47 protein-coding genes and 1 pseudogene (1 of these 48 running past the window's edge) are annotated in these 57,671 nt (G+C 72.0%); 32 read left to right on the plus strand and 16 right to left on the minus strand.

Features of this window, described 5'->3' with window-relative positions; all coding sequences use genetic code 11:
- Positions 1-84: 84 nt before the first annotated feature.
- Both ACFV9T_RS29520 and ACFV9T_RS29525 read left to right on the plus strand, forming a co-directional pair.
- Positions 85-858 carry a TrmH family RNA methyltransferase gene (locus tag ACFV9T_RS29520; protein WP_385445479.1) on the plus strand — a complete coding sequence of 258 codons (774 nt, stop codon included), beginning with the start codon at positions 85-87 and terminating at the stop codon, positions 856-858.
- A gap of 104 nt (positions 859-962) precedes the next feature.
- Complete coding sequence (locus ACFV9T_RS29525) at positions 963-2,048, plus strand: IS630 family transposase (protein ID WP_385445480.1); 1,086 nt, start codon at positions 963-965, stop codon at positions 2,046-2,048.
- On the opposite strand, the gene paaN is transcribed toward ACFV9T_RS29525, so the two are convergent.
- Positions 2,045-3,766 (minus strand): phenylacetic acid degradation protein PaaN, encoded by a 1,722-nt coding sequence (paaN, locus tag ACFV9T_RS29530; RefSeq protein WP_385445481.1) that lies wholly within the window; start codon positions 3,764-3,766, stop codon positions 2,045-2,047. The genes ACFV9T_RS29525 and paaN overlap by 4 nt on opposite strands.
- A gap of 134 nt (positions 3,767-3,900) precedes the next feature.
- Here paaN and ACFV9T_RS29535 point away from each other — a divergent pair, with 134 nt between their 5' ends.
- Both ACFV9T_RS29535 and ACFV9T_RS29540 read left to right on the plus strand, forming a co-directional pair.
- Positions 3,901-5,493 carry a 3-hydroxyacyl-CoA dehydrogenase gene (locus tag ACFV9T_RS29535; RefSeq protein ID WP_385445482.1) on the plus strand — a complete coding sequence of 531 codons (1,593 nt, stop codon included), beginning with the start codon at positions 3,901-3,903 and terminating at the stop codon, positions 5,491-5,493.
- A gap of 2 nt (positions 5,494-5,495) precedes the next feature.
- Positions 5,496-6,104 carry a TetR/AcrR family transcriptional regulator gene (locus ACFV9T_RS29540; RefSeq protein WP_385445483.1) on the plus strand — a complete coding sequence of 203 codons (609 nt, stop codon included), beginning with the start codon at positions 5,496-5,498 and terminating at the stop codon, positions 6,102-6,104.
- Here the strand turns inward: ACFV9T_RS29540 and ACFV9T_RS29545 are convergent.
- Positions 6,101-6,589, minus strand: coding sequence for an Lrp/AsnC family transcriptional regulator (locus ACFV9T_RS29545; RefSeq protein WP_385445484.1), 489 nt, complete (start codon positions 6,587-6,589; stop codon positions 6,101-6,103). The genes ACFV9T_RS29540 and ACFV9T_RS29545 overlap by 4 nt on opposite strands.
- Before the next feature lie 180 nt (positions 6,590-6,769).
- Here ACFV9T_RS29545 and pdhA (ACFV9T_RS29550) point away from each other — a divergent pair, with 180 nt between their 5' ends.
- From pdhA (ACFV9T_RS29550) to ACFV9T_RS29590, 9 genes are all read left to right on the plus strand, one after another.
- Complete coding sequence (gene pdhA, locus ACFV9T_RS29550; RefSeq protein WP_385445485.1) at positions 6,770-7,897, plus strand: pyruvate dehydrogenase (acetyl-transferring) E1 component subunit alpha; 1,128 nt, start codon at positions 6,770-6,772, stop codon at positions 7,895-7,897.
- A complete protein-coding gene (locus tag ACFV9T_RS29555; protein ID WP_385445486.1) occupies positions 7,894-8,928 on the plus strand; it encodes an alpha-ketoacid dehydrogenase subunit beta in 1,035 nt (344 codons plus the stop codon). The genes pdhA (ACFV9T_RS29550) and ACFV9T_RS29555 overlap by 4 nt, the downstream gene beginning before the upstream one ends.
- Positions 8,928-10,262, plus strand: a complete 1,335-nt coding sequence (locus ACFV9T_RS29560) for a dihydrolipoamide acetyltransferase family protein (protein WP_385445487.1) — start codon at positions 8,928-8,930, stop codon at positions 10,260-10,262. The genes ACFV9T_RS29555 and ACFV9T_RS29560 overlap by 1 nt, the downstream gene beginning before the upstream one ends.
- A gap of 16 nt (positions 10,263-10,278) precedes the next feature.
- The gene (locus tag ACFV9T_RS29565; RefSeq protein ID WP_385445488.1) at positions 10,279-11,097 is read left to right on the plus strand and encodes an NTP transferase domain-containing protein; all 819 of its coding nucleotides are present in this window, start codon (positions 10,279-10,281) and stop codon (positions 11,095-11,097) included.
- A complete protein-coding gene (locus tag ACFV9T_RS29570; RefSeq protein ID WP_385445489.1) occupies positions 11,094-12,908 on the plus strand; it encodes a molybdopterin molybdotransferase MoeA in 1,815 nt (604 codons plus the stop codon). Before ACFV9T_RS29565 ends, ACFV9T_RS29570 begins: the two co-directional genes overlap by 4 nt.
- A complete protein-coding gene (locus ACFV9T_RS29575; RefSeq protein ID WP_385445490.1) occupies positions 12,905-13,963 on the plus strand; it encodes a potassium channel family protein in 1,059 nt (352 codons plus the stop codon). The genes ACFV9T_RS29570 and ACFV9T_RS29575 overlap by 4 nt, the downstream gene beginning before the upstream one ends.
- Positions 13,964-14,024: 61 nt before the next feature.
- On the plus strand, positions 14,025-15,002 hold the full coding sequence (locus ACFV9T_RS29580; RefSeq protein WP_385445491.1) for an NAD(P)H-quinone oxidoreductase: 978 nt from the start codon (positions 14,025-14,027) through the stop codon (positions 15,000-15,002).
- A gap of 120 nt (positions 15,003-15,122) precedes the next feature.
- Positions 15,123-15,578 (plus strand): hypothetical protein, encoded by a 456-nt coding sequence (locus ACFV9T_RS29585; RefSeq protein ID WP_385445492.1) that lies wholly within the window; start codon positions 15,123-15,125, stop codon positions 15,576-15,578.
- An 81-nt stretch (positions 15,579-15,659) separates the two neighbouring features.
- Positions 15,660-16,226, plus strand: a complete 567-nt coding sequence (locus ACFV9T_RS29590) for a bacterial proteasome activator family protein (RefSeq protein WP_385445493.1) — start codon at positions 15,660-15,662, stop codon at positions 16,224-16,226.
- A gap of 104 nt (positions 16,227-16,330) precedes the next feature.
- Here ACFV9T_RS29590 and ACFV9T_RS29595 read toward each other — a convergent pair whose 3' ends face one another.
- Positions 16,331-18,001: a protein kinase gene (locus ACFV9T_RS29595; protein ID WP_385445494.1), complete on the minus strand. Its 1,671-nt coding sequence runs from the start codon at positions 17,999-18,001 to the stop codon at positions 16,331-16,333.
- Between the two features lie 312 nt (positions 18,002-18,313).
- Between ACFV9T_RS29595 and ACFV9T_RS29600 the strand changes: the two genes are divergently transcribed.
- On the plus strand, positions 18,314-19,918 hold the full coding sequence (locus ACFV9T_RS29600) for a protein kinase (RefSeq protein ID WP_385445495.1): 1,605 nt from the start codon (positions 18,314-18,316) through the stop codon (positions 19,916-19,918).
- 94 nt (positions 19,919-20,012) lie between these two features.
- Here the strand turns inward: ACFV9T_RS29600 and ACFV9T_RS29605 are convergent, their stop codons facing one another.
- The gene (locus ACFV9T_RS29605; RefSeq protein ID WP_385445496.1) at positions 20,013-21,050 is read right to left on the minus strand and encodes a phosphotransferase; all 1,038 of its coding nucleotides are present in this window, start codon (positions 21,048-21,050) and stop codon (positions 20,013-20,015) included.
- 90 nt (positions 21,051-21,140) lie between these two features.
- Positions 21,141-21,794, minus strand: a complete 654-nt coding sequence (locus ACFV9T_RS29610) for a response regulator (RefSeq protein WP_385445497.1) — start codon at positions 21,792-21,794, stop codon at positions 21,141-21,143.
- 325 nt (positions 21,795-22,119) lie between these two features.
- Between ACFV9T_RS29610 and pdhA (ACFV9T_RS29615) the strand changes: the two genes are divergently transcribed.
- From pdhA (ACFV9T_RS29615) to ACFV9T_RS29635, 5 genes are all read left to right on the plus strand, one after another.
- Positions 22,120-23,283, plus strand: coding sequence for a pyruvate dehydrogenase (acetyl-transferring) E1 component subunit alpha (gene pdhA / locus ACFV9T_RS29615; RefSeq protein WP_385445498.1), 1,164 nt, complete (start codon positions 22,120-22,122; stop codon positions 23,281-23,283).
- Between the two features lies 1 nt (position 23,284).
- The gene (locus ACFV9T_RS29620; protein ID WP_385445499.1) at positions 23,285-24,265 is read left to right on the plus strand and encodes an alpha-ketoacid dehydrogenase subunit beta; all 981 of its coding nucleotides are present in this window, start codon (positions 23,285-23,287) and stop codon (positions 24,263-24,265) included.
- 22 nt (positions 24,266-24,287) lie between these two features.
- Positions 24,288-25,688, plus strand: coding sequence for a dihydrolipoamide acetyltransferase family protein (locus tag ACFV9T_RS29625; protein WP_385445500.1), 1,401 nt, complete (start codon positions 24,288-24,290; stop codon positions 25,686-25,688).
- A gap of 255 nt (positions 25,689-25,943) precedes the next feature.
- Positions 25,944-26,603 (plus strand): GntR family transcriptional regulator, encoded by a 660-nt coding sequence (locus ACFV9T_RS29630; protein WP_385445501.1) that lies wholly within the window; start codon positions 25,944-25,946, stop codon positions 26,601-26,603.
- Positions 26,600-27,895, plus strand: a complete 1,296-nt coding sequence (locus tag ACFV9T_RS29635; protein ID WP_385445502.1) for a nitrate/nitrite transporter — start codon at positions 26,600-26,602, stop codon at positions 27,893-27,895. Before ACFV9T_RS29630 ends, ACFV9T_RS29635 begins: the two co-directional genes overlap by 4 nt.
- 15 nt (positions 27,896-27,910) lie before the next feature.
- Here the strand turns inward: ACFV9T_RS29635 and ACFV9T_RS29640 are convergent, their stop codons facing one another.
- A complete protein-coding gene (locus tag ACFV9T_RS29640; RefSeq protein ID WP_385445503.1) occupies positions 27,911-28,735 on the minus strand; it encodes a maleylpyruvate isomerase family mycothiol-dependent enzyme in 825 nt (274 codons plus the stop codon).
- A gap of 221 nt (positions 28,736-28,956) precedes the next feature.
- On the opposite strand from ACFV9T_RS29640, the gene ACFV9T_RS29645 reads away from it, so the two are divergent.
- The 3 genes from ACFV9T_RS29645 (at position 28,957) to ACFV9T_RS29655 (ending at position 31,676) form a co-directional block, all read left to right on the plus strand.
- Positions 28,957-29,373 (plus strand): TM2 domain-containing protein, encoded by a 417-nt coding sequence (locus tag ACFV9T_RS29645; protein WP_385445504.1) that lies wholly within the window; start codon positions 28,957-28,959, stop codon positions 29,371-29,373.
- Complete coding sequence (locus tag ACFV9T_RS29650; RefSeq protein WP_385445505.1) at positions 29,366-29,761, plus strand: DUF2752 domain-containing protein; 396 nt, start codon at positions 29,366-29,368, stop codon at positions 29,759-29,761. Before ACFV9T_RS29645 ends, ACFV9T_RS29650 begins: the two co-directional genes overlap by 8 nt.
- A gap of 70 nt (positions 29,762-29,831) precedes the next feature.
- Complete coding sequence (locus ACFV9T_RS29655; protein WP_385445506.1) at positions 29,832-31,676, plus strand: NHL domain-containing thioredoxin family protein; 1,845 nt, start codon at positions 29,832-29,834, stop codon at positions 31,674-31,676.
- Here the strand turns inward: ACFV9T_RS29655 and ACFV9T_RS29660 are convergent.
- The 5 genes from ACFV9T_RS29660 to ACFV9T_RS29680 all read right to left on the minus strand — a co-directional run bounded on the left by ACFV9T_RS29660 (position 31,673) and on the right by ACFV9T_RS29680 (position 38,082).
- On the minus strand, positions 31,673-32,506 hold the full coding sequence (locus tag ACFV9T_RS29660) for an XRE family transcriptional regulator (RefSeq protein ID WP_385445507.1): 834 nt from the start codon (positions 32,504-32,506) through the stop codon (positions 31,673-31,675). The two genes, ACFV9T_RS29655 and ACFV9T_RS29660, sit on opposite strands and share 4 nt — an antisense overlap.
- A 111-nt stretch (positions 32,507-32,617) precedes the next feature.
- Positions 32,618-33,610: a hypothetical protein gene (locus tag ACFV9T_RS29665; protein ID WP_385445508.1), complete on the minus strand. Its 993-nt coding sequence runs from the start codon at positions 33,608-33,610 to the stop codon at positions 32,618-32,620.
- Between the two features lie 298 nt (positions 33,611-33,908).
- Complete coding sequence (locus ACFV9T_RS29670) at positions 33,909-34,679, minus strand: DUF4232 domain-containing protein (RefSeq protein WP_385445509.1); 771 nt, start codon at positions 34,677-34,679, stop codon at positions 33,909-33,911.
- 132 nt (positions 34,680-34,811) lie between these two features.
- Complete coding sequence (locus tag ACFV9T_RS29675) at positions 34,812-36,788, minus strand: BTAD domain-containing putative transcriptional regulator (protein ID WP_385445510.1); 1,977 nt, start codon at positions 36,786-36,788, stop codon at positions 34,812-34,814.
- A gap of 1 nt (position 36,789) precedes the next feature.
- Positions 36,790-38,082 carry a M18 family aminopeptidase gene (locus ACFV9T_RS29680; RefSeq protein ID WP_385445511.1) on the minus strand — a complete coding sequence of 431 codons (1,293 nt, stop codon included), beginning with the start codon at positions 38,080-38,082 and terminating at the stop codon, positions 36,790-36,792.
- A 189-nt stretch (positions 38,083-38,271) separates the two neighbouring features.
- Here ACFV9T_RS29680 and ACFV9T_RS29685 point away from each other — a divergent pair, with 189 nt between their 5' ends.
- Together ACFV9T_RS29685 and ACFV9T_RS29690 are read left to right on the plus strand one after the other, a co-directional pair.
- The gene (locus ACFV9T_RS29685; RefSeq protein ID WP_385445512.1) at positions 38,272-39,021 is read left to right on the plus strand and encodes a TNT domain-containing protein; all 750 of its coding nucleotides are present in this window, start codon (positions 38,272-38,274) and stop codon (positions 39,019-39,021) included.
- Positions 39,022-39,038: 17 nt separating this feature from the next.
- Complete coding sequence (locus ACFV9T_RS29690) at positions 39,039-39,404, plus strand: hypothetical protein (RefSeq protein WP_385445513.1); 366 nt, start codon at positions 39,039-39,041, stop codon at positions 39,402-39,404.
- A gap of 82 nt (positions 39,405-39,486) precedes the next feature.
- Here the strand turns inward: ACFV9T_RS29690 and ACFV9T_RS29695 are convergent, their stop codons facing one another.
- Complete coding sequence (locus tag ACFV9T_RS29695; RefSeq protein ID WP_385445514.1) at positions 39,487-41,313, minus strand: acyl-CoA dehydrogenase; 1,827 nt, start codon at positions 41,311-41,313, stop codon at positions 39,487-39,489.
- Between the two features lie 160 nt (positions 41,314-41,473).
- On the opposite strand from ACFV9T_RS29695, the gene ACFV9T_RS29700 reads away from it, so the two are divergent.
- Together ACFV9T_RS29700 and ACFV9T_RS29705 are read left to right on the plus strand one after the other, a co-directional pair.
- Positions 41,474-41,971: an SseB family protein gene (locus ACFV9T_RS29700; protein WP_009716404.1), complete on the plus strand. Its 498-nt coding sequence runs from the start codon at positions 41,474-41,476 to the stop codon at positions 41,969-41,971.
- 146 nt (positions 41,972-42,117) lie between these two features.
- Positions 42,118-43,071 carry a pirin family protein gene (locus ACFV9T_RS29705; protein ID WP_385445515.1) on the plus strand — a complete coding sequence of 318 codons (954 nt, stop codon included), beginning with the start codon at positions 42,118-42,120 and terminating at the stop codon, positions 43,069-43,071.
- Positions 43,072-43,084: 13 nt separating this feature from the next.
- Here ACFV9T_RS29705 and ACFV9T_RS29710 read toward each other — a convergent pair whose 3' ends face one another.
- Positions 43,085-45,211 carry a SpoIIE family protein phosphatase gene (locus ACFV9T_RS29710; RefSeq protein WP_385445516.1) on the minus strand — a complete coding sequence of 709 codons (2,127 nt, stop codon included), beginning with the start codon at positions 45,209-45,211 and terminating at the stop codon, positions 43,085-43,087.
- A 118-nt stretch (positions 45,212-45,329) separates the two neighbouring features.
- On the opposite strand from ACFV9T_RS29710, the gene aspS reads away from it, so the two are divergent.
- The 4 genes and pseudogenes from aspS to ACFV9T_RS29730 all read left to right on the plus strand — a co-directional run bounded on the left by aspS (position 45,330) and on the right by ACFV9T_RS29730 (position 50,435).
- Positions 45,330-47,168 carry an aspartate--tRNA ligase gene (gene aspS, locus ACFV9T_RS29715; protein WP_385445550.1) on the plus strand — a complete coding sequence of 613 codons (1,839 nt, stop codon included), beginning with the start codon at positions 45,330-45,332 and terminating at the stop codon, positions 47,166-47,168.
- Positions 47,169-47,225: 57 nt separating this feature from the next.
- A complete protein-coding gene (locus ACFV9T_RS29720; RefSeq protein WP_385445517.1) occupies positions 47,226-48,068 on the plus strand; it encodes a L,D-transpeptidase family protein in 843 nt (280 codons plus the stop codon).
- Positions 48,069-48,339: 271 nt separating this feature from the next.
- A pseudogene (locus tag ACFV9T_RS29725) lies at positions 48,340-49,420 on the plus strand (RNA-guided endonuclease InsQ/TnpB family protein).
- Positions 49,421-49,505: 85 nt separating this feature from the next.
- On the plus strand, positions 49,506-50,435 hold the full coding sequence (locus ACFV9T_RS29730; RefSeq protein ID WP_385445518.1) for an intradiol ring-cleavage dioxygenase: 930 nt from the start codon (positions 49,506-49,508) through the stop codon (positions 50,433-50,435).
- 66 nt (positions 50,436-50,501) lie between these two features.
- Here ACFV9T_RS29730 and ACFV9T_RS29735 read toward each other — a convergent pair whose 3' ends face one another.
- The 3 genes from ACFV9T_RS29735 to ACFV9T_RS29745 form a co-directional block, all read right to left on the minus strand.
- Positions 50,502-50,891: a DNA-binding response regulator gene (locus tag ACFV9T_RS29735; RefSeq protein ID WP_385445519.1), complete on the minus strand. Its 390-nt coding sequence runs from the start codon at positions 50,889-50,891 to the stop codon at positions 50,502-50,504.
- Between the two features lie 90 nt (positions 50,892-50,981).
- Positions 50,982-52,736, minus strand: a complete 1,755-nt coding sequence (gene metG / locus ACFV9T_RS29740) for a methionine--tRNA ligase (protein WP_385445520.1) — start codon at positions 52,734-52,736, stop codon at positions 50,982-50,984.
- A gap of 147 nt (positions 52,737-52,883) precedes the next feature.
- A complete protein-coding gene (locus ACFV9T_RS29745) occupies positions 52,884-54,671 on the minus strand; it encodes a VWA domain-containing protein (protein WP_385445521.1) in 1,788 nt (595 codons plus the stop codon).
- A 290-nt stretch (positions 54,672-54,961) separates the two neighbouring features.
- Between ACFV9T_RS29745 and ACFV9T_RS29750 the strand changes: the two genes are divergently transcribed.
- Both ACFV9T_RS29750 and ACFV9T_RS29755 read left to right on the plus strand, forming a co-directional pair.
- Positions 54,962-57,019 carry a PhoX family protein gene (locus ACFV9T_RS29750; RefSeq protein WP_385445522.1) on the plus strand — a complete coding sequence of 686 codons (2,058 nt, stop codon included), beginning with the start codon at positions 54,962-54,964 and terminating at the stop codon, positions 57,017-57,019.
- 155 nt (positions 57,020-57,174) lie between these two features.
- Positions 57,175-57,671, plus strand: the beginning of a protein-coding gene (locus ACFV9T_RS29755; RefSeq protein WP_385445523.1) for a LysR family transcriptional regulator. Its footprint extends 595 nt past the window's final position; only the first 497 of its 1,092 coding nucleotides appear in the window; it begins with the start codon at positions 57,175-57,177; its stop codon lies off the right edge, out of view.

Genomic DNA, 57,671 nt, shown 5'->3' on the forward strand with positions numbered 1-57,671 from the left:
CCCCCCGGCCCCCCCCCCCCCGCCCGCCCCCGGATCACCGGTGAAGCGCCTGGTCACCGCCCCTGGCCCTCGTACGCTGAGGGGATGACTGAGGACCAGGCCACGAGGGCCGTGCGGCAGTGGCGCGAGACGGCCCCCGAGACCGTGCTGCTCGACGGCTTCCATGCGCTGAAGCATGCGCTCCGCTTCGGTGCCGAGGTGCGGGTAGCGGTCACCAGTGACAAGGCCGCCGCGATGGAGCTGGCGGCCGAGCTGGCCGGTGACCTCACCGCGGTGATCGCGGACCTGCTGGTGGAGGTGGACGACCAGGCCCTGCGCGCCCTCGTCCCCCGGGTGCACCCCACCCGGGTCGCCGCGCTGGCGGTCCGGCGCGGGCGGCAGGGGAATCTGGACGCCCTGGCGCGGCCGGGGAGGCCCGCGCCGGTCGTCGTCCTGGACAACCCCCGCAACCTCGGGAACGTCGGCGCCGTGGTCCGGCTCGCCGCCGGTTTCGGGGCCTCGGGGGTGGTGACCACCGGGGACATCGACCCCTGGCACCCGAACGCGGTGCGCTCGGGTGCGGGCCTCCACTTCGCCACCGCCGTCGAACGGCTGGCGGCCGACGCCCTTCCGCCGGGGCCGCTGTACGCCCTAGACGCGGAGGGGGAGGACATCCGGTCCCTGGTCATACCCGATGACGCGCTGCTGGCCTTCGGCTCCGAGCGGCACGGGCTGTCGCCGGAGCTGCGCGAGCGGGCCACCCGGCTGGTGGCCCTCCCCATGCGGCCTCAGGTGTCCAGCTACAACCTGGCCACCAGCGTGGCCATGGCCCTGTTCCACTGGGGAGGACCCGCCGCGCCCCCGAAGGACCCCGCCTAGTGAGCCGGTCGTGAGATCTCGTTTCGCCACGTGAGTCGTGTTCTGTTTCAGATCATGGGTCTGGGTGGTGACAGGGTCTGGTGGTGTGCGGTCTGCTGGCCGGTATGGGGGACAGCAGGCTGGAGCCGCTGGTGTTATCCGAGGCCGAGCGGCTGATGCTGCAGGGATGGGCCACGCGGCGGACGACCGCGCAGGGCCTGGCGAAACGGGCGCGGATCGTGCTGGCCTGTGCCCAGGACTGGAGTAACACCGCGGTGGCCGCGCGGCTGGATACCGATCGGTCGACAGTCCGCCGGTGGCGGACCAGGGTTCTGCGCGACCGGCTTGACGGCCTGAGCGACGATCCGCGCCCGGGCGTGCCGCGCACCATCACCGACGCCCAGGTGGAGGAGGTGGTGGTGCGCACCCTGGAGGAGACACCCGAGAGGGCCGCACACTGGTCGAAACGGGAACTGGCCCGGCGGGTGGGCATCTCACCCACAAGCGTGCTGCGCATCTGGCACGCGTTCGGCCTGCAGCCCTGGCGGACGGAGACCTTCAAGGTCTCCCCGGACCCACTGCTGATCGACAAGATCCGCGACGTAGTGGGCCTGTATCTGGCGCCGCCGGCGAACGCGGCGGTCTTCGCGGTGGACGAGAAACCGCAGATCCAGGCCCTGGAACGGACCGCACCGGTGTTGCCCATGGTGCCGGGCACTCCCGAGCGGCGCAGTTTCGACTACGTCCGGCACGGCACCGTGGACCTGTTCGCCGCGCTGAACACCGCCACCGGCAAGGTGATCGGCAAGCTGTCCGCGCGGCACCGGGCGGTGGACTTCCGCGACTTCCTCGACGAGATCGATCGCCAGACCGGACCTGGCCTGGCGATCCACGTGATCTGCGACAACCTCTCCACGCACAAGGCGCCCGTGGTCCACCGGTGGCTGGTCGCGCACCCTCACGTCCAGTTGCACTTCACCCCCACCTACTCGTCCCGGATCAACCAGGTGGAGCGGTGGTTCGCCGAACTGGAACGGCGCTGCCTGGAACGCGGCGTGTTCTGCTCACTCGACGACCTGAAGACCGCGCTGGAGAACTGGATCAAGGTCTGGAACACCAGCGCCAAGCCCTTCAAGTGGACCAAGACCGCCGACCAGATCATCGACCGCGTCTGCCGCTACTGCGACAGAATCTCCGGACCGGCTCACTAGGCGGGGCGGCGCACCTCCACCACGCGGAAGCGGTTCGCCACGAACGCCCCGTCGCACAGCGCGGCGTTGGCCGAGGGGTTGCCGCCCGAACCGTGGAAGTCCGAGAAGGCCGCGGTCTGGTTCACATACACCCCGCCGGTCAGGTTCAGCGACAGCTGGGCGCACTCCTCCAGACAGGCCTCCTCGATCAGCCGCTCCACCTCCGGCGAGGTCGTGTACGCGCCGACCGTCATCGCGCCCTTGTCCCGGGTGGTGCGGCGCAGCAGGGCGACCGCGTCGGCCGCCGAGTCGACCGCGACGGCGAAGGACACCGGGCCGAAGCATTCGGAGAGATAGGGCGCGTCCGCGTCCGCCCCCTCCCAGAACTTCCGCGCCCCGTCCGCCTTCACCATCAGCGGCGTACGCACCGTGGCGCCGGGGAATTCGGGGTGGGTCACCTCGCGGGAGGCGAGGGCGACCGCGCCGAGCCCGGGGGCGGCCTCCAGCCGCTCCCGCACCCGCGGGCCCACGATCGCGCCGAGCAGCGCGCTCGCCCGGGCGTCGTCGCCCAGCAGCCCGTCGACCGCGGCCGCCAGGTCGGCCACCACCTCGTCATACGACTTGGGTCCGGCGTCCGTGGCGATGCCCTCGCGGGGGATCAGCAGATTCTGCGGGGTGGTGCACATCTGGCCGCTGTAGAGCGAGAGCGAGAACGCCAGGTTGGCCAGCATGCCCTTGTAGTCGTCGGTGGAGTCGATGACGACGGTGTTGACCCCGGCCTTCTCCGTGAAGACCTGGGCCTGCCGGGCGTGGGCCTCCAGCCAGTCGCCGAAGGCGGTCGAGCCCGTGTAGTCGATGATCCGGATCTCGGGGCGCACGGCGAGGACCTTGGCGATGCCCTCGTCCGGCCGCTCGGCGGCCAGCGCCACCAGGTTGGGGTCGAAGCCCGCCTCCCGCAGCACCTCGCGCGCCACCTGGACCGTCAGCGCGAGAGGCAGCACCGCCTGCGGATGTGGCTTGACCAGCACCGGGTTGCCGGTGGCCAGCGAGGCGAACAGGCCCGGGTACCCGTTCCACGTGGGGAACGTGTTGCAGCCGATCAGCAGGGCGATGCCGCGCGGGACGGCGGTGAAGGTCTTGCGCAGCTCCAGCGGATCGCGCTTGCCCTGCGGCTTGGACCAGTCGGCGGCGCCCGGCGTGCGCGTCTGCTCCGCGAACGCGTACGCCACCGCCTCCAGGCCGCGGTCCTGGGCGTGCGGGCCGCCCGCCTGGAACGCCATCATGTAGGCCTGCCCGCTGGTGTGCATGACCGCCTGCGCGAACTCATGCGAGCGGGCGCTGATCCGGGCCAGGATCTCCAGGCACACCATGGCCCGCGCCTCGGGTCCGGCATCCCGCCAGGCGGGCATCCCCGCCCGCATGGCAGGAAGCAGCACATCGAGATCCGGATGCGGATACTCCATGCCCATCTCGGCCCCGTACGGCGAGACCTCGGAGCCCGTCCAGCCGTCGGTGCCCGGCTGGTCCAGCTCCAGGCGCGTGCCGCGCAGCGCCTCGAAGGCGGTCTGGCCCTCGGCGAGGCTCAGGCTCGGGCGCCCGCCCTGGCCCTCCCCGCCGTACGCCTTCGGATGCTCGGGGTGCGGGGACCAATAGGCGCGGGTACGGATCGCCTCCAGGGCCTGGTCGAGGGTGGGACGGTGCGTCTTCGTCAACTGGTCTGTGGTGAGTCCGGCGGTCACGGCTGACCAACTCCTCGTCGAGCTGGGATTGAGCTGGGCTGGAAGTGGCGACAGAGTTAGATTAACCGAACGATCGGTCGGGACAAGAGGGCCTGGCGGACCTGTGGATAACTTCGTCGAAAAGGATCAGCCGTATGACTGCGAGCGGCACCAGCGACCGTGGGCTTCCGCGCACCAGCACCGTAGCCGTCGTCGGCACCGGCACCATGGGCCAGGGAATCGCCCAGGTGGCGCTGGCCGCCGGGCACCCGGTGCGGCTCTATGACGCCGCGCCCGGCCGTGCCGCCCAGGCGGCGGACGCCATCGCGGACCGCCTCGGCAGGCTGGTCGCCAAGGGCACCCTCGCCGCCGCCGACCGCGACGCCGCCCTCGGCCGCCTCGCCCCCGTCGACCGGCTCGCCGACCTCGCCGACACCGAGCTGGCCATCGAGGCCATCCTGGAGGAACTGGGCGCCAAGCAGCAGCTGTTCACCGCTCTCGAAACCGTCGTCTCCGACCGCTGTCTGCTCGCCACCAACACCTCCTCCCTCTCCGTCACGGCCGTCGCGGGCGCCCTCCGCTGCCCGGGCCGCCTCATCGGCCTCCACTTCTTCAACCCGGCCCCGGTGCTGCCGCTGGTCGAGGTCGTCCGCGGCTTCGCCACCGACCGGGCCGCCGCCGACCGCGCGTACGACACCGTCGCCGCGTGGGGCAAGACCCCGGTGCGCTGCGCCGACACCCCCGGGTTCATCGTCAACCGGATCGCCCGCCCCTTCTACGCCGAGGCCTTCCGGCTGTACGAGGAGGGCGGCGCCGACCCCGCCACCATCGACGCCGTGCTGCGTGAGTCCGGCGGCTTCCGGATGGGCCCTTTCGAGCTGACCGACCTCATCGGCCAGGACGTGAACGAGGCCGTCACCCGATCCGTCTGGGAATCGCTGTTCCACGATCCGAAATTCACCCCGTCCCTCGCCCAGCGCCGCCTGGTCGACGCCGGGCTCCACGGGCGCAAGACCGGCCGTGGCTGGTACGACCACGCCGACGAAGCGCCGCGCCCCCGCCCGCACACCGCCGAGCCGTGCGAGGCCCCCGCGAAGATCGCCCTCCATGGGGACCTGGGCCCCGCCGCCGGGCTCGTCCCTCTCATAGAAGAGGCGGGCATCGCGCTGGTCCGGTCCCCGGCCCCCGTACCGAAACGGCGGGGGAGGACGTTTCACGTGAAACCGGAGCCCGGGGCGGCAGCCGGGGAAGGGGGATTCCTCGCGCTGCCCGATGGCACCCGGCTGTCCCTGACCGACGGCTCCGCCGCCACCACGGACCCGTCCGCTCCCGGCATCCGGTTCGACCTGGCGCAGGATTACCGCGCCGCCACCCGCATCGCCCTCGCCCCCTCCGCGACCGCCGCGCCGGAGGCCATCGCGGCCGCGACGGGGCTCTTCCAGGCGCTCGGCAAGCAGGTGAGCGTGGTGGAAGACCTCCCCGGCATGATCGTGGCCCGCACCGTCGCGATGCTCGTGGACTTCGCCGCTGACGCCGTCGCCCGTGGCGTGGCGAGCGCCGGGGACATCGACACCGCCATGCGCACCGGCGTCAACTATCCGCACGGCCCGCTGCACTGGGGGGACCAGCTCGGCGCCGCCTGGGTGCGTGATGTCCTGGAGAACCTCCACAACGCCTGGCCCACCGGCCGCTACGCCCCCTCCCAGGCCCTGATCCGGCGTGCTGCCACCCAAGGAAAGCTGCTCTAATCATGACCATGGCCAAGCGCGACACCTATACGCCCGAATCGCTGCTCGCGGTCGCCGTGGAGGTGTTCAACGAGCGCGGGTACGACGGCACCTCCATGGAGCATCTCTCCCGCGCCGCCGGGATCTCCAAGTCGTCGATCTACCACCACGTCAAGGGCAAGGAAGAGCTGCTCAAGCGGGCCATAAGCCGTGCGCTGGACGGGCTGTTCGGCATCCTCCAGGAGCCGGGCGCGCGCGACGGCCGGGCGATCGGACGGCTGGAGTACGTGACCCGGCGCACCGCCGAGGTGCTGATGGAGGAGCTGCCGTACGTCACGCTGCTGCTGCGCGTGCGCGGCAACACGGACACCGAGCGGTGGGCCATGGAGCGCCGGAGGGAGTTCGACCACGAGGTCGCCGCCCTGCTCAAGCGGGCGGCCGCCGACGGCGATCTGCGCGCCGACGTGGACGCGCGGCTGGCGACCCGGCTGCTCTTCGGCATGATCAACTCCATTGTGGAGTGGTACCGGCCGGGCCGGGGCGGGGCCGCGGGCGCCGACGAGGTGGCCGAGGCCGTGGTCCGTACGGCCTTCGCGGGCCTGCGCGTCCCCGGGGACCAGGCCACCCCCTAGACCTCGGGGTCCAGGTCCGTTTCCTCGAAGACCAGCAGGGTGCGGGTGCTCAGCACCTCCGGTATGGCCTGGATCCGGGTGAGGACCAGCTCGCGCAGCGAGCGGTTGTCCTCGGTGTGCACCAGCAGCAGCACATCGAAATCCCCGCTGACCAGGGCGATGTGCGCCGCTCCCGGCAGCAGCCTGAGCTGTTCGCGCACGGTGCGCCAGGAGTTCTGCACGATCTTCAGCGTGATGTACGCGGACGCCCCCTGCCCGGCCCGCTCCTGGTCCACCCGGGCGCTGAAGCCCCGGATCACCCCGTCGTCCAGGAGCCGGTTGATCCGCGCGTAGGCGTTGGCGCGCGAGACGTGCACCTGCTCGGCCACCGAGCGTATGGAGGCGCGTCCGTCCGTCCGGAGCAGCCGCAGGATGTCGCGGTCGATGGGGTCCAGCGGGCGCGCGGGAGGTTTGCCGTCCGGATTGGCCATCTGTTCGCCCTGCATACCGCCCTGCCTCCCCTTCATGGACGTCCTGTTTTCATCTCAGGCTGTGGAGAACCGTTTGTCCACAGGCTCAGGCCGCCTGTAGCCAAAATGCGTCAACGACCGAACAATCGGTAGGTGAGGGCGATGTCGCACGGCACGCCCGCCCTCCAGCAGTCTGCCCGCCCAGGAGGTCGTGTCATGACGGTCCTAGAGCAGCCCGGCGCCTACCGCCCCACTCCCCCGCCCGCCTGGCGGCCCCGCACCGACGCCGCACCGCTGCTGCCCGACCCCGAGCCGTACCGCATGCTGGGCACCTCCGCCGCCGCCGACCTCGACCCCGACCTGCTGACCCGGCTCCACCGGGAGCTGGTCCACGGCCGCCGGTACAACGTCCAGGCCACGGCCCTCACCCGGCAGGGCCGCCTGGCCGTCTACCCCTCCTCGACCGGGCAGGAGGCGTGCCAGGTGGCCGCCGGGCTGGTGCTTGAGGAGCGGGACTGGCTCTTTCCCAGCTACCGCGACACCCTGGCCGCCGTCGTCCGGGGGCTCGACCCCGTCCAGGCCCTCACCCTGCTGCGCGGCGACTGGCACTCGGGCTACGACCCCCGGGAGCACCGGGTCGCCCCGCTGAGCACCCCGCTGGCCACCCAGCTGCCGCACGCGGTGGGCCTGGCCCACGCCGCGCGCCTCAAGGGCGACGACGTCGTGGCGCTCGCCCTGGTGGGTGACGGCGGCACCAGCGAGGGCGACTTCCACGAGGCGCTCAACTTCGCGGCCGTCTGGCAGGCCCCGGTCGTCTTCCTGATCCAGAACAACGGCTTCGCGATCTCCGTCCCGCTCGCCAAGCAGACCGCCGCCCCCTCCCTGGCCCACAAGGCGGTCGGCTACGGGATGCCCGGCCGCCTCGTCGACGGCAACGACGCGGCCGCCGTGCACCATGTCCTCGGCGAGGCGGTCCGCCGGGCCCGGGGCGGTGGCGGCCCCACCCTGGTCGAGGCCGTCACCTACCGGGTCGACGCCCACACCAACGCCGACGACGCCACCCGCTACCGCTCCGACGCCGAGGTCGAGGCCTGGCGCGAGCACGACCCGATCGCGCTCCTGGAGGGGGCCATGCGGGACCGGGGGCTGCTGGACGACAAGGGTGTCCAGGCCGTGCGCGACTCGGCGGAGCGGCTGGCCGCCGATCTGCGCACCCGCATGCACCAGGATCCGGTCCTCGACCCCCTGGAGCTGTTCGAGCACGTCTACGCCGAGAAGACCGGTCAGCTGCGGGAGCAGGCCGCGCAGCTGCGGGCCGAGCTGGACGCCGAGGGGGAGCGATGACCACCGCCATCGACCGCAAGCCCGCCACCATGGCGCAGGCCCTCGGCCGGGCGCTGCGCGACGCCATGGCCGCCGACCCGGCCGTCCATGTCCTCGGCGAGGACGTCGGCACCCTGGGCGGCGTCTTCCGGATCACCAGCGGGCTCGCCGAGGAGTTCGGCGACGACCGCTGTACGGACACGCCGCTGGCGGAGGCGGGCATCCTGGGCACCGCCGTCGGCATGGCGATGTACGGGCTGCGGCCCGTGGTCGAGATGCAGTTCGACGCCTTCGCCTACCCCTCCTTCGAGCAGCTGGTCAGCCATGTCTCCCGCATGCGCAACCGCACCAGGGGCGCGGTGTCGCTGCCGCTGACCGTGCGGGTGCCGTACGGCGGCGGCATCGGCGGCGTCGAGCACCACAGCGACTCCTCCGAGGCGTACTACATGGCCACCCCCGGCCTCCATGTGGTCGCCCCGGCGACCGTCGCCGACGCGTACGGGCTGCTGCGGGCCGCCATCGCCTCCGACGATCCGGTCGTCTTCCTCGAACCCAAGCGGCTGTACTGGTCCAAGTCCGACTGGGACCCCGAGCGCCCCGCCGAGGTCCCGCCGATCGGGCGGGCGGTGGTGCACCACACCGGGACCGGGGGCCGGAGCGCCACCCTGATCTCGTACGGGCCCTCCGTCCCGGTCTGTCTCGAAGCCGCCGAGGCGGCACGGGCCGAGGGCTGGTACCTGGAGGTCGTGGACCTGCGCTCGCTGGTCCCCTTCGACGACGACACCGTGTGCGCCTCCGTGCGCCGCACCGGCCGGGCGGTCGTGGTCCACGAGGCCGCCGGTTTCGGCGGCCCCGGCGGCGAGATCGCCGCCCGCGTCACCGAGCGGTGCTTCCACCACCTGGAGGCGCCGGTGCTGCGGGTCGCCGGGTTCGACATCCCGTATCCGCCGCCGATGCTGGAGCGGCACCATCTGCCCGGCGTGGACCGGGTGCTGGACGCCGTCGCCCGGTTGCAGTGGGAGTCGGAGTGGACCGAGGGGAGCAGGGTCTGATGGCCGTCGTGCGGGAGTTCACGCTGCCCGACCTGGGGGAGGGGCTCACCGGGGCCGAGATCGTGCGGTGGCTGGTCGAGGTCGGCGACGTCGTCGCGGTCGACCAGCCGGTCGTGGAGGTCGAGACCGCGAAGGCCATGGTGGACGTGCCGTGCCCGTATGCCGGGGTGGTGACCGCGCGCTTCGGCGAGGAGGGCACGGAGCTGCCGGTGGGCGCGCCCCTGCTGACCGTGGCGTCTTCCGGTGTGTCCGGTGGACCAGATGAGGGCGGTTCCGCTTCCGGCTCGGACGACTCCGCGTCTGCCGGTGAGCGGAGTGCGGTGAGCGGTTCCGCCGAGGGGTCCGGCAATGTGCTCGTCGGATACGGCACGGGCGCCCCCGCCGCACGGCGCCGCCGGGTGCGGACTGCCCAAGGACCCGCCAACGGACCCGCCCCCGCGTCCGCCAACGGGGAGGTGGTGACCAAGACCGTGGAAAGTCCCATCCCGGTGATCTCTCCCCTGGTCCGGCGGCTGGCCCGGCAGCACGGCATCGACCTGCGGCAGCTGGTGGGCTCCGGCCCGGAGGGCCTGATTCTGCGTGCCGACGTCGAGCGGGCCATCCCCATTCCCGGCACCGGCACGGCGGAGACGGTGAGCGAGGAGCACGGGGAGCGCGTCCCCCTGCGCGGGGTGCGGGGAGCCGTGGCCGACAAGCTCGCCCGCAGCCGCCGCGAGATCCCCGACGCGACCTGCTGGGTGGACGCCGACGCGACCGAACTGCTCGCCGCCCGCACCGCCATGAACGCCACCGGCGGTCCCAAGATCTCCGTGCTCGCCCTGCTGGCCCGCATCTGCACGGCCGCCCTCGCGCGCTTCCCCGACCTCAATTCCACGGTGGACATGGAACGCCGCGAAGTGGTCAAACTCAGCGGTGTGCACCTCGGCTTCGCGGCGCAGACCGACCGTGGTCTCGTCGTCCCCGTCGTCCGTGACGCCCATACCCGCAGCGTCGAGGGGCTGGCCGCCGAGATAGGGCGCCTGACCGAGGCCGCGCGAGCGGGCGCCCTGACCCCGGCCGACCTCACGGGCGGCACGTTCACGCTCAACAACTACGGCGTGTTCGGGGTCGACGGCTCCACGCCGATCATCAACCACCCCGAGGCGGCCATGCTCGGCGTCGGCCGCATCGCCCCGAAACCGTGGGTGCACCACGGCGAACTGGCGGTGCGCCACGTCGTGCAGCTGTCGTTCACCTTCGACCACCGGGTGTGCGACGGCGGGACGGCAGGCGGGTTCCTGCGGTACGTGGCGGACTGCGTCGAGCAGCCCTCCGTGCTGCTGCGGGGGTTGTAGCGGCCATACTCGGAGGGTGACGTATGACGCGGTGATCCTTGCCGGGGGTGCCGCCCGGCGGCTCGGCGGCGTGGACAAGCCCGCGCTGCGCGTGGGCGGACGGGCCCTGCTGGACCGGGTGCTGGGCGCCTGCCGGGGAGCCGGGCAGACCGTCGTCGTCGGCCCGCGCCGACCCACCGTACGGCCCGTGCGGTGGGCGCGGGAGGAGCCGCCGGGGGGCGGGCCGGTCGCGGCCGTCGACGCGGGCGTACGGGGGACCACCGCCCCCGTGGTCCTGCTGCTCTCCGCCGACCTGCCGTTCCTCACCGGGGAGACCGTGCGGACCCTGCTCGCCGGGCTCGGACAGGCCGACGGCGCCGTGCTCACCGACCCCGACGGGCGCGAGCAGCCCCTCGTCGCCGCCTACCGCGCCGAACCGCTGCGGCGTGAGATCGCCCTGCTCGCCGCCGAGCACGGCGGCCTCGGCGGGCTGCCGCTCCGGTTGCTCACCACCGAGCTGAACCTCCACCACATCCCCCACGCCACCGCGTCCTTCGACTGCGACACCTGGGAGGACATCACCACCGCCCGTGCGCGGATCAGGGAGCATGGACGGGTGCTGGAAGAATGGATTGCCGCAGTCAAAGCGGAACTCGGAATCGACCTCGACGTCGACACCGCCGCCCTCCTCGACCTGGCCCGGGACGCCGCGCACGGTGTCGCCCGGCCCGCCGCCCCGCTGACCACGTTCCTCGTCGGCTACGCCGCCGGGCAGCAGGGCGGCGGCCCCGAGGCCCTGGCCGACGCCAGCCGCAAGGCGGCGGCCCTGGCGGCGCGTTGGGCTGACGAGGAATGACCCGGCGGGACCCCCGTTCCGGGGACGTGAACAAGCTCGACCGTCAGGTGGACGAGGCCCTGGCCCTGGCCAACGAGCAGGCCACCGCCCAACGGGCATCGCCGCCGCCGGACGTGCCGGACCCCGAGCTGGGCTGGCCCCCGCCGAGCGTGGCGCGCACGATCCGCCACGGCGCCTCCGACCACCCGACATCGCCGGTGGACGAACCCGACGAGGAGCTGGGCTGGCCACCACCCAGCCTCCAGCGTCCTCAGTCGGGGCCACCGGAGGGAGAGCCGCCGTACCCGGGAGGGGGCGGGGTCGCAGGGGCGGGGGTCCTGGACGCTGACGTGTATTTGTGGCGCCGTGGACTTCCGGATGACTCCGCGCCTGAGGGCTCCCGGCGCCGTAAAAATACGGTCCAGGACCCTCGTCCCGGAGGCCTCGCCCCCGCACCCGACAACGCACCCGACGCGCACCCACCCGCCCCCGCACCCGACAAACCCGAGGCTCCCCTGACTGCCTGGCCAGACGCCCGCCGCATCGCCGCCCGAGCCGCCCGAGCCCCCGCCACGGCCAGGCCCGTCCCGCGTCGGCTGGACGACGCGCTCGGCCACGTCCTCGCCGAACCCCTCACCGCGCTGACCGACCTGCCGCCGTTCGACACGTCCGCCATGGACGGCTGGGCCCTGGCCGGGCCCGGCCCCTGGCGGCTCACCGCGAGCGGCAGGGCCGGGCGCGGGATCCTGGCCGGGACCGGTGCCGTCGAGCCGCTCTCCGACGGGCACGCGGTGCGGATCGCCACTGGCGCCCGCATCCCGCCCGGCGCCACCGCCGTGCTGCGCACGGAGTACGGAACGGACACCGGGGACGGCTGGCTGCACGCGGCGAACGCCCCCCGGCCGGTCGGCTTCGGGCAGGACATCCGCCCCCGTGGCCAGGAGTGCCGCAGCGGCGATCAGCTGCTGCCCGCGGGCACCCGGGTCACCCCCGCCGTGCTGGGGCTCGCGGCCGCCGCCGGGTACGACGAGGTGGCGACCGTGCGCAGGCCGCGCGTGGAGGTGCTGGTCCTCGGGGACGAGCTGCTGCACCGAGGGCTGCCCCGCGAGGGCGCCATCCGGGACGCGCTGGGGCCCATGCTGGGGCCGTGGCTGCGGGCGCTGGGCGCGGAGGTGACGGGCACCCGCCGGATCACCGACGAGGCGGACGCGCTGTACGCGGCGATCCAGGGATCACCGGTGGACCTGATCGTGACGACCGGGGGCACGGCCGCGGGCCCGGTGGACCATGTGCACCCCACGCTGCACCGGCTGGGGGCCGAGCTGCTGGTGGACGGGGTGGAGGTGCGGCCGGGCCATCCGATGCTGCTGGCCCGCCTCGGGCCCGAGCGGCATCTGGTCGGCCTGCCGGGCAATCCGCTGGCCGCCGTATCGGGGCTGCTGACGCTCGCGGAGCCGCTGCTGCGGACGCTGACGGGCCGCCCCGCGCCCGAGCGCCACCCGGCGTCGCTGGCCGAGGCGGTGAGCGGGCATCCGCAGGACACCCGGCTGGTGCCGGTGGCGTTCCGGTACGACGAGTACGACGAGGCGCGGCCGCTGCGCTTCAGCGGTCCGGCCATGCTGCGCGGCGTCGCCGTCGCGGACGGTCTCGCGGTGATCCCGCCGGGCGGGGCCGCGCGCGGCGCGGCGGTCGAGGTGCTGGAACTGCCCTGGTCGGCCGGGAACGCCGGGAACGCCGGGACCGGCGAGAACAGCGAGAACAGCAGGACCAGCGGCGGCAGAAGCCAGCAGGAGGACGACGATGGCATACGCACCCAGGAGGGCCACGCGTGAAGCTGCCCAGTCATGACGCGGCGGCCCGTACGCCACCCGAGGACACCGGCCACCGTGTCCACCTGCCGCGCTACCCGGACGGCCCGCTGCGCCAGGTGCTCCGCCGACTGCTGCTGGCGCTGCTCGTCCTCGTCCTGACGGTCCTGATCGTCTACATGGACCGCAGCGGCTACCACGACAACGCCGACGACAACGTCGACTTCCTCGACTCCGTCTACTACTCCACCGTGACGCTGTCCACGACCGGCTACGGCGACATCGTCCCGCACAGCGACAGCGCGCGGCTCACCAACATCCTGCTGGTCACCCCGCTGCGCGTGCTGTTCCTGATCATCCTGGTCGGCACCACCCTCGAAGTCCTCGCCGAGCGCACCCGCGAGCAATACCGCCTGAACCGCTGGAGGTCCGCCTTGCGCGATCACACCGTCGTCATCGGCTTCGGCACCAAGGGACGGTCCGCCGTCCAGACGCTCATCGCGGGCGGGCTGCCCAAGGGGCGGGTGGTCGTGGTCGATCCGAACCACAAGGTGATCGAGTCCGCGACCTCGGAGGGGTACGTGGGCGTCGTGGGGGACGCGACCCGCAGCGATGTGCTGCTGCGGGCGGAGGCGCAGCGGGCCCGCCAGTTCGTGATCGCGACCCAGCGGGACGATACGGCGGTGCTGGTCACGCTGACCGCGCGGCAGATCAACAAGTCCGCGAACATCGTGGCGGCGGTGCGCGAGGAGGAGAACGCGCCGCTGCTGCGCCAGTCGGGCGCCGACGCGGTGATCACGAGCGCGAGCGCGGCGGGACGGCTGCTGGGGCTGAGCGTGCAGTCGCCGACCGCGGGCGCGGTGATCGAGGACCTGATCCAGCAGGGCAGCGGTCTGGACCTGGTGGAGCGCACGGTGGTGAAGGCCGAGGTGGGCAGGTCGGTGCGGGATACGGAGGACCTCGTGGTGTCCGTACGGCGTGGGCACCGGCTGCTCGCGTACGACGACCCCGACGCGAGCCCGCTGCAGGCCGCCGACCGGCTGATCACCATCGTTCGCGCGCCGACGCCCCAGGAGTAGCGACGCCCCAGGAGTAGCGACGCCCCAGGAGTAGCGGCGCCCCAGGAGTAGCCTCGCGGCCATGCATGCGATCACCATTCCTGAACCCGGCGGCCCCGACGCACTCCAGTGGACCGAGGTGCCCGACCCCACGCCCGGCGAGGGGGAGGTCCTGGTCGAGGTCGTGGCCAGTGGCGTCAACCGCGCCGATCTGATGCAGCGGCAGGGCCACTATCCGCCGCCGCCCGGCGCCCCCGCGTACCCCGGTCTGGAGTGCTCGGGCCGGATCGTGGAGCTGGGCCCGGGCGTCAGCGGCTGGGCGGTGGGCGACGAGGTGTGCGCGCTGCTGGCGGGCGGCGGGTACGCCGGGAAGGTGGCGGTCCCGGCCGGGCAGCTGCTGCCGGTGCCGGACGGCGTCGACCTCGTCACCGCCGCCGGGCTGCCCGAAGTGACCGCGACCGTATGGTCGAACGTCTTCATGATCGCCCACCTCCGGCCGGGCGAGACGCTGTTGGTGCACGGCGGGTCGAGCGGTATCGGCACCATGGCCATCCAGCTCGCGAAGGCGGCCGGGGCGCGGGTGGCGGTCACGGCCGGGTCGGCGGAGAAGCTGGCGGCCTGCCGCGAGCTGGGCGCCGACGTGCTGATCAACTACCGCGAGCAGGACTTCGTGGAGGAGATCCGGACGGCCACGGACGGCGCCGGGGCGGACGTCATCCTGGACATCGTCGGGGCGAAGTACCTGGACCGGAACGTGGACGCGCTGGCCACCAACGGACGGCTGGCGATCATCGGCCTGCAGGGCGGGGCGAAGGCGGAGCTGAACCTGGTCAAGCTGCTGGGCAAGAGCGGCGCGGTGACGGCCGCCGGGCTGCGCGGCCGCTCGCTGGGCGAGAAGGCGGCGATCGTCGCGGCGGTACGGGAGCACATCTGGCCGCTGATCGGCAGCGGCCGGGTCCGCGCGATCGTGGACCGTACGTTCCCGATGCGGGACGCCGCCGAGGCGCACCGGCTGCTCGATTCCAGCGGGCACGTGGGCAAGGTCCTGCTGACGCTCTGAACCGAAGGGTTCCGGGCGTGGCCTGTTCGGGCGCGCCCGGAATGCCCCGTACGCCCCGCCATGTGACGCTCATCCCGTCGGGCGCCCGAGCCAACCGCCCGGCACGGGAGGGCGACGACCGTGGACCCCGTACTCCGTACCCTGCCCGCCGCGGCCCTGCTGGCGGGCGCCGCGCTGCTGGCCGCCCCGCACGCGGTGGCGCGCGCCGACGACGGCGACCTCGCGGGCACCCGCGCCGGGGAGGGCCGGTCCCACCCCGGCCGGTCCGCGGCGCCCACCCCCTCACCGGACGACACACCGCACAGCCCGTCCGCAACGGGCGGCGGGCGGGACCAGACGGACCGGCGCATGTCGCTGGTCCCGGACTGGACGCCGTCCTCGCTCCGGCTCCCCCCTGAGCAGGAGCGGCGCGGAGCGGACGAGCCGCCCCAGGATGATCGTCCGTACGGCACCGAGCGGACCGCCGCCGCGCCCGGTAGCCGGGCGACGCGGGTGCTGCCGCTGGGTACCGGGCTGGCGCTGGCCGGGCTGGGGCTCGGGCTGGCCTTCCTCGGGCTGCGGCTGCGGCGCCACTGAGGCAGGCGCTGGGCCGGGGTCCGCGCGGCCTGAGGCGACCCACAGCCTCCCTCCGAGGTGCCGGTGCGGAACAATGGGGGTATGAACCAGCCGATGAACGAACGATCGCAGGAGAGCCCGCACGTCCTGGTCGTCGGTCCGGACGGCATGGCGCTCGGCGGTCTCACTCCTGGCGATGGCAGTGGTGACGACGAGTCGCGCGAGGTTCCCGTGACGGACATGGTCGAACAGCCCGCGAAGGTCATGCGGATCGGAAGCATGATCAAGCAGCTGCTGGAGGAGGTCCGCGCCGCACCCCTCGACGAGGCGAGCCGCGCGCGTCTCAAGGAGATCCACTCCAGTTCGGTCAAGGAGCTGGAGGACGGTCTCGCCCCCGAGCTGATCGGGGAGCTGGAGCGGCTGTCGCTGCCCTTTACGGAGGAGTCGGTCCCGACCGAGGCCGAACTGCGCATCGCCCAGGCGCAGTTGGTCGGCTGGCTGGAGGGGCTGTTCCACGGCATCCAGACGACGCTGTTCGCCCAGCAGATGGCGGCCCGCGCCCAGCTGGAGCAGATGCGCAGGGCGCTGCCCCCGGGCGTCAGCGGCGGCGAGGAGGGCCAGGGCATGGGCCCGGAGCACGGCGGCGCCCGCTCGGGCCCGTACCTGTAGCGACGTACCGATAGCGACGTACCGATAGCGACGTACCGATAGCCGAAGAGGCGTAGCCGGACCGAAGCGGTCCGGCTACGCCTCTATGCTCACGAGAAGGGCTCTCAGCCCGGGTTCCCGGTGGAGACCGTCAGCTCGATGGTGTCCGTGTCCGGGTTGTACGGCTCGTAGTTGCGGTATGTGTAGTTGAGGACCGTGCCCTTGCCCCACAGGTTCTCGTCCTGGGACGTGACGCGGTACTTCCACCCCGCGGCCCGGATGCACTTCTTCACCGAGTCCACGTAGAGGTTCTGGAAGTCGGGCACGCTGTAGGTGCCCTTCTCGTCCGAGTCCTCGTACGCGTCCGTGCACTTGGCCGGGTCGATCGTCTTCGTCTTGTCGCCCATGCGGAAACCCGCGGCGGCCGTCTGGGACGCGGAGGCGGAGGCCTTCTTCTCGCCGCCGCCCTTGCTCTCGTCCTTCTTGCCGTCATTGGGGCCGTTGAGGGCGATGACCAGGATGACGCCGAGGACCGCGATCGCGGCCACCACGGCGGAGCCGATGATCACGCGCTTGTTGCCGCCACCGCCGCCGGAAGAACCCGGGCCCGGCGAGGGCGTGGGCGAGATCGAGTACGGCGGCGGGGTGCTCGGCCCGTGGCCGCCCTGGTACGGGGACGGGGGCGTGCCGTACGGCTGCTGGCCCACCGGCTGGCCCACCGGATGGGTGGGCGGCGGCGGGGTGGACGGGCCGAAGGCGCCGTACTGCCCCGAGCCGGGCTGCGGCTGGTACGGCGTCTGGACGCCGCCCGGGCCGGGGGTCTGCTGGTCGACGGGCGGGAAGACCGCCGCGCCGACGCCGGAGCCGCTGACGGAGGGCGGGCCGCCGCTGATGATGATCGGGGAGGCGCCGGTCTGGCCGCTGCGCGAGACGCGGGCGATCTCGTCGCGCATGGCCTCGGCGGTGGGGAAGCGCTCGTTCGGGTTCTTCTTCAGGGCGCGGGCGACCAGCGCGTCCACCGCGGGCGGGATGGACTGGTTGATCGAGGAGGGCGTGACCGGCTCCTCCTGGACGTGCGCGTACGCGATGGCGAGCGGCGAGTCGGCGTCGAAGGGGAGACGCCCGGTCAGCAGCTCGAACAGCATGATGCCGACCGAGTACAGGTCGCTGCGGGCGTCCACGCCACGGCCCAGCGCCTGCTCGGGCGAGAGGTACTGCGGGGTGCCGACGACCATGCCGGTCTGGGTCATGGAGGTGACCCCGGACTGCATGGCGCGGGCGATGCCGAAGTCCATGACTTTGACCACATTACGCTTGGTCATCATCACGTTACCGGGCTTGATGTCGCGGTGAACCAGCCCCATTTCGTGGCTGATCTCCAGCGCCGCCAGAACATCACTGGTGATTTTCAGCGCTTTTTCCGTCGGCATCGCGCCGTATTGCCGGACGTCGGCGTCGAGCGCGGAACGCAGCGGAAGTCCCTCGACGTACTCCATGACGATGTACGGCATGAGCGCGCCGTCGATCGAATCTTCGCCGGTGTCGTAGACCGAGACGATATTGGTGTGCGTGAGCTTGGCCACGGCCTGGGCCTCGCGGCGGAAGCGCTCACGGAAGGACTGCTCGCGGCCCAGCTCCGTGTGCAGCGTCTTGATCGCTACCTGGCGGTCCAGCACGGAGTCGTACGCGAGGTGCACGGATGCCATGCCGCCTTCGCCGAGCAGGTCCCGCAATTGGTAACGGCCGCCGGCCAGGGAGCTGCCCTGGTAACGGCCCGGAGCGCCGTGCTGGCTCATGTTCTTGCATCCCCCTCGGCGCACTCACCGCCCGGACCCGCACGTTTCGACGCCATGATCTTCGTGTTCCCGATATCGTGGCCAAGTCTGCCCCAGGCCACGGACACGTCAAGCCACGTGCCCGTTCCGTGACCGGATGCTCAAGAACCCGTCACGCGATTTGCAACACTTCACCGTCAACAGGTTTGATGGCCGGTCCATCACGAACCGATGCGCGGCGCGAAGGCTGTAGCGTGCCTAGCAGGAACCGTACCGCCCGCGGGCGGGGCGATCTTGACCAGACCCCCACCTAGACCGAGACGGCGAGGACCGATGGCACAGACCCAGAGCGCCCAGGGGCCCTCCGAACCTGACGCTACCGGGTCCGGAATGTCTGATGTGCCCGAGGCGTGGGGAAATGGTGGGCTGGTCGGCGATGGCCGTTACCGTCTCACCGGTCGCCTGGGCCGAGGCGGCATGGCGGAGGTCTTCGCCGCCGAGGACGTCCGGCTCGGCAGAACGGTCGCGGTGAAGCTGCTCCGCGCCGACCTGGCCGAGGACCCGGTGTCCAAGGCCCGCTTCACCCGCGAGGCACAGTCCGTCGCGGGGCTGAACCACCACGCGGTCGTCGCGGTGTACGACTCCGGCGAGGACGTCGTCGGGCCGAACACCGTCCCCTACATCGTGATGGAGCTGGTCGAGGGTCACACCATCCGCGACCTGCTGCTGAACGCCGAGGCGCCGCCGCCGGAGCAGGCGCTGATCATCGTCTCGGGGGTGCTGGAGGCGCTCGCCTACAGCCATCAGCACGGCATCGTGCACCGTGACATCAAGCCCGCGAACGTGATCATCACCAAGAGCGGCGCGGTCAAGGTCATGGACTTCGGCATCGCCCGTGCCCTGCATGGCGCGCAGTCCACCATGACCCAGACCGGCATGGTCATGGGCACCCCGCAGTACCTCTCGCCCGAGCAGGCGCTCGGCAAGGCCGTGGACCACCGTTCCGACCTGTACGCGACCGGGTGTCTGCTCTACGAACTGCTCGCGCTGCGCCCGCCGTTCACCGGTGAGACTCCTCTTTCGGTCGTTTATCAGCACGTTCAGGACAATCCGGTGCCACCGTCCGAAATTTCGGGCGGGCAGGTTCCGCCGGAGCTGGACGGTCTGGTGATGCGCTCGCTCGCGAAGGACCCGGACGACCGGTTCCAGAGCGCCGAGGAGATGCGCGGACTCGTCCAGTACGCGCTGCAGATGCTCCAGGAGGCGGGCGGCCACACCGGTGTGTGGAACACCGGCCCGGTCACCCAGCACCTCGGCGGTTCCACGGGTGCGATGGGCATGGCGGGGACGACCGCGATGCCGCATCCGGACCACGGCCAGACATCGCAGCAGCCGATGGTCGCGCCCGGCGGGGGGAACGCCGGGGGCGGCTACGACGGTGGTTACGGCGGGGGCTCCGGCCGGGGCCGCCGGGGTGGCCGCGGCAAGATGTGGCTGGTCGCGGCGCTCGCGGTGATCGCCGTGGCGGTCGGGGTGGCGTTCGCGCTGGACCTCGGCGGCGGCGGTGACAAGGGCAAGCAGCCGACCAAGAACCCGTCGGCGACCCAGCAGAAGGAAAGCAAGGAGCCGAGCGAGGAGCCCACGGAGGAGACGACGGAGGCCCCGGAGACCGACGACTCCACCGGCGGCACCGGCGACTACACCCCGTCCCAGGACCCGACCGGCCCGTCGTACACCGGCCAGCCCAGCAACCCGGGGTACCCGAACGAGCCGACCAGCGGCCCGACCGGCCTCCCGACGGACCCGCAGACCACGCCGGGCGACGGCAGCGGCGGCCCGACCACGCCGCCCGACGAGGGCGACGATCCGACGACGCCGCCGGACGACGGTGGCGACGGCGAGCCGACCGTCGACCCCCCGGCCAGCGACCTTCCCTGATCCGGCCAAGCCCCCGACTGCCCCGGCCCCGCGCGAGCGGTGCCGGGGCAGTCGTATGCGGGGCCGTTGTATGAGGGCCGGGCCAGGGGGAGCGTCAGCAGCAGAAGGCGTCGCGGACCGCCTCGTACTCCCGCGTCCACCACACCACCAGCGCGGCCGCGGCCGGGAACTGCGGATCGGCGCGGTGGTCGCCGCGCTGGTAGTGCCAGCGCAGCATCCAGAAGTCGTTGAGCCGCTCCCACCACACCCGGTGCACGGCCGCGGCCATCTCGGCGGCCCCGGCGCCCGCCATGTGGCGGTAGGCGCGGGCGTAGGACCGGACCTTGGGCAGCTCCAGGGTGCCGCCGGGGCGTACGAAGAAGATCGCGGCGGCGCGGACGGCCTCCTCGGCGCGCGGCTGGACGCCCAGCCGGTCCCAGTCGACGATCGCGGCCGGTTCGGTGTCGCGGTAGAGCAGGTTCAGCGGGTGGAAGTCGCCGTGCACCCAGCCGGTGGCCGGGATCGCGTCCGCCTCCGGCCGCCGGTGGGCGTGCCGGTCCAGCAGCGCGCGGCGCTCGGTGAGGCGGTGCTCGGCGAGTTCGTCGAAGGTGTCGCGCGGCCGGTGGCCGCGGACCAGGGTCAGCAGCTCGTCGATGAGGGCGTACGTGTCCTCGGGGTCGGCCGCGGGCTCGGGCGGCTCGCGGTCGCTGGTCCCGGCCCGCATGACCTGCTCCAGACAGGTGTGGGCGAACCCCAGCAGCCCGCCCAGGCGCCAGCACTGGGGCGTGGTCAGGGCGGCGCCGTCGCGGTGCCGTCCGTCGATCCACGGGTGCAGGGCGTAGCAGCGGCCGCCGATGACGGCGACCGTACGGCCGTGGGCGTCCGGGACCGGCGGGGCGACCGGCAGGCCGAGCGCGCCCAGCCGCTGGGTGGCCCGGTGCTGGCGGGCGATGGCGGTGCGGTCGCCGTCGAGGTGGTGCTTGAGGAAGAACCGGCCGCGGGTGGTGGCGAGCCGGTAGCCGCGGTTGAGCAGACCCTCGGTGAGGGGGTCGCAGGACACCGGCTCACCGGCCCGGTCGTAGCGGCGGAGCAGGGCGCCCAGGGTTTCCCCGTCGGGAGCGGCCTCGGCGAGGTCTACATGTGAGCGCGGCACGTGCCAGATGTTAGATCACCCGGCGTCACGGGCCGTGCGTGAGTTGACGCGGCAGGCCCATTGGTGCTTGGGGAACCCCCAGGACACCCGCTAGTGCTTCTGGGCCTGCATCCGGGCCACGAAGGCGGCGGCCTGCGAGCGGCGCTCCATGCCGAGCTTGGAGAGCAGGCTGGAGACATAGTTCTTGATGGTCTTCTCGGCGAGGTGCAGCCGCTCCCCGATCACCCGGTTGGTCAGCCCCTCCCCGATCAGGATCAGGATGCGGCGCTCCTGCTCGGTGAGGGCCGCGAGCCGGTCGTCGGGCTTGGTGCCGCCGCGCAGCCGCTCCAGCACCCGGGCGGTGGCCACCGGGTCGAGCAGCGAGCGGCCCGCGGCCACGTCCCGGACGGCGGCGAGCAGTTCGCTGCCGCGGATGTCCTTGAGGACATAGCCGGACGCGCCCGCCATGATCGCGTCGAACAGGGCCTCGTCGTCGGCGAAGGAGGTGAGCATCATGCAGTGGATGGCCGCGTCGCGCGAGCGGATCTCCCGGCAGACCTCGACACCGCTGCGGTCGGGCAGCCGGATGTCGAGCACGGCCACATCAGGGCGGGTCGCGAGGATCCGGGCGAGGGCGTCGGCCGCGGTGCCCGCCTCGCCGACCACCTCCATGTCCGGCTCGCTCGCCAGCAGCTCGCGCACGCCGCGTCGTACGACTTCATGGTCGTCGAGTAGGAAAATCCTGATTTTTCCTTCTTCGCGCACGGCTCCAGTCTCACACACGAAGTCTTCCCGTGCCTTTGTCCTGCGGGATAACGTGCGGTGGACCGACGGTCGGCGAGGCTGTGACCAGTGGATGTTCACCCAACCGCGCGATTTACTTGGAAATCCAAGCAAAATTGCAGGTCAGGTGGGGTTTCGCAGGAACGCGAAGCACTGGGTAACGTGCCTTGTGCGGGGCCGACCGCCGGGCACCTGTCACGCCCGGACGGACGTTTCGTCGCACCCACCCCGTGCGTCGTCGTCGGACGGGCGAGCCGCAACCTGGCCGCCGGCGGATCCCGGAGGCCGGACAGACGGAGGAGCACACGTGACCGTGGAGAGCACTGCCGCGCGCAAGCCGCGCCGCAGCGGAGCCAAGCGCAGCACCAGCGCGCGGAGCACGAAGAAGCAGCAGGCGGAACCGGAACTCGTACAGCTGCTGACCCCGGAGGGCGAGCGGGTCGAGCACCCCGACTACGCGATCGACCTGACCCCCGACGAGCTGCGCGGTCTGTACCGGGACATGGTACTGACGCGGCGCTTCGACGCCGAGGCCACCACCCTGCAGCGCCAGGGCGAACTGGGCCTGTGGGCCTCGCTGCTCGGCCAGGAGGCCGCGCAGATCGGCTCCGGCCGGGCGCTGCACGACGACGACTACGTCTTCCCGACCTACCGCGAGCACGGCGTCGCCTGGTGCCGGGGGGTCGACCCGACCAACCTGCTGGGGATGTTCCGCGGGGTGAACCACGGCGGATGGGATCCCAACAGCAACAACTTCCACCTCTACACCATCGTCATCGGCTCGCAGACGCTCCACGCGACCGGCTACGCGATGGGCGTGGCCAAGGACGGCGCGGACACCGCCGTGCTGGCCTACTTCGGTGACGGCGCCTCCAGCCAGGGCGACGTGGCCGAATCGTTCACCTACTCCGCGGTCTACAACGCCCCGGTCGTCTTCTTCTGCCAGAACAACCAGTGGGCCATCTCCGAGCCCACCGAGAAGCAGACCCGGGTCCCGCTCTACCAGCGCGCCCAGGGCTACGGCTTCCCGGGCGTCCGGGTGGACGGCAACGACGTGCTCGCCTGTCTCGCCGTCACCCGGGCGGCGCTGGAGCGGGCCCGCACCGGCCAGGGCCCGATGCTCGTCGAGGCGTTCACGTACCGCATGGGCGCCCACACGACCTCCGACGACCCGACGCGCTACCGCTCGTCCGAGGAGCGCGAGCTGTGGGAGACCAAGGACCCGATCCTGCGGCTGCACACCCTCCTCACCAAGGAGAAGCTCGCGGACGACGCGTTCTTCGACGCCCTGGAGCAGGAGTCCGACGCGCTCGCCAAGCGGGTGCGGGAAGCGGTCCGGTCGATGCCCGACCCCGACGACATGGCGATGTTCGAGCACACCTACGCCGACGGCCACGCGCTCGTGGACGAGGAGCGGGCCCAGTTCGCCGCGTACCAGGCTTCGTTCGAGACCGCCGAGGAAGGCATCTGACATGGCTGCCCAGAAGATGTCGCTCTCCAAGGCGATCAACGCGTCGCTGCGCACGGCGCTCGAAACCGACCCCAAGGTCCTGATCATGGGGGAGGACGTCGGCAAGCTCGGGGGCGTCTTCCGGGTCACCGACGGGCTGCAGAAGGACTTCGGCGAGGACCGGGTCATCGACACCCCGCTGGCCGAGTCCGGCATCGTCGGCACCGCGATCGGGCTCGCGCTGCGCGGCTACCGCCCGGTGGTGGAGATCCAGTTCGACGGTTTCGTCTTCCCCGCGTACGACCAGATCGTGACGCAGCTCGCCAAGATGCACGCCCGGTCGCTCGGCAAGGTCAAGATGCCGGTCGTCATCCGCATCCCCTACGGCGGCGGCATCGGCGCGGTCGAGCACCACAGCGAGTCCCCCGAGGCGCTGTTCGCGCACGTCGCCGGGTTGAAGGTGATCTCGCCTTCCAACGCCTCCGACGCCTACTGGATGCTCCAGCAGGCCATCGGCAGCGACGACCCGGTGATCTACTTCGAGCCCAAGCGCCGCTACCACGACAAGGGCGAGGTCGACACGTCGGCCATCCCCGGCCCCCTGCACGCCGCCCGCGTGGTGCGGCCCGGCACCGACCTCACCCTCGCGGCCTACGGGCCCATGGTGAAGGTCGCGCAGGACGCCGCCGCGGCCGCCGCCGAGGAGGGGAAGTCGCTGGAGGTCGTGGATCTGCGGTCGATGTCGCCGATCGACTTCGACACGCTCCAGCGGTCGGTCGAGCGGACCGGCAGGCTGGTCGTGGTGCATGAGGCACCGGTCTTCCTGGGGACCGGGTCGGAGATCGCCGCGCGCATCACCGAGCGGTGTTTCTACCACCTCCAGGCCCCGGTGCTGCGGGTCGGCGGCTATCACGCGCCGTACCCGCCCTCGCGGCTGGAGGACGAGTACCTGCCCGACCTGGACCGGGTGCTCGACGCCGTAGACCGTGCGTTGGCGTACTGAAGGGCTTGAGGAGATCGTGACGATGACCGCAGTCGAACAGCGCTTCCGTGAGTTCAAGATGCCCGACGTGGGCGAGGGACTGACCGAGGCCGAGATCCTCAAGTGGCTGGTGGCGCCGGGCGACACCGTGACCGACGGCCAGGTGGTCTGCGAGGTCGAGACCGCCAAGGCCGCCGTGGAGCTGCCCATCCCGTTCACCGGCGTGGTGCATGAGCTGCGCTTCGGCGAGGGCACCACGGTGGACGTGGGCACGGCGATCATCTCGGTGGACACCGACCCGGGCGCCGGGGACGCGCCCGAGGCCGCCGCCGCGCCGCAGCCCGCCGCCGAGGCCCCCGCCGAGGCCGAGCCGGAGGGGCGCCAGGCCAACCTGGTGGGCTACGGGGCCGCCCCCTCCTCCACCAAGCGCCGCCCCCGCAAGCCGCAGCCGGGTTCCGCGCGTCCGGCCGCCGAGGCACCCCAGGCCCCGGCTCCCGCCCCCGCCCCTGCCGCACCGGTGCGCCCGGAGCCCGCGCCCGAGCTGAACGGGCACGCCGGGACCGCCCGTCCGCTGGCCAAGCCGCCGGTCCGCAAGCTCGCCAAGGACCTCGGCATCGACCTGGCGACGATCACCCCGACCGGGCCGGGCGGGATCATCACCCGCGACGACGTCCACGCGGCCGTCGAGGCCCCCGCCACGGCCCCGGAGCCCGCCGCCGGGCCCGCCGCCCCGGTCGCGGGCGCGCGGGAGCGCCGGGTGCCCGTGAAGGGCGTACGGAAGGCCACCGCGCAGGCGATGGTGGGCAGCGCCTTCACCGCCCCGCATGTGACGGAGTTCGTCACCGTCGACGTCACCCGCACCATGAAGCTGGTCGCCGACCTCAAGCAGGACCCGGAGCTGGCCGGGCTGCGGGTGAACCCGCTGCTCCTGGTCGCCAAGGCGCTGCTGGTGGCCATCAAGCGCAACCCGGACGTCAACGCCTCCTGGGACGAGGACAACCAGGAGATCGTCTACAAGGACTACGTCAACCTGGGCATCGCCGCCGCCACCCCGCGCGGTCTGATCGTCCCCAACATCAAGGACGCGGACGCCAAGACGCTGCCCCAGCTGGCCGAGTCCCTCGGCGACCTGGTGTCCACCGCCCGCGAGGGCAGGACCAGCCCGGCGGAGATGACCGGCGGCACGGTGACCATCACCAACGTCGGCGTCTTCGGCATCGACACCGGCACCCCGATCCTCAACCCCGGGGAGTCGGCGATCCTCGCCTTCGGCGCGGTCAAGCTCCAGCCGTGGGTCCACAAAGGCGAGGTCAAGCCGCGCCAGGTGACGACCCTCGCGCTCTCCTTCGACCACCGGCTGGTCGACGGCGAGCTGGGCTCCAAGGTGCTCGCGGACGTCGCGGCCATCCTGGAACGCCCCAAGCGGTTGATTACCTGGGGCTGACGGGCGGCGGCACCCCGACTGGGTCGGGGTGCCCACACGTCCCGGGTGCTGGGTCTTACCGGCGAGTGAGCCGAAGGGGCGCGCCGGTGTCGAAAGGGAGAGCGCGCGCAGGGAGCGAGGTACGAGCGACCGAGCACGTCGACCGTCGACATCGGCTGTGGCGCCCCGGAGGCGAACCGAGCCCTCAAAAAGGGGGGTCCGCATGGCGGACGGGGGATACGCAGGCATACGTGTTGTATCTATGCTGTGCGCATCATGAGTCCCACCGATACGGCCACCAAGCCGCCGCCCGCCGCCGAACGCGTCTACACCCATGTCAAACAAGCCGTCCTGGAGCGCCGCTACGAGGGCGGCACGCTGCTGAGCGAGGGCGAGCTGGCCGAGGCCGTCGGGGTCTCCCGTACGCCGGTCCGCGAGGCCCTGCTGCGGCTGGAGGCCGAGGGGCTGCTGAAGCTCTACCCCAAGAAGGGCGCGCTGGTACTGCCCGTCTCCGCCCAGGAGATCGCGGACGTGGTGGAGACCCGGCTGCTGGTCGAGCAGCACGCGGTCGCCAAGGCGGTGCCCGCCGGGCCGCAGCTGCTGGGGCGGCTGGAGGAGCTGCTGGAGGAGCAGAAGGGGCACGCGGCCGCCGGTGACCTGGCCGCGTTCGCCGTCGCCGACCGCTGCTTCCACGCGGAGATCGTCCGGGCGGCGGGGAACGCGATCCTGGCCCACCTGTACGACCAGCTGCGCGACCGGCAGCTGCGGATGGGCGTGGCCACCATGCACGCGGAGCCCGACCGGATCGCCAAGAACATCGCCGAGCACACCGAGATCCTGGACGCCCTGCGCGCCGGGGACGCGCGCTCGGCGGCCGGATTCGTCCAGCGCCACATCAGCTGGGTGAACACGCTCGCCCGGGGGGACGTGCGATGACCACGGCACGATTGCCCGGGGACCCGCCCGGCGGACGGCGTGCGATCGCCATCTGGGGCCTCGGGGTCGCCGTCTACTTCGTCGCCATCGTCTACCGCACCAGCCTGGGCGTGGCCGGGATCGACGCCGCCGAGCGCTTCCACATCAACGCCTCGGCGCTGTCCACCTTCTCCGTGCTCCAGGTGCTCGTCTACGCGGGCATGCAGATACCGGTCGGGCTGATGGTGGACCGGCTCGGCACCCGTAAGGTGCTCGCGCTCGGGATCGTGCTGTTCACCATCGGGCAGCTCGGCTTCGCGCTCTCCCACACGTACACGATGGCGCTGGCCTCCCGGGCGGTGCTCGGCTGCGGTGACGCGATGACGTTCATCAGCGTGCTGCGGCTCGGCTCCCGCTGGTTCCCGGCCCGCCGGGTGCCGCTGGTCGGGCAGTTCGCCGGGCTGATCGGAATGGCGGGCAACCTGGTCTCGACGCTGGTGATCGCCCAGATCCTGCACAGCGTCGGCTGGACCCCGACCTTCGCGGGCAGCGCGGTCGGCGGGGTGGTCATCCTCGTCCTGGTGCTGCTCTTCCTCAAGGACCACCCGGAGGGGCACGAGCCGCCGCCCGTCGACCGCACGGACAAGGGCTTCGTACGCCAGCAGATCGTGGCCGCCTGGCGCGAGCCCGGCACCCGGCTGGGCATGTGGACGCACTTCACCACCCAGTTCCCCGCCATGGCCTTCCTGCTGCTGTGGGGGATGCCGTTCCTGGTGGAGGCGCAGGGGCTGTCCCGGGCGACCGCCGGTGAGCTGCTGACGGTGGTGGTGGTGTCCAACATCGCCATCGGCCTGGTCTACGGGCAGATCATCGCCCGCCACCACGCCGCCCGCACCCCGCTGGCCCTCGGCACGGTCGGCGCCACCGCGCTGGTGTGGGGCACCGCGCTGTTCTGGCCGGGCGACCACGCGCCGCTGTGGATGCTGGCCGTCATGTGCGTGGTGCTCGGCGCGTGCGGTCCCGCGTCGATGATCGGCTTCGACTTCGCCCGCCCCGCCAACCCGCCCGAGCGGACCGGGACCGCCTCGGGAATCGTCAACATGGGCGGATTCACGGCCTCGATGAGTACTTTGCTCGCCGTCGGCGTACTCCTGGACATGACCGGTCAGGACTTCCGCATCGCCTTCGCGGTGGTGTTCGTGCTCCAGGCGCTGGGCGTCTCCCAGATGCTGCGGCTGCGCGGCCGCGCGCACCGCAGGGAGCGCGAGCGCGTGGTCGCGAGCCGCGTCGAGGCGGTGCACGTACCGGCGTGAAGGCCGCTCAGGTGGTCACGGGGTGATGGCGAAGTGGGCCAGGATGGCGTCGGCCAGCTGCTGGTCCCCCTCGACCTTCACCCGCTCGGCGACCGCCTCGGGGCGCACCCGGCCGCAGGCGAGCCGTACGTACGTCTCCCAGTCCAGGGAGAGCGTGAGGCTCGGGCCCAGCGACACACTGCCGTCGATCGTGGCCCGGCCCTCCGCGTCGACCCGCACGGTGCGCATGAACTCCATCGGGCCGTGCACGTCGAAGACCACCGCCGACTGCGGCGCGGCGCCCGCGTCCTTGGCGACCACCCTCGGCAGCGCGGACAGCAGCACGTCCCGGGAGAGGTACGCGCCCGGCGAGTCCAGGTTGCCGGGCTGGTTCAGCGCCCGCCGCAGATCCTGCTCGTGCACCCACACATCGAAGGCGCGGCGGGTCAGCGCCTCCTCCAGGGTCAGCTCGCCGCCGCCGGGCCAGCGCACCATGGTGTCCGGCGCGCGCTTCTCGTTGCGCAGCTGGCGGGCCCGCCGGATGACGGTGTACTCCAGTTCGGAGGTCATCTCGGGGGCGGTGTGGCAGCGCCGCACATCGACCTGGACTTCCATGTAACGCGACATCTCGCCGGTGATGTGGAACAGATCGCGCGGCAGCGTGTGGATCGGACGCGGATCGCCGAGCAGCTCGCAGTCGAGGCCGATCACGTGCGAGACGAGGTCCCGCACCGACCATCCCGGGCATTCGGTGGCGCGGTTCCATTCGCTCTCCGCGAGCGGATTCACCAACTCCGATATGGCGTCGATGGAATGCGTCCAGGCGTCGATCGAGGTCTGAAGGCTGGGATGGACGGTCACGGGACCCCTCGGGCGGTTGGTACGCGGGCTGGGTGCGGGTGTGTGGCTTCAAGTTACGCTGCCCACGCGCGCGAGGGCAGTGCTTCGAGTCCGATCGTAGGCCCGGAAAGCGTGCCCGCCGAGCCCTCTTCGCCCCCGATGGCGCACGGCTGACAGGATGGCAAGCGGAATGTCCGTTCATCAGTTCCCGATGCCCAGCCATCGGGACGTCGGGGAGCTTTGTGTCCAACCAGAACCCCTACAGCCAGCCGCCCGGCCCGCAGCAGTCGCCGTACGGCTACCCGCAGCAGGGCCAGCAGCCCGGTCCGCAGCAGCCGCCGTACGGCTACCCGCAGCAGGGCCAGCAGCCGTACGGCTACCCGGCCGCGCCGGGTATGCACCAGGTCGACCCCAACGCTCCCTTCGGCTATGACCGGTACGGCCGCCCCTACTCCGACAAGTCCAAGATCGCCGCCGGGCTGCTCCAGCTCTTCCTGGGCTTTCTCGGGGTCGGCCGGTTCTACACCGGCCACGTCGGCATCGCCTTCATCCAGCTCTTCACCTGTGGCGGCGCCGGCATCTGGGCCCTCATCGACGCGATCATGATGCTCGCCAGCGACAACTTCACGGACAAGCGGGGGCGTCCGTTGCGTGCCTGAGCGGCGTCCCGTCCACCCCGCCGCCGCCCCGCTCGCCGCGCTGGCGGCGGGGGCGGCCGGAGTGGTCTACCTGTGGGGCACGAACCCGCACGCGTCCGGCCAGCCGCTGCCCCGCTGCCCCTTCAACTGGGCTACGGGGCTGCTCTGCCCCGCCTGCGGGGGCACGCGCATGGCGTACGACCTGCTGCACGGGGACCTCGCGGCCGCCTTCCACGACAACGCCGCGCTGCTGGTGCTCGGGTTGCCGGTGGCGGCGTACCTCGGCACCCGCTGGCTGGCGGAGGGACTGCGGGGCCGCCGCTGGGAGCCCCGGCTGGGGCGGGGCGGCATCGCCGCCGTGCTCGCCACCGCCGTGGCCTGGACGCTCGCCCGCAATCTGACGGGCTGAGCGGGACGTATCGGCGGCCTGAGCAGGACGCGGGGCGGGGAGCGCGCCGGGCCCTGGCACCCTTGGTGTCATGAGCACCCATGGCCCCGTTCCGCCCCGCCCCCGCGTCCGCGCCCCCGAGCTGACCGGCCTCGGCGGCTGGCTCAACACCGGCGGGAAAGACCTCGGCCTCGCGGAGCTGCGAGGCCGCATCGTCATCCTCGACTTCTGGACGTTCTGCTGTGTGAACTGCCTGCACGTCCTGGACGAGCTGCGCGAGCTGGAGGAGAAGCACCGCGACACCGTCGTGATCGTCGGGGTGCACTCGCCGAAGTTCGTCCACGAGGCCGAGCACCAAGCCGTCGTCGACGCCGTCGAGCGCTACGAGGTGCACCACCCGGTCCTGGACGACCCGGAGCTGACCGCCTGGAAGCAGTACGCGGTCCGCGCCTGGCCCACCCTCGTCGTCATCGACCCCGAGGGGTACGTCGTCGCCCAGCACGCGGGCGAGGGCCACGCCCACGCCATCGAGACGCTGGTGGGGCAGCTGGAGACCGAGCACGAGGCCAAGGGCACGCTGCGGCGCGGCGACGGCCCGTATGTGGCGCCCGAGCCGGTCCCCACCGAGCTGCGCTTCCCCGGCAAGGCGCTGCTGCTGCCCGGCGGCACCTTCCTGGTCTCCGACACCACCCGCCACCAGCTGGTCGAGCTGGCGGCGGACGGCGAGACCGTGCTGCGGCGCATCGGCGCGGGCGAGCGCGGCTTCGCCGACGGCCCGGCGGACCGGGCCCGGTTCAGCGAGCCGCAGGGGCTCGCCGCGCTGCCCGACGGCACGGTGGCGGTCGCCGACACCGTGAACCACGCGCTGCGCCGCCTCGACCCCGCGACGGGTGACGTCTCCACGCTCGCCGGGACCGGCCGCCAGTGGTGGCAGGGCTCGCCCGCCGAGGGACCGGCCCGCGAGATCGACCTGTCCTCCCCCTGGGACCTGGCCTGGTTCGCCGACCGGCTGTGGATCGCCATGGCGGGCGTGCACCAGCTGTGGACGTACGACCCGCGGGCGGGGACCGTCGCGGCCACCGCCGGGACCACCAACGAGGGGCTGGTCGACGGGGACGCGGACCAGGCGTGGTTCTCCCAGCCGTCCGGGCTCGCCGCGACGGACGACCGGCTGTGGATCGCCGACTCCGAAAGCTCCGCGGTGCGCTGGGTCGAGCGGGACGGCGACGGCTTCGCGGTCCGCACCGCCGTCGGCACCGGGCTCTTCGACTTCGGCCACCGGGACGGCGCCGCCGACCAGGCCCTGCTGCAGCACCCGCTGGGCGTCACCGCGCTGCCCGACGGCTCGGTCGCCGTCGCCGACACGTACAACCACGCGCTGCGCCGCTACGACCCGGCCACCGGCGAGGTCTCCACGCTCGCCACGGATCTGCGCGAGCCGTCCGACGCGGTCCTGGTCGACCAGGACATCGTGGTGGTGGAGTCCGCCCGGCACCGGCTGACCCGGCTGCGGCTGCCCGAGGAGGCCGTACGGGTCGAGGCGGTGGCCCACCGCACCCAGCGCGCGGCGACCGACATCGCGCCGGGCACGCTCCGGCTGGACGTGGTCTTCCAGGCGCCCGCGGGCCAGAAGCTCGACACCCGCTACGGCCCCTCCACCCGGCTGCTGGTCAGCTCCACCCCGCCCGGGCTGCTCGCGGACGGCGAGGGCGCGGGCACGGACCTGCGCCGGGAACTGGTGCTGGCCGAGGGGGTGACCGAGGGCGTGCTGCACGTCTCGGCGATGGCCGCGTCCTGCGACGACGACCCAGCGAACGAGTACCCGGCGTGCCATGTGCACCAGCAGGACTGGGGCGTTCCGGTCCGGGTCACCGAGGGCGGCGCGGCGCGGCTGCCGCTGGTGCTGGCCGGGCTGGACGAGGAGGAGTCCGGCTAGTCGGGGCAGTTGGGGAGCTTCGTGTACTGCACCTGGTCATGATCGATCCGGATGGCCGGGATCCACATCCGCCGGTCGTCTCGTAAGACGCGGAACCACATGCTGCTGTGCCCGCCCGCCTCGTCGGTGACGGTGACGCCGTTGGCGATGCGGCAGTCGGCGCGCAGCACGTCGCCGTGGTAGGCCCGGCCGGTGATGTTGGCGGGGCGGTAGGCCATGTACGGATCCTCCGCCAGGCCCAGCGAGCAGCTGCGGACGTGCTCGCCCCGGCAGCTCTTCTCGGCGTTGAAGACGGTGATCCGGGTGTTGCCCAGGGTCGCCCGGGGCTTGTCGGTGTCGGATGAGTCCGACGCCCGGAGGGCGAGAACGGCGACCGTGGTCCCGGCCAGGACGGCGACCGTGCCCGCCGCCGCGAGCGCGAGCCGCAGCCGCCGCCGGGGCGGCCGGGCCCCGGCATCGGAGGGTGTGCCGTCCGGGGGCGGGCTGTCCGGCGGCGGGTCTTCCGGAGGCGCGTCGGCGGCCTCGTTGGCCCGGTGGAGCAGCTTCACCAGATCGGGCAGCCGGTCCTCGGCGGTGAAGGAGAGCTTGCCCCACTGGACCAGGAGCCGTTCGTCGGGGAGGCTTTGACCGCGCAGATAGCGGGACAGGGAGGACCGGCTGGCGGGCAGGCGCCCCTCCAGCTCCTTGAGGCTCAGGCCCAGTTCGCCGTGCATGTGGCGCAGTGCGGTCACGAATTCCCGTACCGGGCCGGAGAGTTCCTCGGGAAGCGGGGCGAGCGGCTTTCGTCGTGGGTTCTCGGAATGATGCGGATGCGCTGGCACGCTCCCCATTGGAGCATGTGGATCATGAACATGACGAGCGACACGTCCACACCCCCGAGGTGGACGTGCCGCTCGTTACCGGAACCGGATCGCTGGCGGACCGGGCCGTGAATTACCGCATCAGTCCGTGAACTTCAGCGGCCGGTAGGGCTTGTACTCGCTGCCCGGCTCCAGGCCATAGGTGCGGGTCGTGTGGTCCGTACCAAAGTCGCCGCGCTGCTCGTACGAGGTGTACGAGGTGTGGGCGTCGTTGTTCCACTTCTCGAACATCACCACGTGGCGGGTGTTGCTGTTCCCGGCGGCGTCGATCAGCAGATCGCCGGGCTTGAGGTCGTTCACCGCGATCGGCTTGGTGATGCCGGAGCCGGTGAGGCCGACCGTGTTGGTGCCGGGGGTCTTCAGGCCCAGCGCCATGGAGACGTAGCCCGAGCAGTCCTGGCGGTAGCCGTCCTTCCAGATCTTGGCCTGGCTGTACGGGACCCGGCCGCCGCCGTTGGCCGTGAGCCAGGTGGAGGCGCGCTGCAGCGCCTCGGCGCGGGTGCCGCCGGGCTGGGGCGGCTTCGGCGGCTGCTGACCGCCGTTCTGCACGGGGACCCCGGGCAGCGAGTCCTCGGGGATGTCCACCGCGAGGACGCTCAGGAAGCCGGTGACCGGCCCGGTGATGTGCGCCATGTACGTCGAGCAGGTGCTGCCCTCGCACGCCTTCTTGCCGGTGTCGACCTGGTAGTCGGCGGTGATGCGGTCCTGCCCCGCCTGATCCTTGTTGATCATGCCGACGGACGGGCTGCTGGTGTCGGCGGTCTCGTGGACGACCCAGCGCGTGCCCCAGGTGGGGAAGTCGGCGGCGGCCGCCGCCTTGGTGCCGAACTCCCCGCTGGTCGTCTTCAGCTTGAGGGCGCTCCCGCCCTTCGCGGCCCCCGTGTCGCGGCTCATGGCGTTCTTGTCGGCCACCCGGGCGCTGCCCGCCTTCGCCGCCTTCGCGTCATGGCCTCCGCTGCCCCCGTCGCCCGAGCAGCCCACGAGTCCGGTGGCGCCGATGCCCGCTGCGGCGATCGTGGGGAGGACCTTGCGCCAGATGGTCCGGCGCCGGGCGGTTGTGGTGGAGTGCGTCATGTGTGAATCCCCCTGTGCGGTCGAGGCCGCCGGGCCGTTCCCCCTGCGGCGACGGGAACCACTTTCGGCTGCGGGGCGGGGGAGTTCGGGGGAGCTTTCGTCCCATGGGACGTCCCATTCCGTCACACCCCTTCGACCTGCGGGGACACGGCCGGGGACGGCCCGGTGCGGGACATCGGCGGCGGCGCCACGGGACATGACGGGACAGCGGACGGCCCCCGCCGGGGCGGGGGCCGTCGGGGACACGTAGCCGGGGGGAGTCGGCTACGGGTCCGGCTGGGGAAATCTCGGGTGCCGGTTACCAGGTGAGCGCGTCGGAGGCGCTGTTCTGCCAGTAGGTCACCTGGGCGGTGTTGTCGACGTACACCGAGCCGCCGGGCAGGTCCAGGGTGGTCTCGGCGTCGAGGCCCTCCAGGGACACCCCGAGCTGGGACATGTCGGCGCCGCCCGCGTCCGGGTCGTCACCGCGCGAGGTGGTGATGCCCGCGTAGGCGGACTCGCCGGGGGCCAGCGTGATGACGGACTGCGGCGTGGTCTCCCCGGCGGCCGGGGTGGCGGCCTGCGCGTCGTCGAAGCGGAGGATCGGGAAGCTGGGGACCTCGCAGTCCACTCCGGCCCGGTTGGTGAACTTCAGCAGCAGGTGGTTGATGGGCCGCTTGACGGAGTCGACGGTCACCATGGCCTTGTTGACGTCGCAGGTGCCGATCTCCCGCTCGCCGTCCGACGCGGCGCCGCCCCCGTTCTGCTGGGCCGCGCCGCCGTTCTGCTGGGAGGCCTTCCCGGCCTGCTCGGCGGTGTCCTTCGCCCCGCCGGTGCCGCCCGTGCCGTTCCCGCCGGTGCCGCCGCTCTCCGTACCGCCGGTGCCGCTCTCGCCCCGCGCCCCGGCGTCGGCGCCGCCCTGGTCCGCCGGGGCGGTGACCGAGGAGTCGGCCTTGCCCGAGCTCTTGGCGCCCGTGCCGTCGTTGTCGCCGCAGGCGGTGAGGGTCAGGCCCGCGGCGACGACCGTGAGACCGGCGGCGACGGAGCGGATGGTGCGGGCGTGGCGGGCGAGGAAGGCGGCGTGCGACATGGTGGGTTCCCCCGGGGGTGAGGTTCGGCTGCTGTCCCGTGCTTTCCGGTACGACAACCACTCTGTCCGGGGCCGCTGGCGTTCGGCTGCCGCGCGGCTGCCGAACGCTAACGCCTCACTAACGCCCCGCCGTTAGGCCGGACCGGCCCCCTCGACGGGGCCCTCGCCGGGGCCCTCGCCGGGCCTCCCGGCGCCACGGCCGCCATCGCCCTGGGCGAAGAGTTTCACCAGGTCACTCATGACGTAGCGGTTGGTGGCCTCCTCGTCCAGCAGATGCATCTCGGCAAGCCGCTCCAGGGAGTCCTGGATCAGGTCGGGGTCCGCCCCGGACAGCGCGGCCGCCTCAGCGGTGTTGACCTCCCGGGCGAAACCGGCCCCGAGGGCCCGCAGCAGCTGGGCGTCGTCCGCCGAGAGCCGGGCCACCGAGTTGCGCAGCGCGGCCGCCACCCCGGCGTCCTCCGCCGACAGCAGGGCCAGCCGCCGCCGCTCGTCGCGCAGCGCCGTGGCCAGCCGGGCCAGCCGCCACCGGGGCCGGGCCACCAGCTGGGCGGAGGCGGCGCGCAGCGCGAGCGGCAGCCCGTCGCACAGCGTCACCAGCTCCTGCGCGGCGGCCGGGTCCTCGGCGACCCGGTCCGGGCCGAGCAGCGCGCCGATCAGGGCCACCCCGTGCTCGGGGCCGAGCGCGTGCAGCCGCACCGGGCGGGCGGCGTCGGTGGCGATCAGTCCGTCCAGCCGGGACCGGCTGGTGACCAGCGTGGCGCAGTGCTGCCCGCCGGGCAGCAGTGGCCGCACCTGGGCCGAACTGCTCGCGTTGTCCAGCACCACCAGCAGCCGCCGCTGGGCCACCAGCGAGCGGTAGAGCGCCCCGGCGGCCTGCTCCGAGGGCGGTATCTGGTCGGCCGGGGTGCCCATGGCGAGCAGGAACTCGCGCAGCACGGCGGCCGGTTCGGCCTCCTCGCCGCCGCTGAAGCCGCGCAGATCGGCGAAGAGCCGCCCGTCGGGGAAGGCGGTGGCGTACGCGTGGCCCCAGTGCACGGCCAGGCCCGTCTTGCCGACCCCGGCGGGCCCGGTGACGAGGGTGATGCAGCCCTCGGCGGGGAGCCCGGTGGGGGCGCCGCCGTACGGGTGGTCCTGCCCGGCGCCGGGCAGGACCAGCCGGGTCAGCTCGGCCAGCTCCGCGTCCCGGCCCAGGAACCCGGCGGGAGGCCGGGGCAGCAGCTCCGGCGCGGGGCCGGAGGCCGCCGAGGGTGCGGCGGGTTGTCCGGCCGGGGCGGCCGGGGCCTCGGCGGCGACGCGCGGGTCACGCGCGGCGTGCGGCTCGCGCGGGGCGCGCGGCTCGGGCGGCGGTTCCGCCACGGGCGCCGCCCGCAGGATCTCCTGGTACGCGGCGTTCAGCCGCTCCCCCGGGTCGACGCCCAGGTCGTCGGCGAGCATCTCGCGGGTGCGGTGGAACCAGGCGATCGCGTCGGACTGCCGCCCGGTGCGGTACAGCACCAGCATCAGGTCCGCGATCAGCCCCTCGCGCAGCGGGTTGCCGAGCGCCGCCGGGTGCAGCGCGCCCGCCGCCTTCTCGTACTCGCCGAGCGCCCCGTGCGCCCGCGCGAGGGCTTCCACGGCGGTCAGCCGCCGCTCCTCCAGGGCGTGCGCGGCGGCCGCGAACGGCGGGCTGGCCACCGTCCCGGTGAGCGCCGGGCCGCGCCACAGCCCGAGCGCCTGCCGCAGCATCGGCACGGCCTCGGCCGGGGCCGACTCGGGGTCCGCCCGGGCCACCAGGTCGTCGAAGCGCACGGTGTCCACCAGCGAGGCGGGCAGCCGGAGCAGATAGGCGGAGCTGTGGGTGGTCAGTTCGACGCCGTGTTCCCCGGCGCCGCCCTCGGCGAGCGCCGCGCGCAGCCGGGAGACATGGCCCTGGATGACGGTACGGGCGTGGGCGGGCGGCTCGTCTTCCCACAGACCGGCCACCAACTGCTCGACCGAGACGGTCGAGTTGGGACGCAGAAGCAGCATCGCGAGCACGCTGCGGCGCTTGGCCGGTCCCAGCGGAAGCTCGACGGGGGCCGCCGCGGGGCCTGTGGTCACGGTCACCGGGCCCAGCAGGGAGAAGTCCAACTCAGCCCTCCAGAAAGGCGGTGAGTGCCTTGGCCAGCAGTCGCGGGTCCTGTGCGCCGCACAGTTCGCGCGCGGAGTGCATGGACAGGATCGCGACGCCGATGTCGACGGTGGTGATGCCGTGCCGGGCGGCGGTGATCGGGCCGATGGTGGTCCCGCACGGCATCGCGTTGTGCGAGACGAAGCTCTGCCAGGGCACGCCAGCGCGCTCGCACGCGCCGACGAAGACGGCCCGCCCGGAGCCGTCGGTGGCGTACCGCTGGTTGACGTTGACCTTGAGGATGGGTCCTCCGTTGGGGCGCGGGTGGTGGCCCGGCTCATGGCGTTCGGCGTAGTTGGGGTGGACGGCGTGGCCGGTGTCCGAGGACAGGCAGACGGTGCCCGCGAAGGCCCGGGCCCGGTCCTCGTAGCCGCCGCCGCGCGCGTAGACGGACCGTTCCAGCACGTTGCCGAGCAGCGGGCCGTCGGCGCCGGTGTCGGACTGGCTGCCGTTCTCCTCGTGGTCGAAGGCGGCGAGCACCGGGATGTACGGCAGCTCCGGGCGGGCCGCGACGGCGGTGAGCGCGGCCGTCCCGGCGTGCACGGACAGCAGGTTGTCCATCCGGGGCCCGGCGACCAGCTCGCGGTCCCGGCCGAGGTAGGCGGGCGGCTCGACGCTGTGGACCATCAGGTCCCAGCCCGTCACGTCCTCGGCCGCCACCCCGGTCTCCTCGGCGACGAACCGGATGAGGTCGCCCTCCTCGGCGCTGCCCAGCCCCCATACGGGTGTCATATGGCGCTGCTTGTCGAGCTTGAGGCCGTCGACGTTGACGGAACGGTCGAGATGCACGGCGAGTTGCGGAACGCGCAGCAAGGGTCTGTCCACGGTGACGAGATGGCTGGAACCGTCCCGGAGGGTGATCCGCCCGGAGAGCCCGAGATCGCGGTCGAGCCAGGTGTTGAGGAGGGCGCCGCCGTAGATCTCGACGGCGATCTGCCGCCAGCCGTGGGCCCCGGTGTCCGGGATCGGCTTGACGCGCAGATTGGGAGAGTCGGTATGAGCGCCCACAATCCGGTACGGAGTGGACGGGCTCGCGTCCTCCGGTACGTACCAGGCGACGATCGCGCCGCCCCGCAGGACATACCGCCCGCCCGCCGCGCCGTCCCAGGCCGCCGTCTCCTCGACCTGCCGGAACCCCGCCTTCTCCAGGCGCTCGGCCGTGTTCGCCACCGCGTGGTACGGCGAGGGGCTGGCGCGGAGGAAGGACATCAGGTCATCCGTATGGCCGCGGTCGATGCCGGGGTGTGCGCTCATGACATCAGCATAGATTCGGGACCGCCTTGCCTGCCGTGCTGCCGTGTTCGGGGCGGGATCGTCCGGGCGCCCATCCGTGGGGTCCCGTTGATCCAATCTGATGAAAGCACGTCAGACCGGCGGTATAAAAGTCGCGTATCGGCCGATAGTCCCCTTAACCGCTCACCATCGCACTCAAGGGGACAGCGGATGCGCGTTCTTCGACACCTCCTCGTCATCCTGGGGTCGCTGCTGCTGCTCTGCGGCGCGGGCCCGGCCGTGGCGCACACCGCCGGGCTCGTCCCCGCCGGACAGCTGCCCGCCCCGGCTCCGGCGCCCACGCCCTCACCCGACGCCGCCGAGACGGAGGACGGGGCGGAATCCGGCGCCAAGGGCCACCCGCCCTGTCCGACGACGGACCGCACCGGGGGGACCAACTCCGCACCCACGCAGCCCTTCCAGCGTTACTACCAGGGCGACTGGCGGCTCGGCCCCGCCGAACTGCCGCGCACGGGCGCGATCGCGAAGATGCTGAAGGGCTACGAGCGGCTGGACGGCCTGTCGGCCCCGGCCTTCCTGAAGTGCTACTGGAACGAGCAGACCGGCGGCTGGTGGTATCCGTACCCGGACGGCTGGGTGCTGCTGAACGGCGTACCGCTGAAGACCACCATCACGCTGAAGGCGGGTCAGAAGGTCGACCTCTTCGGCAGCGGCTTCGGCCACTTCCTCGCCCCGGCGGGCACCCCGTACGCGGAGCGGGCGCTGCCGCCGAGCAACCTCAACACCTATGACCCCGCCTACCCGAACGGCTATCACCTCTACGAGGTCACCAAGCCTTTCCTGGTGGATGCCGGGCCCATCAGACCCTGGTTCGGCCAGCCGGGTTACGGGCTGCAATATCTGACGGGACCGTCGATTCCTCAGCTCGTTGCCGCGGGTAACCTGCGGCCGCTGAACTGACCGCGCATCCTGGTGCCGTGGACAGAACGGAACTCGTCCGGGTGCTGCGCGCCGAGCAGGTCCCGGACGCTTTGTACGACATTCCCGGCGTGCGGGACATCGAAGTCCAGCCGGACGCCTACTACTTCCTGCGGCCAGCGCCGGACGGCGGCTGGGTGACCGGGCTGTGGGAGCGCTCGGTGGACAAGGACGTCAGCCGCTTCGCCACCGAGGACGAGGCGTGCCAGGACCTGCTGGCCAAGCTGCGGGCCCGGCCGCGTCCGCCCGGCGCGGGACAGGAGACGGTCGAAGAACTGCTGGCGCAGAACGAGGAGCTGCGGCGGCAGGCGCGTGAGGAGGTGGAGCGGGCCCTGCGGGAGCACCCGCCCGACCAGGAGACCTGACCCCAGGCGCCCAGAGAGGCGGGAGCCGGTCGCCCTCGGTGAAGGAGAGGGCGACCGACTCCCGGGCTTGTGGAGGCGAGACCTAGAACGCGGCCTCGTCCAGGTCCATCAGCTCCTTGGTGACGGACTCGGCCAGCGCGCGCTGCACCGAGACGCCCGGCAGGATCTCGTGGGCGAAGAACTTCGCCGCCGCGATCTTGCCCTGGTAGAACGCCACGTCCTTGCTGGCGGCCCCGCCCAGCTTCTCCGCGGCGACGGCCGCGCCGCGCAGCAGGAGGTAGCCGAGCACCACGTCGCCGGAGGCGAGCAGCAGCCGGGTGGCGTTGAGGCCGACCTTGTAGATGGAGCTGACGTCCTGCTCGGTGGCCGAGAGGTCGGTGAGCATGGCGCCCACGATGCCCTCCAGGTCGACCGCGGCCTGGGCGAGCCGGTCGCGGGCCGGAGCCAGCTCCTCGCCGCCCGCGGCCTCCGCCAGGAACTTCTTGATCTCCTCGGAGAGGACGGTCAGCGCCTGGCCCTGGTCCCGGACGATCTTGCGGAAGAAGAAGTCCTGGCCCTGGATGGCGGTGGTGCCCTCGTAGAGGGTGTCGATCTTGGCGTCCCGGATGTACTGCTCCAGCGGGTACTCCTGGAGGTAGCCGGAGCCGCCGATGGTCTGCAGGGACTGCGCCAGCTGCTCGTACGCCTTCTCCGAGCCGTAGCCCTTGACGATCGGCAGCAGCAGGTCGTTGAGGCGGGATTCGGCCGAGGCGTCCTCGCCCGCGGCCTCCTTGACCATGATCTCGTCCTGCACGGAGGCGGTGTAGAGGGTGAGCGAGCGCAGGCCCTCCGCGTACGCCTTCTGCGTCATGAGCGAGCGGCGCACGTCCGGGTGGTGGGTGATGGTGACGCGCGGGGCGGTCTTGTCGGTGAAGGCCGCCAGGTCCGGGCCCTGGACGCGCTCCTTGGCGTACTCCAGCGCGTTGAGGTAGCCGGTCGAGAGGGTGGCCATGGCCTTCGTGCCGACCATCATCCGGGCGAACTCGATGATCTTGAACATCTGGCGGATGCCGTCGTGCTTCTCGCCCAGCAGCCAGCCCCTGGCCGGGCGGTCGGCGCCGAAGGTCAGCTCGCAGGTGTTGGAGACGCGCAGACCCATCTTGTGCTCGACGTTGGTCGCGTAGACGCCGTTGCGCTCGCCCAGCTCGCCGCTGTCCCAGTCGAAGTCGTACTTGGGGACGACGAACAGGGACAGCCCCTTGGTGCCGGGTCCGGCGCCCTCGGGGCGGGCCAGCACGAAGTGGATGATGTTGTCGGAGACGTCGTGCTCACCGGAGGTGATGAACCGCTTCACCCCGTCGATGTGCCAGGTGCCGTCCTCCTGCTGGACGGCCTTGGCGCGGCCCGCGCCCACGTCCGAACCCGCGTCGGGCTCGGTCAGCACCATGGTGGAGCCCCACTGCTTGTCCACCATCAGCTGCGCGATCTTCAGCTGCTCCTCGGTGCCCTCGTCGTACAGCACCCCGGCGAAGGCCGGACCGGATGCGTACATCCAGATCGGGGTGTTGGCGCCGAGGATCGATTCGGCCGAGGCCCACAGCAGGGAGCGCGGGCAGGAGGTGCCGCCGAGGGCCTCCGGGACCCCGAGCCGCCACCACTCGGCGTCCATGTACGCCCGGTAGCTCTTCTTGAACGACTCGGGCAGCGGCGCCGTGTTCGTCTTCGGGTCGAAGACCGGCGGGTTGCGGTCCGAGTCGGCGTAGGAGGCGGCCAGCTCGTTCTCGGAGAGCCGGGATATCTCGGCGAGCACGCTCTTGGCGGTCTCGATGTCCATCTCCGCGAACGGGCCGGTGCCGTACAGCTTGTCGCGTCCGAGCACCTCGAAGAGGTTGAACTCGATGTCGCGGAGATTCGACTTGTAGTGCCCCATGGCGACGGCTCCGTAAGGACTCGGGGAGAGGCGGGACCTCTTCGTGGCGCGGTATCGATCAGCACTCCGGTGCGGTCAATCCGGTGTCGCCATGATGCTACCCGTGGGTAATAAAGGGCAACCCTCAAGCGGCCAACTGTGACTCAGTACGCTTCAGTCCATGTACGGCTACGACCAGAACGCGAGCGCAGGGCAGGGTTACGCCGCCCCGCCACCTCCGCCGCAACAGCAGCCGCATGCGTCACACCACTCACAGCCGGGACCCGGCTACGGTGGGCAGCCGCTGTACCCCGAGCCCTCGCCGCCGTCCCTCGCGGACGCGGTGCGCGCCTTCACCACGGGCTCCATGGCGGCGGAGGACTTCCAGCAGATCTTCGCGGCCTCCAAGGTGTACTGCCCGCGCGGTGACAACCCCGGTTTCCTCGCGCTGCACAACACCCAGCAGCCGGTGATCCCGATGTTCACCTCGCTCAAGGAGCTGCGGCGGTACGCGGGCAAGGAGTCCAAGTACTTCGTGATCACCGGTGCCGAGGTGATCGACCTGCTGCCGACCGGCTACGGCTTCGTCCTCGACATGGAGGGTGAGCACCGCATGGTCTTCGATGCCAAGGCGGTGGAGCAGATGGTCGACTTCGCGATGCGCCGCATGTATGGCTAGACGCCATCGCTTCGCGGCCGGCTGACCTGCACGGCTCTCGGGCGCACCGCATGCCCCTCGTGTCCCGCTAGAGCCGGAATAGGGCCCCTCTTGCGAGTCGTTCAGCCTTCAATTAAGTTGAATGATGAACGACCGAGGAGGCCGTCATGCCCGCAGTGACCGTAGACAACCCCCTGACCCTGCCCCGGGTCGCGGCGCCCGCCGACGCGCGCCCCCGTCCGGCGCTCGGTGTCACCACCGCGCCCAGTGGCTTCGAGGGCGAGGGATTCCCGGTGCGGCGCGCCTTCGCCGGGATCGACTACCAGCACCTCGACCCGTTCATCATGATGGATCAGATGGGCGAGGTGGAGTACGCGCCGGGCGAGCCCAAGGGCACCCCCTGGCACCCCCACCGCGGCTTCGAGACCGTGACGTACCTCATCGACGGCACCTTCGTGCACCAGGACTCGCAGGGCGGCGGCGGCACGATCAACGACGGCGACACCCAGTGGATGACCGCGGGCTCCGGGCTGCTTCACATCGAGGCCCCGCCGGAGTCGCTGGTCATGTCCGGCGGTCTGTTCCACGGCCTCCAGCTGTGGGTGAACCTGCCGGGCAAGGACAAGATGATGCCGCCGCGCTACCAGGACATCGGTGGCGCCAAGGTCAAGCTGCTCACCTCCGCCGACGGCGGCGCGCTGCTGCGGGTGATCGCGGGCGACATCGACGGGCACCAGGGGCCGGGCATCACCCACACCCCGATCACCATGCTGCACGTCTCGCTGAACCCCGGCGCCGAGCTGACCCTGCCCTGGCGCCCGGACTTCAACGCGCTCGCCTACGGCCTCGCCGGGCGCGGCACGGCGGGCGCGGAGCAGCGGCCCTTCCGCACCGGGCAGACGGTGGTCTTCGGCGCCGGTGACGCGCTGACGATACGGGCGGACGCGGCCCAGGAGTCGCGCAGCCCCAACTTCGAGGTGGTGCTGCTCGGCGGGCAGCCGATCCGCGAGCCGATGATGCACTACGGCCCGTTCGTGATGAACACCCACGCCGAACTGGCCCAGGCCTTCGACGACTTCCGCGCCGGAAAGCTGGGCACGATACCGGCCGAGGACGAGTAGCCGGGGCGCACGGCTACGGCTGCGGCTGCGACTCCGGTGGGCGCTCGTGGAGTTCGTACCAGATGCACTTGCCGTCGCCGCGCGGGTCGACGCCCCAGGCGTCGGCCAGCATCTCCATCAGCATCAGCCCCCGCCCCGACGACGCGAGTTCGCCGGGGCGGCGGCGGTGCGGCAGCTCGTCGCTGCCGTCCGCGACGTCGAGCCGCAGCCGCCGCGATCCGCGCCGCCCGCTGACCTCGGCGACCAGCAGGGCGTCCCCGTCGGTGTGCACCAGGACGTTGGTGACCATCTCGGAGAGCAGCAGCACCGCCGACTCGACCTGGTCCGGGTCCGCCCAGTCGTGCAGCATGTCGCGCAGCTGCCTGCGGGCGCCCGCTATCCGCTCCGGCTCGGCCTGCGCGAGCGTGACCGCGGTACGCCGCACCGGCGCCGAACCCGGTCCGACCAGGCACACCTCCGCGTCCCGGCGGATCAGCAGCAGCGCTATGTCGTCCTCGCGGCGGTCGGCGAGCGGGCCGGTGGTGTGGTGCGAGGGCGGCCCGTGCACGGCCTGCACCAGGGCCTCGGCGAGCGCTTCCATGTCGTGCGGGCCATCCGTCGCGGTCGCCGGGTGCTCGAAGACCGACCGGATCCGGTCCCAGCCGGTCGTCAGGTCGTGGCCGCCGGTCTCGATCAGCCCATCGGTGCACATCAGCAGCGTCTCGCCGGGCTCCAGCACCACCCGGGTGGTGGGGTAGTCGCCCTCCGGGTCGACGCCCAGCGGCAGCCCGCCCGCGGTGGGGCGGATCATCATCGTGCCGTCGGCCAGCCGGACCGCCGGGTCCGGATGGCCCGCGCGGGCGATGTCCAGGGTGCCCGCGACCGGGTCCACCTCCATGTAGAGGCAGGTCGCGAACCGGGGGTCGTATCCCCCGTCCCCATTGGGGTCGGCGAGTCCGCACAGGAAGCGGGAGGCGCGGGCGAGCACCGCGTCCGGGTGGTGGCCCTCGGAGGCGTACGCCCGCACCGCGATCCGCAGCTGCCCCATGATCCCGGCGGCCCGGACGTCATGCCCCTGCACGTCGCCGATCACCAGGGCGGTGCGCCCCGAGGGCAGCGCGATCACGTCGTACCAGTCGCCGCCGACCTGGAGCCCGCCGCCGGTCGGCACGTAGCGCGCGGCCACCGTGAGCCCCGGGATGTCGGGCTTGGCGGCGGGCAGCATCGAGCGCTGGAGGCCGTCCGACAGCTCGCGCTCGGTCTCCTGGAGGGCCGCCCGGGACAGCGCCTGGGCCAGCATCCGCGCGATCGTGGTGAGCACCGAGCGCTCGTCGGGCGAGAACGCGACCGGGTGGGCGAATCCGGCCATCCACGCGCCGATGGTGCGGCCCGCGACGATCAGCGGCAGAAAGGCCCAGGAGCGGCGCTTCAGCGGCCGCATCCGGTGCCAGGCGGCGGGGAACCGGCCGCGGTACTCCTCGGGAGAGGGCAGGTAGACGGCCCGGCCGGTGCGGGCCACCTCGGCCGCCGGGTGGTCGGTGGCCACCGGCATGTCGGCGGACGGATGCTCGGTGTCCAGCCGGTGGCCGTGGTGGCCGATGAGCGAGATCCGGTCACCCTTGACGCCGAAGACGGCGAGCCCGTCCGGCGAGAAACCGGGCATGGACAGCCCGGCGGCCACCCGCAGCACCTCGGCGGTGGACATCGCCTCGGCCAGCGCCCGCCCGGCGTCCAGCAGGAACGCCTCGCGGTTGCGCCGCCAGTCGCCGGTGACCGGGGAGCGGCCCGCGGTGGTGCCCGGCAGCGGCTCGGGGACCTCCTGGAGCGTGCCGAGCATCAGCTGGCCGCCCTCGTCGTCGGGGTGGTCGACCGGCCGGGACCGGGTGCGCACGGTCCGCAGCACCTTGCCCTTCTCGTCCACGATGCGCATCAGGGCCTCGGCGAGGGTGCCCTCGGCCGCCGCCAGCATCACGATGGACTGCAGCTCCAGCCAGTCCGCCGGGTGGAAGCGGGCCCGGGCGGTGGACTCGGGGAGCGTGACCGCCTCGGCGGGCAGGCCCACCAGACGGGCCGCCTCGGCGTCGTAGGAGACGGCGCCCGAGACGCTGTCCCACCGCCACAGTCCGGTCGCTATGGCGGCCAGCAGGTCCTCGGTGCGCATTGCGCTACCTTATGGGCATTTTCCGCGCGCTTACCAGTGAAGGTCACGGCGCCGGTACGCTTGGCCGGAAGCTTAACGAGGGTACGCAACACTCCCCACCTGACGACTTGGATGAATGATGCATCGGTACCGGTCCCACACCTGTGGCCAGCTCCGCGCCGCTGACGTCGACACCGACGTTCGGCTCTCCGGCTGGCTGCACAATCGACGGAACCTGGGCGGCATCCTCTTCATCGATCTGCGCGACCACTACGGCCTGGTGCAGCTCGTCGTCCGGCCCGACACCGCCGCCAACGAGAAGCTCAGCTCGATCTCCAAGGAGAGCGTCGTCCGCGTCGACGGCCGGGTGATCGCCCGCGGCGCCGACAACGTCAACCCCGAGCTGCCCACCGGCGCGATCGAGGTCGAGGTCGCCGACGTCGAGGTGCTCGGCGCGGCCGACCCGCTGCCCTTCACCGTCTACCCGGAGGACGGGGTCGGCGAGGAGCGGCGCCTTGAGCACCGCTTCCTGGACCTGCGCCGGGAGCGGATGCACCGCAACATCATGCTGCGCTCCGCCGTGATCTCCGCGATCCGGCAGAAGATGACCGCGCAGGGCTTCAACGAGATGGCGACCCCGATCCTGTCCGCCACCTCCCCCGAGGGCGCGCGCGACTTCCTGGTCCCCTCCCGGCTGCACGCGGGCCGGTTCTACGCGCTGCCGCAGGCCCCGCAGCAGTTCAAGCAGCTGCTGATGATCGCGGGCTTCGACCGCTACTTCCAGATCGCGCCCTGCTTCCGCGACGAGGACGCCCGCGCCGACCGCTCGCCGGGCGAGTTCTACCAGCTCGACGTCGAGATGAGCTTCGTCGAGCAGGAGGACGTCTTCGAGGTCATCGAGAAGGTGATGACCGAGCTGTTCGAGGAGTTCGGCGGCGGCCGCCACGTCACCTCGCCGTTCCTTCGGATCCCGTTCCGCGAGGCGATGCTGAAGTACGGCTCTGACAAGCCGGACCTGCGCGCCAAGCTGGAACTGGTCGACGTCAGCCAGGTCTTCGCGGGCTCCGGCTTCAAGGCGTTCGCCGACAAGCACGTGCGCGCGCTGGCCGTGCCGGACACCGCCGAGCTGCCCCGGAAGTTCTTCGACCAGATGGGCGAGTTCGCGGTCGAGCAGGGCGCCAAGGGCCTCGCCTGGGTCCGGATCGGCGAGGACTCCAAGCTCACCGGGCCGATCGCCAAGTTCCTCACGGATGAGGACGTCGAGAAGCTGATCGCCGAAGTCGAGGGCAAGCCCGGCACGTCGGTCTTCTTCGGCGCGGGCGACTTCGACGAGGTCTCCAAGATCATGGGCGCCGTGCGCGTCGAGGCCGCCAAGCGGACCGGCCACTTCGAGGAGAACGTCTTCCGCTTCTGCTGGATCGTGGACTTCCCCATGTTCGAGCGGAACGAGGACACCGGCGAGATCGAGTTCTCCCACAACCCGTTCTCCATGCCGCAGGGCGGTCTGGACGCGCTGGAGAACCAGGACCCGCTGGACATCCTCGCGTGGCAGTACGACATCGTCTGCAACGGCACCGAGCTGTCGTCCGGCGCCATCCGGAACCACGAGCCGGACGTGATGTTCAAGGCGTTCGAGATCGCCGGATACTCCCGCGAGGACGTCGAGCGGGAATTCGGCGGCATGCTGCGCGCGTTCCACTTCGGGGCACCGCCGCACGGCGGCATCGCCCCCGGCGTCGACCGCATCGTCATGCTGCTCGCCGACGAGCCGAACATCCGCGAGACCATCGCGTTCCCGCTCAACGGCAACGCCCAGGACCTGCTGATGGGCGCGCCCAGCGAGGTGGAGGACGCCCGGCTGCGGGAGCTGCACCTGTCGGTGCGCAAGCCGCAGGTCAAGCAGGCCGAGAAGGGCGCCGGGAAGACGGAGAAGGGCGAGAAGGCTGAGCAGCCGGTTGAGGGGAAGGACGCCGAGTAACGGCGCGGACGGGACAGGAGATCCGCGCCCGGTGCGTATCCAGGGGCGGAGGACACAGTGAGGGTACGGATTCCGGCCGTTGCCACGGCGCTGCTCATCGCGGCGCTCGCGGGCTGCGCGGGTCCCGGGGACGGGTCCCGTAAGCACACCACGGACGACGCCAAGGGCACCGCGGACGCCAAGGGCTCCGCGGGCCGCTCCGGCGCGGCGGGCGCGCCCACGGGGACGCAGAGCCCCGCCGGGCGGCCCGCCCCCGCCGAGCGGGCGGGCGACCTGCCCGGGCTCGGGCCGCGCACCCGCGCCGACGTGCCCCGGGACGCCGAGCAGGTCGTGGTCGTCACCGGCAGTGGCCGGGACGCGACCCGTTCCTCCGTCGTGCTCTACGAGCGCTCCGCGGCGGGCGGGACGACCGGCGACCGGGAGGGCGACGCCGGAGGCGGCCCCGTCTGGCGGGCCGGGCCCTCCTGGAAGGCGCACAACGCCGCCCGAGGCTGGACCGACCACCACCGGCAGGGCGACCTCCGCTCCCCGACCGGCGTCTTCCGCCTGTCCGATGGGGGCGGGAAGCTGCCCGATCCGGGCACCAAGCTCACCTACGACCACGCCGTCCAGGGCTTCACCATCAGCGGCACCGGCGCCGAGGGCGAGCCGCTGGCCGGGGCCTTCGACTACGTCGTGGCGATCAACTACAACCGCGAGGCCGGGACCTCCCCGCGCGACTGGACCAGGCCGCTGGGCGACGACCGGGGCGGCGGCATCTGGTTCCACGTCGACCACAACGGGCCCACCCAGGGCTGCATCAGCCTCTCCAGGGCGCATATGCGGACGCTGCTGCGCACCCTCGACCCCGACCGCCACCCGGTCGTGGTGATGGGGCCGGAGGACTCGCTGGCCCGCTGACTCTGTCCCGGCCGACTTTGGCTCGTTGACGCCGTTCCCACAGGCGTCGCATCCGGGTGTCGCGAGGCGGAGTGTCGCCGCATCCGGTTCAGGGCGCCGAGCGCCCGTATCGCTGTCGGTATCGCCGAGATGATGCGAACGTGCGTTCTTTTGTTCGCTGGTCGGGGTGATGGCCGTGGGATCGGGGGACGTGTGTGCTGCTGTCGTACGTATGGTCCTTCAGAGAGTTCGGGAGGGCGCGTCGTCCCGGTCGGGGTCGTGAGGGGGCGAGATGGCACACGTGGGGGTGGCTGCGGAGGGCGGGCATGCGCGGTACACCTACCGGCTGCGCGTGTCTTCCACCGCTCGCACCGCCCTGGTGGCGGAGTGGGACCGGTGCCGCTGGGTGTGGAACGAATGTGTCGCCAAGGCGAAGGCCGTGTACCTGCACAACAAGTCCACCGGTCAGAAGGCCACGTGCGGCCCGGCTCAGCTCGACAGGATGCTGACCGAAGCGAGGCGGAGGACGCCGTGGCTGCGTGAGGGCTCCTCGGTTCCTCAGCAGCAGATCATCCGCGACTTCGGCCGCTCCCGCGCCAAGGCGCACAAGGACATCCGCGCAGGCCTGCCCATGGCGCGCCGGGCCGGGATGCCGAAGTGGAAATCCAAGCGCGAGGCGCTGCCGACCCTCAACTACACCCGGCGCGGGTTCCGGTTGAAAGACGGCCGACTGCATCTGGCGGGCGGCATCGTCGTGGTGGTGGTGTGGTCGCGGGAACCGCCGGGTGAGCCGTCCTCGGTTCGTGTGTACCAGGACAGTCTCGGGCACTGGTACTGCTCCTTCGTCGTGGTCGCCCAGGTACAGCCCATGCGGAGAACGGGTCGCGTACTCGGTGTCGACTGGGGCGTGAAGGAGACCGCGACCACCACGTCCGACGCGCACGACCTGCCGAACGCCGGGTACGGCAGGAAGGCCCAGGCGAAGCTGACCCGGTACGACCGGATGATGGCCCGCCGCAGGCCGAAGAAGGGGCAACCGGCGTCGAAGGGCTACCGCGAGGCGAAGAGCCCGCAAGGCCGCTGACGCCGCCATCGGCGCCACCAAGGCCGCTCTGGTGGCCATGGGCCGCAAACATGGGCGGGACATCCGCCTTGTCCACCCCGCGTACACCACGATGGACTGCGCGCACTGCGATGCGAGAGCCAAGCATCGCCTGCCGCTGGGTGAGCGCACCTACACCTGCGCCGTGTGCGGAACCGTGTCCTCGAGGGACAAGAACTCCGCACGCGTGATGCTTCTCCGGGCTGGTCTCAACCCGGCTGGTGCTGATGGCGGAAGACCTCTTGGAGCGCTGCTCCAAGAGGCGGCCTGAGCCAGGAGTCCCCTCCCTCCGGGAGGGGAGGATTCAAAGCAAGCACCCATGCCGTTGACAGGTTGCGGCCCTAGTGTCCCCTGCCATGACCGAACCCCAGAAGAACACCCCCGCGAACGGGCGGGACATGACGAGGCGCCGGGTCGTCGTGGCGGGCGGCGCCGTGGTCGCGGCAGCCGGTGTGGGCACCATCGCCGCCACCACCGCCTCGGCCTCCCCCGACGGCTCCACCTCCGCCGCCTCCCCTTCGGCGTCGGCCTCCTCCTCGTCCCAGGAGGTCTGCTACCGGCTCACCTCGGAGACCACCGAGGGTCCGTACTACATCGACGCCGACAAGATCAGAAAGAACATCACGGAGGGCAAGGAGGGCATCCCGATGACCCTCCGGCTCAAACTCATCGACTCCGTCACCTGTAAACCGCTCGCGAAAGCGGCCGTCGACATCTGGCACTGCGACGCGCTCGGGCTCTACTCCGGCTACGAGGACTCCAGCAGCGGCGGCGGCACCCCGCCGACCGGAGCCCCGCCCACCGGTACGCCGACCGGGGAGCCCACCGGCACCCCGCCCACCGGAGCCCCGCCCGGCGGCGGCCACCAGGACCCGACCGACGACAAGCGGTATCTGCGCGGCACCCAGCTCACCGACCGGCACGGCTTCGTCGAGTTCACCACCGTCTTCCCCGGCTGGTACCGGGGCCGGTGCGTGCACATCCACACCAAGGTGCACGTGGACGGCAAGCTGACCGACTCCGGCTACGAGGGCGGCCACGCCTGCCACACCGGGCAGCTCTTCTTCGCCGAGGAGGCCGTGCTCGACTCCGCCGAGGTGGCGCCGTACAGCACCAGCACCACCCCGCGCACCACCCTCGACGAGGACGGCATCTACCCGGGCAACGGGGCCGAGGGCGGTCTGCTGAAGCTCCAGTACCGCAAGGGGAAGATCGCCAAGGGCGTCGTCGGCTCGCTCACCCTCGGGGTCGACCCCGACGCGACCAACGACGGCACCGGCATGTGACGGCGGCCCCCGGGGAGCTCGTGGGGGGCTCTCCGGGGGTTCCGCGTGCGTATTGATCAGCGCGTATCAGCGCGGGAAGAGGTCGGTCAGCCGCCGGTCCACGCCGCACGGCTCGCCCCGTTGCGCGCGGGCGGCCCGGTGTACGGCGCGCAGCAGGCGGCGGGGTGTGGTGCGGTGCTGCCACAGCACCGCCCGTACGCCGTACTCCATCACCGTCAGCAGCTCCGCCTCGCGCAGCTCGCCCGCGACCAGCACCACCCGCTGCCGTCCGCCCCGTACCAGGTGGCGCAGCTCGGCGCCGGCGCGGGCGTCGAGGCGTTCGGCGAGCATGACGGCCACCGTGCCGGTCTGGTGCGTCAGCTCGACGCCCGGCTGCTGATCCAGATGGCGGACGACCCCGGCCCGCGCGAGCGGATCGGGGCCGTGGACCGACACCGTGACACATGGGTCCGGCACTGGGTTCCTCGACTTCCCTGCGGAGGTTTCCTCCACAGGGAAGTCGCGCGGGCTAAACGTACGGTTGCCGAACGATCGACGCCGCCGTCACTACTTGGCCTTGGGCTCCGTGGGCTCCTCGGCCGCCACCGGCTCCTCCGTACCGCCGAAGCGCTCCCGGTAGGACTCCAGGTCGTCTTCGGTGATCTTCGCGAAGAGCACCGGCGGCACCGTGAAGGCCGTGCCCGCCGGGACCGAGGACAGCGCCCTGGCCTCCTCCTGGCCGACCCACCGCGCGGTGTCCCCGGCCAGCGCGAACGCCGACCGCATGGCCGCCGCCGACGCCGGGATGAAGGGTTCCGAGACGATCGCGTAGAGGTGGATCAGGTTCATCGCCGTGCGGAGGGTGAGCGCCGCGGCCTCCTGGTCGGCCTTGATCTCCAGCCAGGGGGCCTTCTCCTCCAGGTAGGAGTTGCCCGCGCTCCACAGGGCGCGCAGCGCGGCCGCCGCCTTGCGGAACTGGAGCGCGTCCATGTGCTCCTCGTACTCCGCGAGCAGCCGCGCGATCTCTTCGCCGAGGCGCTCCTCGGCCTCCCCCGCGGCCTTGCCCGCAGGGACCTCGTCGCCGAACCGCTTACGGGAGAACGACAGCACCCGGTTGACGAAGTTGCCGAGGGTGTCCGCGAGGTCCTTGTTGACCGTGGCGGTGAAGTGCTCCCAGGTGAAGGAGGTGTCGTCGGACTCGGGCGCGTTCGCCATCAGGAAGTAGCGCCAGTAGTCGGCGGGCAGCACCTCCAGCGCGGCGTCCGTGAAGACCCCGCGCTTCTGCGACGTGGAGAACTTGCCGCCGTAGTACGTCAGCCAGTTGAAGGCCTTGACGACGTCGACCTTCTTCCAGGCGTCCCGGGTGCCGAGCAGGGTGGCCGGGAACATCACCGTGTGGAACGGGACGTTGTCCTTCGCCATGAACTCGGTGTAGCGGACGGTCGTGTCCACGTCGTACCACCACGACTTCCAGTCGCGCTGCGCCGGGTCGCGGTCCGCCCACTCCTTGGTCGCGCCGATGTACTCGATCGGGGCGTCGAACCATACGTAGAAGACCTTGCCCTCGGCCGCCAGCTCCGGCCAGGTGTCCGCCGGGACCGGAACGCCCCAGTCCAGGTCGCGGGTGATCGCGCGGTCCTGGAGCCCCTCCGTCAGCCACTTGCGGGCGATGGAGGACGCGAGCGTGGGCCAGTCCTTCCCGCGCTCCTCGACCCAGGCGCCGACCTCCTCGGCCAGCTTCGACTGGAGCAGGAACAGGTGCTTGGTCTCCCGGATCTCCAGATCGCTGCTGCCGCTGATCGCGGAGCGGGCGTCGATGAGGTCGGTGGGGTCCAGCACCCGGGTGCAGTTCTCGCACTGGTCGCCGCGGGCCCGGTCGTAGCCGCAGTGCGGGCAGGTGCCCTCGATGTAGCGGTCGGGGAGGAAGCGGTCGTCGGCGATCGAGAAGACCTGGCGGATCGAGCGCTCCTCGATGAAGCCGTTCGCCTTCAGCTCGCGCGCGATCCGCTGGGTGATCTCGACGTTCTGCGGGGAGGAGCTGCGGCCGAAGTAGTCGAAGGCCAGGCCGAAGCCGTCGTAGATCGCCTTCTGCGCGTCGTGCTGCTGCGCGCAGAACACGTCCACCGGCAGCCCGGCCTCCTTGGCGGCCAGCTCGGCCGGGGTGCCGTGCTCGTCGGTCGCGCAGATGTACAGCACGTCGTGGCCGCGCTGGCGCATATAGCGGGCGTAGACGTCGGCCGGGAGCATGGACCCCACCATGTTGCCCAGGTGCTTGATCCCGTTGATGTAGGGAAGGGCGCTGGTGATGAGGTGTCGAGCCATTGCAGGCTGCTCCCAAGTCGGTACGGTGGGTGACTTTCGGCCTGCCGCGCGGGCGGCGACGGCCGCCCATATCGTATCTGAGCAGTGAGGGCCACCCGCGCGGTATTCCGGTGCGCGGACGGCCCTCGTCTGTGTGCTGTGTCTGCCTTACTTGAGCACGCCCGCGGCCCGGGCGCTCTCCAGCCACCCCGGGAACGCCTTCAGCAGCTCCTCGTACAGCTCGGCGTCGGCCAGCGACCGGGGGTCGAGACCGGCGTGGAAGAACGCCGCGTTGTCGAGCGCCCGCTTCTCCGGGACGGCGAGGGCCGGGGAGGTGCCGAGCTTACGGAGGAAGTCGAACCCCTTCGCCTCGGGGTCGCCGAACCCGACGAACTGCCAGAACAGCGGCAGCCCCGCCGCCTCGCACAGCGCCTTCTCGGCCGCCGCCTTGCCGGTGGGCGCGCCGTCCGTCTGGAAGACCACCAGGGCGGGGTCCTTCGTGCCGGACGCCTTGTAGTGCTCGATCACCGCTTCGACGGCCCGGTGGTAGTTCGTCCGCCCCATGTGCCCGAGCGAGGCGTGCAGCTCCTCGACGCGGCCCTGGTGGTCGTCCACGCCGATCTCGGCGGTGCCGTCGATGTCCGTCGAGAAGAACACGATGGGCAGGGTGCCGCTGTCGTTGACGCTCGCGGAGAGGGCGAGCGTCTGCTCGGCGAAGTGCTGGACGGTGCCGTCCTTGAAGTAGTTCCGCATCGAGCCCGAGCGGTCCAGTACGAGGTAGACGACGGCACGCGTGCCGCCCAGCCCGCGCCCCGCCAGGGCGCCGGACGCGGCGGCCCCCATCCCGGCCAGCGGCCCCCCGAGCGCGGCGGCAGCGGCGGGCTCCGGTGCGACGTCGGTCGTGACGTCGGCGGGGGTGATGACCTCGCCCGCGACGGCGGCGGCCACGTCGGGCTCGGCCTGGGCGGCCTTGTCGTCGGCGCTCGCGGCGGCCACCTCCGGCTCGGCCTGGGCGGCCTTGTCGTCGGCCTTCGCCACGGGCTCGCTCTCGGCGTCCGCCTCTGCCCTGGCGTCGTCGGCCGGGGCGTCTTCGGCGTCCGCAGTCGCGGCAGGCGTGCTGTCGGGCGTGGTGGCGGCGGCTTCTGCCACCGGGGCGGCCGAGGGCTGGGGCTCCGGGGCGACGTCCGTTGTGACGTCGGCCGGGGTAACGACGTCGCCTGCGACGGCGGCGGCCACGTCGGGCTCGGCCTGGGCGTCCTCGGCGGACGCGGCGGCCACGGGCTCGGGGGCGTTGTCAGCGGGGGCTTCTGCCGCTGCGGTCGGCTGGTCGTCTGCCGTGGCGGTCGCTGCCGGGGCGGGCGTTGCTTCCGCGCTGGCGCTCTCGGCCTCGGCGTCCGCCGACGTCGCGGCTTCCGCTGCCGGGGTCGGCTCGTCGGCGGCTTCGGCTGTCACCGGCTCGGGTGCTGCGTCGGTGCTGGCGGTCGGCTCGGGCTGGGCCTCGGTCGTGGCGGTGTCGGCCTGGACGGGCTTGGCGTCGGCGTTCGCCACTGGCTCGCTGTCGGCTACCGCTTCGGCCTTGGCGTCGTCCGCCGGAGCGTCCTCGGCGGCCGTGGGGGCGGCTTCCGCTGCCGGGGTCGGCTCGTCGTTGGCGGTGGGCGTGGCCTCTGCCTGCTCGGTCGGGGCGGCCACGGGCTCGCTCTCGGCGGCCGTCTTCGCCTCGGCGTCCTCGTCCGCGGACGTGGGCTGCGTCTCGGCCGGGGACTTGGGCTGGTCCTTTGGGGCCTTGGGGGTGGCGGGGGTGCCCAGGATTTCGTCCAGGGTCTTCAGGGGCTCGGCCAGAGCCGGGTCGTGGGCGGGTTCTTCCGGCGCCGGGTCGGGCTTCGGCTCGGGAGCCGACTCCGACTCGGATTGGGGGGCCGGGACAACTGCCGCCTCCGGCGCAGCGGAATCGTCCACCCGGGTGTCTCGGGAGCGTCCGAATACTTTGCGCAGTAGGTCCCGTATGCCCATGGGAGATACCTCTCACGTGTTCGAGTGCGGTGCATGACGGCGCATGACCGTGGTGTCGAAAGGCTAGCGGTCCCACCGGCTGGTTTCGGTCGCCGATTCCGGTCGCCCGTCGTTCACCTTCGGTTCACGGTGCGGTCGTCGTTGTGCGGTTCTACACGCCTAGCTTCGCGGCCAAAGGATTCCGACGTCATGTCGGCGGGGGCCGCCACGATGTGACGTCCTACGGAGGGGAAGTCGTGCCCAAGCTCCTGCCGCTCATCAGCTCACATCCGGGCGGTCGTTCCGCACTGACCTGCCGGTACCGCTGTGGTGACGCCTGTTTCCACGAGACGCCGAACACGAGTGACAACGCCTACGTGGGGGACGTCATCGCGGGCGCCCTGTCGCGCCGTTCGCTGATGCGGGCGAGTGCCGTGGTGACCGTCGCGGCCGCGACCGGGGTCGCGGCCGTGGGGCAGGCGCCCCGGGCCGAGGCCGCGCCGGGCAAGCCGGACCCCAAGGGCAAGCCCGCCCGTGGGCTGCGCTTTCCCACGGTCGCGCCGAACACGAAGGACGCGGTGGTCATCCCCGGGGGACATGACCAGAACCTTGTCATCCGCTGGGGCGACCCGATCCTCCGCGGCGCTCCCGCCTTCGACCCGGACAACCAGTCGGCGAAGGCCCAGGCGGGCCAGTTCGGCTACAACAACGACTACATGGCCGTGCTGGACGTCCCGCACGAGCGCGACCGCCAGGTGCTGGTGGTCAACCATGAGTACACCGACGAGGTGCTGATGTTCGCGGGGTACGACGCGGACAACCCCACCCGGGAGCAGGCCGAGATCGGCTGGGCGGCGCACGGGCTGTCGGTCGTGGTGGCGGAGGAGCACCGTAAGGACGGCAGGCTGACGGCCATGTCGCGGCACCAGCTCAACCGGCGGATCACCGCGACGACGCCGTTCGAGGTGACGGGCCCGGCGGCGGGCGGCAAGCTGCTGCGCACCTCGGCGGACCCGTCCGGCAAGCGCGTCCTCGGCACGCTGAACAACTGCGGTGGCGGCATCACCCCGTGGGGCACCGTCCTGTCGGGCGAGGAGAACTTCAACCAGTACTTCGCCAACGCCGACAAGGCCCCCGACGCGACCTCTAAGGCGCGCCTGAAGCGCTACGGCTTCGAGGAGGGCGCCTCCGAGCGCAAGTGGGAGCGTTTCGACGACCGCTTCGACGTGGCGAAGGAGCCCAACGAGCCGAACCGGTTCGGCTGGGTCATCGAGGTGGACCCGTTCGACCCGGACTCCACCCCGCGCAAGCTCACCGCGCTGGGCCGCTTCAAGCACGAGGCCGCCGAGCCGCGCCTGACGACCGACGGCCGCCCGGTGCTCTACATGGGCGACGACGAGAAGTTCGACTACTTCTACAAGTTCGTGTCGGCCAAGCGCATGATGAAGGGCGGCAGCCGCACCGCCCGCGAGCACAACCGCACGCTGCTGGACGAGGGCACGCTGTACGTCGCCAAGTTCACCGGTGACAGCCCGGCGAAGGAGATCGATGGCTCCGGGAAGCTGCCCGACGACGGCGAGTTCGACGGTTCCGGCGATTGGATACCGCTGGCGACCGGCGACACCTCGCACGTGGACGGGATGACGGCCGAGGAGGTGTACGTCTTCACGCGGATCGCCGCCGACAAGGTGGGCGCGACGAAGATGGACCGCCCCGAGGACGTCGAGCCGAGCCCGCGCACCGGCCGGGTCTACATCGCGCTGACGAACAACACCGACCGAGGCAAGGACGGCAAGGCGCCGGTCGACGAGGCCAACCCGCGCAACGGCAACAAGCACGGCCAGATCCTGGAGCTGACCGAGCGCCGCAACAACCCGGGCTCCAAGAGCTTCAACTGGCGGCTGTTCCTGGTGTGCGGCGACCCGGAGGACCCGAGCACCTACTTCGGCGGCTTCCCGAAGGACCAGGTCAGCCCGATCTCCTGCCCGGACAACCTCACCTTCGACGCGTTCGGCAACCTCTGGATCTCCACCGACGGCAACGCGCTCGGCAACCACGACGGGCTGTTCGGGGTGGCGACGGCGGGGGGCAGGCGCGGTGAGGTGCGGCAGTTCCTGACCGTCCCGAACGGCGCCGAGACCTGCGGCCCGATCGTGCAGGACCGGCGGGTGCTGGTCGCGGTGCAGCACCCGGGCGAGCTGGACGGGGCGAGCGTCGAGAAGCCCGCGTCCACGTGGCCGGAGGGGCCGGGCACGCTGGTCCGCCCGTCGGTGGTCAGCGTCTGGCGGCGCGACGGCGGCGACATCGGCGCCTGACTACCGCTCAGCGAACGACCCCTGGTGCCCGCATGGGCCCAGGGGCCGTTCGCGAGATCCGATTTGGTGATTACGCCGTAGGGGAAGAGCATTTCGGGACCCCTTGGCGGGGAGCGAGGGGAGATACGGGGAAGTACGACGGGGACGGGGAAATCATGACGAGGACCGGATTGCTGGACAGTCCGCTCGCGCTCATGGACACCACGATGGACCAGCTCCGCACGCTGGTCGTGGTCCATGAGACCGGTACGGCGCTGGGCGCCGCCCGGGCGCTGGGGCGGGAACAGGCCAGTGTGCAAAAGCAGCTCGACACCATGAACCGCAACTTCTCCGAGCTGTGCGGCGAGCCTCTGGTGCTCAAGCAGGGGCGCGGCAAGGATGTGCTGTTCACCGGCACGGGCGAGGCGCTCGTCGCCTTGGCGGGGGAAACGCTGGGTGACTGGCTGGACGGCATCCACGGCTCCCGCCGTCGCCTCGGCCGGAGCCTGATGGTGGGCACCACGCGCCTGACGCTCGGCTATCTCGCGAGCGCCCGGGAGCGGGTCGCCGGGGAATTCCGGGAACGCGGGATCGACCTCAGGGTCGGCCATGTGCGGACCCGGGACGTGCTGGCCAAACTGCGCGCCAAGGAAATCGATCTGGTGTGCGGAAG

This window comes from Streptomyces sp. NPDC059850, from assembly GCF_042731515.1.
Classification (GTDB): Bacteria; Actinomycetota; Actinomycetes; order Streptomycetales; family Streptomycetaceae; genus Streptomyces.

Coding starts and splice junctions, on each gene's coding strand:
- ACFV9T_RS29520 (WP_385445479.1), top strand. CDS start 85: ATGACTGAGGACCAGGCCACGAGGGCCGTGCGGCAGTGGCGCGAGACG.
- ACFV9T_RS29525 (WP_385445480.1), top strand. CDS start 963: ATGGGGGACAGCAGGCTGGAGCCGCTGGTGTTATCCGAGGCCGAGCGG.
- ACFV9T_RS29535 (WP_385445482.1), top strand. CDS start 3,901: ATGACTGCGAGCGGCACCAGCGACCGTGGGCTTCCGCGCACCAGCACC.
- ACFV9T_RS29540 (WP_385445483.1), top strand. CDS start 5,496: ATGACCATGGCCAAGCGCGACACCTATACGCCCGAATCGCTGCTCGCG.
- ACFV9T_RS29545 (WP_385445484.1), bottom strand. CDS start 6,589: ATGCAGGGCGAACAGATGGCCAATCCGGACGGCAAACCTCCCGCGCGC.
- pdhA (WP_385445485.1), top strand. CDS start 6,770: ATGACGGTCCTAGAGCAGCCCGGCGCCTACCGCCCCACTCCCCCGCCC.
- ACFV9T_RS29555 (WP_385445486.1), top strand. CDS start 7,894: ATGACCACCGCCATCGACCGCAAGCCCGCCACCATGGCGCAGGCCCTC.
- ACFV9T_RS29560 (WP_385445487.1), top strand. CDS start 8,928: ATGGCCGTCGTGCGGGAGTTCACGCTGCCCGACCTGGGGGAGGGGCTC.
- ACFV9T_RS29570 (WP_385445489.1), top strand. CDS start 11,094: ATGACCCGGCGGGACCCCCGTTCCGGGGACGTGAACAAGCTCGACCGT.
- ACFV9T_RS29580 (WP_385445491.1), top strand. CDS start 14,025: ATGCATGCGATCACCATTCCTGAACCCGGCGGCCCCGACGCACTCCAG.
- ACFV9T_RS29590 (WP_385445493.1), top strand. CDS start 15,660: ATGAACCAGCCGATGAACGAACGATCGCAGGAGAGCCCGCACGTCCTG.
- ACFV9T_RS29595 (WP_385445494.1), bottom strand. CDS start 18,001: ATGAGCCAGCACGGCGCTCCGGGCCGTTACCAGGGCAGCTCCCTGGCC.
- ACFV9T_RS29600 (WP_385445495.1), top strand. CDS start 18,314: ATGGCACAGACCCAGAGCGCCCAGGGGCCCTCCGAACCTGACGCTACC.
- ACFV9T_RS29620 (WP_385445499.1), top strand. CDS start 23,285: ATGGCTGCCCAGAAGATGTCGCTCTCCAAGGCGATCAACGCGTCGCTG.
- ACFV9T_RS29625 (WP_385445500.1), top strand. CDS start 24,288: ATGACCGCAGTCGAACAGCGCTTCCGTGAGTTCAAGATGCCCGACGTG.
- ACFV9T_RS29630 (WP_385445501.1), top strand. CDS start 25,944: ATGAGTCCCACCGATACGGCCACCAAGCCGCCGCCCGCCGCCGAACGC.
- ACFV9T_RS29635 (WP_385445502.1), top strand. CDS start 26,600: ATGACCACGGCACGATTGCCCGGGGACCCGCCCGGCGGACGGCGTGCG.
- ACFV9T_RS29655 (WP_385445506.1), top strand. CDS start 29,832: ATGAGCACCCATGGCCCCGTTCCGCCCCGCCCCCGCGTCCGCGCCCCC.
- ACFV9T_RS29660 (WP_385445507.1), bottom strand. CDS start 32,506: ATGGGGAGCGTGCCAGCGCATCCGCATCATTCCGAGAACCCACGACGA.
- ACFV9T_RS29665 (WP_385445508.1), bottom strand. CDS start 33,610: ATGACGCACTCCACCACAACCGCCCGGCGCCGGACCATCTGGCGCAAG.
- ACFV9T_RS29670 (WP_385445509.1), bottom strand. CDS start 34,679: ATGTCGCACGCCGCCTTCCTCGCCCGCCACGCCCGCACCATCCGCTCC.
- ACFV9T_RS29680 (WP_385445511.1), bottom strand. CDS start 38,082: ATGAGCGCACACCCCGGCATCGACCGCGGCCATACGGATGACCTGATG.
- ACFV9T_RS29685 (WP_385445512.1), top strand. CDS start 38,272: ATGCGCGTTCTTCGACACCTCCTCGTCATCCTGGGGTCGCTGCTGCTG.
- ACFV9T_RS29695 (WP_385445514.1), bottom strand. CDS start 41,313: ATGGGGCACTACAAGTCGAATCTCCGCGACATCGAGTTCAACCTCTTC.
- ACFV9T_RS29700 (WP_009716404.1), top strand. CDS start 41,474: ATGTACGGCTACGACCAGAACGCGAGCGCAGGGCAGGGTTACGCCGCC.
- ACFV9T_RS29705 (WP_385445515.1), top strand. CDS start 42,118: ATGCCCGCAGTGACCGTAGACAACCCCCTGACCCTGCCCCGGGTCGCG.
- ACFV9T_RS29710 (WP_385445516.1), bottom strand. CDS start 45,211: ATGCGCACCGAGGACCTGCTGGCCGCCATAGCGACCGGACTGTGGCGG.
- aspS (WP_385445550.1), top strand. CDS start 45,330: ATGCATCGGTACCGGTCCCACACCTGTGGCCAGCTCCGCGCCGCTGAC.
- ACFV9T_RS29730 (WP_385445518.1), top strand. CDS start 49,506: ATGACCGAACCCCAGAAGAACACCCCCGCGAACGGGCGGGACATGACG.
- metG (WP_385445520.1), bottom strand. CDS start 52,736: ATGGCTCGACACCTCATCACCAGCGCCCTTCCCTACATCAACGGGATC.